The sequence below is a fragment of the Sulfitobacter dubius genome, assembly GCF_900113435.1.
In the GTDB taxonomy this organism is placed as follows: domain Bacteria; phylum Pseudomonadota; class Alphaproteobacteria; order Rhodobacterales; family Rhodobacteraceae; genus Sulfitobacter; species Sulfitobacter dubius.
In genome coordinates this window covers 790093-846014 of sequence record NZ_FOPG01000001.1, presented here as the reverse complement: position 1 = coordinate 846014, position 55922 = coordinate 790093, and the positions used below count along the sequence as shown (strand labels likewise).

58 protein-coding genes (2 of these 58 only partly in view) are annotated in these 55922 nt (G+C 61.1%); 27 read left to right on the top strand and 31 right to left on the bottom strand.

Features of this window, described 5'->3' with window-relative positions; all coding sequences use genetic code 11:
* Positions 1-819, top strand: the 3' portion of a protein-coding gene (gene lpxB, locus BM229_RS04155; protein WP_093926397.1) for a lipid-A-disaccharide synthase. Its footprint begins 333 nt before the window's first position; 819 of the gene's 1152 nt are visible here — the last part of the coding sequence; its start codon lies off the left edge, out of view; the stop codon is at positions 817-819.
* 6 nt (positions 820-825) lie between these two features.
* On the opposite strand, the gene mnmA is transcribed toward lpxB, so the two are convergent.
* Positions 826-1968, bottom strand: coding sequence for a tRNA 2-thiouridine(34) synthase MnmA (gene mnmA, locus BM229_RS04150; protein WP_093926396.1), 1143 nt, complete (start codon positions 1966-1968; stop codon positions 826-828).
* A 120-nt stretch (positions 1969-2088) separates the two neighbouring features.
* On the opposite strand from mnmA, the gene sciP reads away from it, so the two are divergent.
* The 5 genes from sciP to BM229_RS18415 all read left to right on the top strand — a co-directional run bounded on the left by sciP (position 2089) and on the right by BM229_RS18415 (position 7689).
* On the top strand, positions 2089-2367 hold the full coding sequence (sciP, locus tag BM229_RS04145; RefSeq protein WP_093927211.1) for a CtrA inhibitor SciP: 279 nt from the start codon (positions 2089-2091) through the stop codon (positions 2365-2367).
* A 92-nt stretch (positions 2368-2459) separates the two neighbouring features.
* Complete coding sequence (gene ctrA, locus BM229_RS04140; protein WP_093926395.1) at positions 2460-3167, top strand: response regulator transcription factor CtrA; 708 nt, start codon at positions 2460-2462, stop codon at positions 3165-3167.
* A gap of 86 nt (positions 3168-3253) precedes the next feature.
* Complete coding sequence (ligA, locus tag BM229_RS04135; protein WP_093926394.1) at positions 3254-5374, top strand: NAD-dependent DNA ligase LigA; 2121 nt, start codon at positions 3254-3256, stop codon at positions 5372-5374.
* Positions 5371-7461: an ATP-dependent DNA helicase RecG gene (gene recG, locus BM229_RS04130; RefSeq protein ID WP_093926393.1), complete on the top strand. Its 2091-nt coding sequence runs from the start codon at positions 5371-5373 to the stop codon at positions 7459-7461. The genes ligA and recG overlap by 4 nt, the downstream gene beginning before the upstream one ends.
* Before the next feature lie 99 nt (positions 7462-7560).
* Complete coding sequence (locus tag BM229_RS18415) at positions 7561-7689, top strand: hypothetical protein (RefSeq protein ID WP_276326633.1); 129 nt, start codon at positions 7561-7563, stop codon at positions 7687-7689.
* A gap of 221 nt (positions 7690-7910) precedes the next feature.
* Here the strand turns inward: BM229_RS18415 and BM229_RS04125 are convergent, their stop codons facing one another.
* A complete protein-coding gene (locus tag BM229_RS04125) occupies positions 7911-8372 on the bottom strand; it encodes an iron-sulfur cluster assembly scaffold protein (protein WP_093926392.1) in 462 nt (153 codons plus the stop codon).
* Between the two features lie 74 nt (positions 8373-8446).
* On the opposite strand from BM229_RS04125, the gene hisI reads away from it, so the two are divergent.
* Complete coding sequence (gene hisI, locus BM229_RS04120) at positions 8447-8806, top strand: phosphoribosyl-AMP cyclohydrolase (protein ID WP_093926391.1); 360 nt, start codon at positions 8447-8449, stop codon at positions 8804-8806.
* Between the two features lie 9 nt (positions 8807-8815).
* Here the strand turns inward: hisI and gluQRS are convergent, their stop codons facing one another.
* The 4 genes from gluQRS to BM229_RS04100 form a co-directional block, all read right to left on the bottom strand.
* Positions 8816-9673 carry a tRNA glutamyl-Q(34) synthetase GluQRS gene (gene gluQRS, locus BM229_RS04115; protein ID WP_093926390.1) on the bottom strand — a complete coding sequence of 286 codons (858 nt, stop codon included), beginning with the start codon at positions 9671-9673 and terminating at the stop codon, positions 8816-8818.
* Positions 9670-10284 (bottom strand): class I SAM-dependent DNA methyltransferase, encoded by a 615-nt coding sequence (locus BM229_RS04110; RefSeq protein ID WP_093926389.1) that lies wholly within the window; start codon positions 10282-10284, stop codon positions 9670-9672. The genes gluQRS and BM229_RS04110 overlap by 4 nt, the downstream gene beginning before the upstream one ends.
* A 53-nt stretch (positions 10285-10337) precedes the next feature.
* Positions 10338-11678: a methylenetetrahydrofolate--tRNA-(uracil(54)-C(5))-methyltransferase (FADH(2)-oxidizing) TrmFO gene (gene trmFO, locus BM229_RS04105; RefSeq protein ID WP_093927210.1), complete on the bottom strand. Its 1341-nt coding sequence runs from the start codon at positions 11676-11678 to the stop codon at positions 10338-10340.
* 246 nt (positions 11679-11924) lie between these two features.
* Positions 11925-12710, bottom strand: coding sequence for an enoyl-CoA hydratase (locus BM229_RS04100; protein WP_093926388.1), 786 nt, complete (start codon positions 12708-12710; stop codon positions 11925-11927).
* Positions 12711-12768: 58 nt separating this feature from the next.
* Between BM229_RS04100 and BM229_RS04095 the strand changes: the two genes are divergently transcribed.
* The gene (locus tag BM229_RS04095; RefSeq protein ID WP_093926387.1) at positions 12769-13197 is read left to right on the top strand and encodes a PaaI family thioesterase; all 429 of its coding nucleotides are present in this window, start codon (positions 12769-12771) and stop codon (positions 13195-13197) included.
* 238 nt (positions 13198-13435) lie between these two features.
* Here BM229_RS04095 and BM229_RS04090 read toward each other — a convergent pair whose 3' ends face one another.
* Positions 13436-13666 carry a DUF1127 domain-containing protein gene (locus tag BM229_RS04090; RefSeq protein WP_093926386.1) on the bottom strand — a complete coding sequence of 77 codons (231 nt, stop codon included), beginning with the start codon at positions 13664-13666 and terminating at the stop codon, positions 13436-13438.
* 110 nt (positions 13667-13776) lie between these two features.
* Between BM229_RS04090 and BM229_RS04085 the strand changes: the two genes are divergently transcribed.
* The 3 genes from BM229_RS04085 (at position 13777) to rpsI (ending at position 16317) form a co-directional block, all read left to right on the top strand.
* Complete coding sequence (locus BM229_RS04085) at positions 13777-15192, top strand: aminotransferase-like domain-containing protein (protein WP_093926385.1); 1416 nt, start codon at positions 13777-13779, stop codon at positions 15190-15192.
* Positions 15193-15352: 160 nt separating this feature from the next.
* On the top strand, positions 15353-15814 hold the full coding sequence (rplM, locus tag BM229_RS04080) for a 50S ribosomal protein L13 (RefSeq protein WP_093926384.1): 462 nt from the start codon (positions 15353-15355) through the stop codon (positions 15812-15814).
* A gap of 2 nt (positions 15815-15816) precedes the next feature.
* Positions 15817-16317 (top strand): 30S ribosomal protein S9, encoded by a 501-nt coding sequence (rpsI, locus tag BM229_RS04075; RefSeq protein WP_093927209.1) that lies wholly within the window; start codon positions 15817-15819, stop codon positions 16315-16317.
* A 154-nt stretch (positions 16318-16471) separates the two neighbouring features.
* Here rpsI and BM229_RS04070 read toward each other — a convergent pair whose 3' ends face one another.
* The gene (locus BM229_RS04070; RefSeq protein WP_093926383.1) at positions 16472-17161 is read right to left on the bottom strand and encodes a hypothetical protein; all 690 of its coding nucleotides are present in this window, start codon (positions 17159-17161) and stop codon (positions 16472-16474) included.
* Between the two features lie 237 nt (positions 17162-17398).
* Between BM229_RS04070 and BM229_RS04065 the strand changes: the two genes are divergently transcribed.
* Positions 17399-18394: an LLM class flavin-dependent oxidoreductase gene (locus tag BM229_RS04065; protein ID WP_093926382.1), complete on the top strand. Its 996-nt coding sequence runs from the start codon at positions 17399-17401 to the stop codon at positions 18392-18394.
* A 13-nt stretch (positions 18395-18407) separates the two neighbouring features.
* Here BM229_RS04065 and BM229_RS04060 read toward each other — a convergent pair whose 3' ends face one another.
* The 10 genes from BM229_RS04060 to guaA form a co-directional block, all read right to left on the bottom strand.
* Entirely contained in the window at positions 18408-19025 is a 618-nt protein-coding gene (locus BM229_RS04060) for a TetR/AcrR family transcriptional regulator (protein WP_093926381.1), read from the bottom strand.
* Positions 19018-19887: a polyphosphate kinase 2 gene (gene ppk2 / locus BM229_RS04055; RefSeq protein WP_093926380.1), complete on the bottom strand. Its 870-nt coding sequence runs from the start codon at positions 19885-19887 to the stop codon at positions 19018-19020. Before ppk2 ends, BM229_RS04060 begins: the two co-directional genes overlap by 8 nt.
* Before the next feature lie 49 nt (positions 19888-19936).
* Entirely contained in the window at positions 19937-20917 is a 981-nt protein-coding gene (locus BM229_RS04050) for an alpha/beta fold hydrolase (RefSeq protein ID WP_093926379.1), read from the bottom strand.
* Positions 20901-21818, bottom strand: a complete 918-nt coding sequence (gene metA / locus BM229_RS04045) for a homoserine O-acetyltransferase MetA (protein WP_093926378.1) — start codon at positions 21816-21818, stop codon at positions 20901-20903. The genes BM229_RS04050 and metA overlap by 17 nt, the downstream gene beginning before the upstream one ends.
* Positions 21819-21874: 56 nt before the next feature.
* Positions 21875-22735: an ATPase gene (locus tag BM229_RS04040; protein WP_093926377.1), complete on the bottom strand. Its 861-nt coding sequence runs from the start codon at positions 22733-22735 to the stop codon at positions 21875-21877.
* Positions 22736-22747: 12 nt separating this feature from the next.
* Positions 22748-23680, bottom strand: a complete 933-nt coding sequence (locus BM229_RS04035) for a DMT family transporter (protein WP_093926376.1) — start codon at positions 23678-23680, stop codon at positions 22748-22750.
* Between the two features lie 110 nt (positions 23681-23790).
* Positions 23791-24891, bottom strand: coding sequence for an OmpP1/FadL family transporter (locus BM229_RS04030; protein ID WP_093926375.1), 1101 nt, complete (start codon positions 24889-24891; stop codon positions 23791-23793).
* 117 nt (positions 24892-25008) lie between these two features.
* Positions 25009-25878 (bottom strand): DMT family transporter, encoded by an 870-nt coding sequence (locus BM229_RS04025; protein WP_093926374.1) that lies wholly within the window; start codon positions 25876-25878, stop codon positions 25009-25011.
* Positions 25875-26147 carry a putative quinol monooxygenase gene (locus BM229_RS04020; RefSeq protein ID WP_093927208.1) on the bottom strand — a complete coding sequence of 91 codons (273 nt, stop codon included), beginning with the start codon at positions 26145-26147 and terminating at the stop codon, positions 25875-25877. The genes BM229_RS04025 and BM229_RS04020 overlap by 4 nt, the downstream gene beginning before the upstream one ends.
* 8 nt (positions 26148-26155) lie before the next feature.
* Positions 26156-27718, bottom strand: coding sequence for a glutamine-hydrolyzing GMP synthase (guaA, locus tag BM229_RS04015; RefSeq protein WP_093926373.1), 1563 nt, complete (start codon positions 27716-27718; stop codon positions 26156-26158).
* A gap of 199 nt (positions 27719-27917) precedes the next feature.
* On the opposite strand from guaA, the gene BM229_RS04010 reads away from it, so the two are divergent.
* On the top strand, positions 27918-29456 hold the full coding sequence (locus tag BM229_RS04010) for a trimethylamine methyltransferase family protein (protein WP_093926372.1): 1539 nt from the start codon (positions 27918-27920) through the stop codon (positions 29454-29456).
* A 36-nt stretch (positions 29457-29492) separates the two neighbouring features.
* On the opposite strand, the gene BM229_RS04005 is transcribed toward BM229_RS04010, so the two are convergent.
* Positions 29493-29789: a DUF6477 family protein gene (locus tag BM229_RS04005; RefSeq protein WP_093926371.1), complete on the bottom strand. Its 297-nt coding sequence runs from the start codon at positions 29787-29789 to the stop codon at positions 29493-29495.
* Positions 29790-30068: 279 nt separating this feature from the next.
* On the opposite strand from BM229_RS04005, the gene BM229_RS04000 reads away from it, so the two are divergent.
* Complete coding sequence (locus BM229_RS04000) at positions 30069-31157, top strand: DUF6456 domain-containing protein (RefSeq protein ID WP_093926370.1); 1089 nt, start codon at positions 30069-30071, stop codon at positions 31155-31157.
* Between the two features lie 41 nt (positions 31158-31198).
* Here BM229_RS04000 and BM229_RS03995 read toward each other — a convergent pair whose 3' ends face one another.
* Entirely contained in the window at positions 31199-32695 is a 1497-nt protein-coding gene (locus tag BM229_RS03995) for a catalase (protein WP_093926369.1), read from the bottom strand.
* Positions 32696-32790: 95 nt separating this feature from the next.
* Here BM229_RS03995 and BM229_RS03990 point away from each other — a divergent pair, with 95 nt between their 5' ends.
* Positions 32791-33708, top strand: a complete 918-nt coding sequence (locus tag BM229_RS03990; RefSeq protein WP_093926368.1) for a hydrogen peroxide-inducible genes activator — start codon at positions 32791-32793, stop codon at positions 33706-33708.
* A gap of 67 nt (positions 33709-33775) precedes the next feature.
* Here BM229_RS03990 and BM229_RS03985 read toward each other — a convergent pair whose 3' ends face one another.
* The gene (locus BM229_RS03985; protein WP_093926367.1) at positions 33776-34324 is read right to left on the bottom strand and encodes a peroxiredoxin; all 549 of its coding nucleotides are present in this window, start codon (positions 34322-34324) and stop codon (positions 33776-33778) included.
* Between the two features lie 242 nt (positions 34325-34566).
* Between BM229_RS03985 and lipA the strand changes: the two genes are divergently transcribed.
* Positions 34567-35520: a lipoyl synthase gene (lipA, locus tag BM229_RS03980; protein ID WP_093926366.1), complete on the top strand. Its 954-nt coding sequence runs from the start codon at positions 34567-34569 to the stop codon at positions 35518-35520.
* A gap of 21 nt (positions 35521-35541) precedes the next feature.
* Here the strand turns inward: lipA and BM229_RS03975 are convergent, their stop codons facing one another.
* The 4 genes from BM229_RS03975 to hpt all read right to left on the bottom strand — a co-directional run bounded on the left by BM229_RS03975 (position 35542) and on the right by hpt (position 37715).
* Positions 35542-36429, bottom strand: a complete 888-nt coding sequence (locus tag BM229_RS03975) for a c-type cytochrome (protein ID WP_093926365.1) — start codon at positions 36427-36429, stop codon at positions 35542-35544.
* 3 nt (positions 36430-36432) lie between these two features.
* A complete protein-coding gene (locus BM229_RS03970) occupies positions 36433-36912 on the bottom strand; it encodes a c-type cytochrome (RefSeq protein WP_167360184.1) in 480 nt (159 codons plus the stop codon).
* Between the two features lie 93 nt (positions 36913-37005).
* Positions 37006-37182 (bottom strand): hypothetical protein, encoded by a 177-nt coding sequence (locus tag BM229_RS18180; protein WP_167360183.1) that lies wholly within the window; start codon positions 37180-37182, stop codon positions 37006-37008.
* Positions 37179-37715 (bottom strand): hypoxanthine phosphoribosyltransferase, encoded by a 537-nt coding sequence (gene hpt / locus BM229_RS03965; protein ID WP_093926363.1) that lies wholly within the window; start codon positions 37713-37715, stop codon positions 37179-37181. The genes BM229_RS18180 and hpt overlap by 4 nt, the downstream gene beginning before the upstream one ends.
* Positions 37716-37783: 68 nt before the next feature.
* Between hpt and BM229_RS03960 the strand changes: the two genes are divergently transcribed.
* Positions 37784-38236 (top strand): type II toxin-antitoxin system RatA family toxin, encoded by a 453-nt coding sequence (locus BM229_RS03960; RefSeq protein WP_093926362.1) that lies wholly within the window; start codon positions 37784-37786, stop codon positions 38234-38236.
* Here BM229_RS03960 and BM229_RS03955 read toward each other — a convergent pair.
* Genes BM229_RS03955 through BM229_RS03945 form a run of 3 tightly spaced genes read right to left on the bottom strand, consistent with a single transcriptional unit; the run spans position 38233 to position 40325 of the window.
* Positions 38233-38706, bottom strand: coding sequence for a CinA family protein (locus tag BM229_RS03955; RefSeq protein ID WP_093926361.1), 474 nt, complete (start codon positions 38704-38706; stop codon positions 38233-38235). The genes BM229_RS03960 and BM229_RS03955 overlap by 4 nt on opposite strands.
* The gene (locus tag BM229_RS03950) at positions 38707-39198 is read right to left on the bottom strand and encodes a phosphatidylglycerophosphatase A family protein (protein WP_093926360.1); all 492 of its coding nucleotides are present in this window, start codon (positions 39196-39198) and stop codon (positions 38707-38709) included. It lies immediately after the preceding gene.
* Positions 39195-40325, bottom strand: coding sequence for a bifunctional 2-C-methyl-D-erythritol 4-phosphate cytidylyltransferase/2-C-methyl-D-erythritol 2,4-cyclodiphosphate synthase (locus BM229_RS03945; protein ID WP_093926359.1), 1131 nt, complete (start codon positions 40323-40325; stop codon positions 39195-39197). The genes BM229_RS03950 and BM229_RS03945 overlap by 4 nt, the downstream gene beginning before the upstream one ends.
* A gap of 184 nt (positions 40326-40509) precedes the next feature.
* Here BM229_RS03945 and dusB point away from each other — a divergent pair, with 184 nt between their 5' ends.
* From dusB to ntrX, 5 genes are all read left to right on the top strand, one after another.
* The gene (gene dusB / locus BM229_RS03940; RefSeq protein ID WP_093926358.1) at positions 40510-41502 is read left to right on the top strand and encodes a tRNA dihydrouridine synthase DusB; all 993 of its coding nucleotides are present in this window, start codon (positions 40510-40512) and stop codon (positions 41500-41502) included.
* Positions 41499-42584 carry a two-component system sensor histidine kinase NtrB gene (locus tag BM229_RS03935; RefSeq protein WP_093926357.1) on the top strand — a complete coding sequence of 362 codons (1086 nt, stop codon included), beginning with the start codon at positions 41499-41501 and terminating at the stop codon, positions 42582-42584. Before dusB ends, BM229_RS03935 begins: the two co-directional genes overlap by 4 nt.
* Before the next feature lies 1 nt (position 42585).
* Positions 42586-43965, top strand: coding sequence for a response regulator (locus BM229_RS03930; RefSeq protein ID WP_093926356.1), 1380 nt, complete (start codon positions 42586-42588; stop codon positions 43963-43965).
* A 95-nt stretch (positions 43966-44060) separates the two neighbouring features.
* Positions 44061-46316, top strand: coding sequence for a sensor histidine kinase NtrY-like (locus BM229_RS03925; protein ID WP_093926355.1), 2256 nt, complete (start codon positions 44061-44063; stop codon positions 46314-46316).
* Entirely contained in the window at positions 46309-47721 is a 1413-nt protein-coding gene (gene ntrX, locus BM229_RS03920; RefSeq protein ID WP_093926354.1) for a nitrogen assimilation response regulator NtrX, read from the top strand. The genes BM229_RS03925 and ntrX overlap by 8 nt, the downstream gene beginning before the upstream one ends.
* 45 nt (positions 47722-47766) lie before the next feature.
* Here the strand turns inward: ntrX and BM229_RS03915 are convergent, their stop codons facing one another.
* Positions 47767-48261, bottom strand: a complete 495-nt coding sequence (locus BM229_RS03915; protein ID WP_244152104.1) for a hypothetical protein — start codon at positions 48259-48261, stop codon at positions 47767-47769.
* 126 nt (positions 48262-48387) lie between these two features.
* Between BM229_RS03915 and trkA the strand changes: the two genes are divergently transcribed.
* From trkA to BM229_RS03890, 5 genes are all read left to right on the top strand, one after another.
* The gene (trkA, locus tag BM229_RS03910) at positions 48388-49764 is read left to right on the top strand and encodes a Trk system potassium transporter TrkA (RefSeq protein ID WP_093926353.1); all 1377 of its coding nucleotides are present in this window, start codon (positions 48388-48390) and stop codon (positions 49762-49764) included.
* Positions 49765-49779: 15 nt separating this feature from the next.
* Positions 49780-51333, top strand: a complete 1554-nt coding sequence (locus tag BM229_RS03905; RefSeq protein ID WP_208604018.1) for a TrkH family potassium uptake protein — start codon at positions 49780-49782, stop codon at positions 51331-51333.
* A gap of 130 nt (positions 51334-51463) precedes the next feature.
* The gene (gene hfq / locus BM229_RS03900; RefSeq protein WP_007119530.1) at positions 51464-51703 is read left to right on the top strand and encodes an RNA chaperone Hfq; all 240 of its coding nucleotides are present in this window, start codon (positions 51464-51466) and stop codon (positions 51701-51703) included.
* A complete protein-coding gene (gene hflX / locus BM229_RS03895) occupies positions 51700-52998 on the top strand; it encodes a GTPase HflX (RefSeq protein WP_093926352.1) in 1299 nt (432 codons plus the stop codon). The genes hfq and hflX overlap by 4 nt, the downstream gene beginning before the upstream one ends.
* Positions 52999-53097: 99 nt before the next feature.
* Positions 53098-53499, top strand: a complete 402-nt coding sequence (locus BM229_RS03890) for a DUF2177 family protein (protein ID WP_093926351.1) — start codon at positions 53098-53100, stop codon at positions 53497-53499.
* Here BM229_RS03890 and BM229_RS03885 read toward each other — a convergent pair.
* Both BM229_RS03885 and BM229_RS03880 read right to left on the bottom strand, forming a co-directional pair.
* Positions 53496-54062, bottom strand: coding sequence for a pseudouridine synthase (locus BM229_RS03885; protein ID WP_093926350.1), 567 nt, complete (start codon positions 54060-54062; stop codon positions 53496-53498). The genes BM229_RS03890 and BM229_RS03885 overlap by 4 nt on opposite strands.
* On the bottom strand, positions 54059-55922 hold the 3' portion of the coding sequence (locus tag BM229_RS03880; RefSeq protein WP_093926349.1) for a penicillin acylase family protein. Its footprint extends 605 nt past the window's final position; only the last 1864 of its 2469 coding nucleotides appear in the window; its start codon lies off the right edge, out of view — the gene reads right to left on this strand; the stop codon is at positions 54059-54061. Before BM229_RS03880 ends, BM229_RS03885 begins: the two co-directional genes overlap by 4 nt.

The window sequence follows — 55922 nt, the reverse complement described above, 5'->3', positions numbered from 1 at the left end:
ACAGTGCATTACGTGGCGCCGACCGTCTGGGCATGGCGTCCCGGTCGGGCTGAGAAGATGGCCCGATCTGTCGATCATGTGCTGGCGCTGTTCCCCTTCGAGCCGCCCTATATGGAAGCGGCGGGCATGGCCTGCGATTTCGTCGGGCACCCGGTGGTGGCCGAGCCAATCGCCGATGATGCTGCCGCTGCGGCTTTCCGCGCCGAACATCGCCTCGCCGACGCGCCCTTGCTCTTGGCCTTGCCCGGTTCGCGCCGAGGGGAGGTCACGCGGCTGGCCCCGGTGTTCCAGCAGGTCGTCGCCCGATTGGTCGAAGCCGAGCCGTCCCTGCGTGTCGTGGTCCCTGCGGCGGCCCCCGTGGCGGCCTTGGTGAAACAGGTCACGCGCAATTGGGCGGGCAATCCGTTGGTGCTGGACCCAAGGGTGGTGGAGACGGAAGAATTTACCGCCACCAAACGCGCCGCTTTTCGCGCGGCGGATGTGGCACTGGCGGCCTCGGGCACCGTGTCGCTGGAACTTGCTGCGGTGAACACGCCGATGGTCATTGCCTACGACATGAACTGGATCAGCCGTCAAATTATCGGGCGGATGCTGCGGGTGGATACGGTGACATTGGTCAACCTCGTCTCGGAAACCCGCGTGGTGCCGGAATTCATCGGTGCCAATTGCCGTCCCGGACCGATTGCCGAAGGTGTTTTGCAGGTGTTGCGGGCACCGGGCGCGCAAAAGGACGCGATGGCGCTGACCATGCAGCGCTTGGGGCGGGGTGGTGAGGCGCCGGGCCTGCGGGCCGCGCGCGCCGTGCTTGCGCGGCTGTAGGCGCGCTTAGCCCCGGTAGATCCAGCCGCCGCCAAAGATGCGCGTGCTTTCAGGATCATAGAACACACAAGCCTGACCCGGCGACACACCTTCCTCGGCGGTCAGCAGTTCAACCTCGGCCTCGGTCGCGCTGATTGGACGCAGGATCGCATCGCGCGGCGGACGGGTGGAGCGCACGCGCACGGCGATGTTCCACTCTGACCGGGAGGTCAGGGGCTCGTCACCCAGCCAGTTGATCTCACGCACCGGGATCTTGCGGGTGGCGAGCATGGATTTGGGGCCGACGACGACCTCTTTGCGCTCAGCATCCAACTTCACCACATAAAGCGGATCCGCCAGACCGCCGATGCCCAAGCCCCGGCGCTGGCCGATGGTGTAGTGGATCACGCCCTCATGTTTCGCCAGCACATTGCCTTCGGTATCGACGATATTGCCCGGATCGGCGGCCTCGGGGCGCAGCTTGCGGATCACCGCGGCGTAGTCGCCATTGGGAACGAAACAAATGTCCTGACTGTCGGGTTTGTCAGCCACAACCAGCCCGTATTTCGCGGCAAGCGCGCGGGTGTCATCCTTGCTTGGCAGGTGGCCCAGCGGGAAGCGCAGGTAGGAAAGCTGCTCTTCTGTGGTGGAGAACAGGAAATAGCTTTGGTCGCGGTTGCCATCGGCGGCGGCGTGTAGCTCCGGCCCGTTCTCGCCCATCTTGCGCTGGATATAGTGACCTGTGGCCATGCAATCGGCCTCCAGATCCTTGGCGGTTTCCAGCAGGTCTTTGAACTTCACCCGTTCGTTGCAGCGGATGCAGGGCACGGGTGTCGCACCGCCGAGGTAGCTGTCGGCGAATTCATCGATCACGGCGTCCTTGAAGACGTTTTCATAGTCCAGCACGTAATGCGGAAAGCCCATTTCCTCGGCCACGCGGCGGGCATCCTGAATGTCGACGCCCGCGCAGCAGGCACCTTTCTTGGCCAGCGCAGCGCCGTGGTCGTAAAGCTGCAGGGTGACGCCTACGACGTCATAACCTTCGTCGGCGAGCATGGCCGCCACAACGGAACTGTCCACACCACCCGACATCGCCACGACGACCCGCGTGTCGGCAGGTGCCTTGGCAAAGCCAAGCGAATTGAGCGGCGGGGTCTGATCAAGGGCCATGCGTATCTCCGGAGTTTGTGCGCGAATATAGGAAAATCCTACCTAGTCACAAGGGCAGGCTTCACTCCGCGTTAAGGCAGATGGGGGTTATTGGACGCCAGAACAATGGCGGATGATGCGATGTACCTGAAAAAAGTCGATGGACCACGGTCTGTTACCCTTGCTGACGGCAGCGTGATGTCTCGTGCCGACCTGCCCAGCCCAGATACACAAAGATGGGTCGCGTCACGCAAGGCGGCGGTGGTGCGCGGGGTGGTCTATGGGCTGATCACCCAGTCTGAGGCTTTGGAGCGGTATGGCATTAGCGATGATGAATTCATGGAATGGTTACACGCAGTTACGGAGCATGGTGAGGCCGCGTTAAAAGCTACTGCTCTGCCTAAATATAGACAACTTTAAGTTGTTATTGTACCGTCCAAGTAACGGTAACGGGTAGTTAACCTTTTTTGTTCAGGGTTAAGCTATCGCCCAAGATGAGCCGGAGAAACCTAATGCGTGTATTGTTAGTTGAAGATGATCCTACGACCTCTCGCAGCATTGAACTGATGCTGACCCATGCGAATCTCAACGTCTACGCCACCGACCTTGGCGAAGAGGGAATCGATCTGGCCAAGCTTTATGACTATGATTTGATCCTACTTGACCTCGATCTGCCGGATATGAACGGCCATGAGGTGCTGCGACAATTGCGATTGGCCCGTATTGAAACGCCGATCCTGATCCTTTCTGGCGCGGATGATACGGAGAATAAGATCAAAGGCTTTGGATTTGGTGCTGATGACTATCTCACCAAACCGTTTCACCGCGAAGAATTGGTGGCCCGTATTCATGCGATCATTCGCCGTTCAAAAGGTCATGCGCAATCGGTGATCGAAACCGGGCAGGTGGCCGTGAACCTTGATGCCAAAACGGTCAGTGTGAATGACAGCCCCGTGCATCTGACGGGCAAAGAATACCAGATGTTGGAACTGCTCAGCCTGCGCAAAGGCACGACCTTGACCAAGGAAATGTTCCTGAACCACCTCTACGGTGGGATGGATGAACCGGAACTAAAGATTATCGACGTCTTTATCTGCAAACTACGCAAAAAACTGAGCCAAGCCACCGGCGGGGAGAATTACATCGAAACCGTCTGGGGCCGTGGTTATGTGCTGCGCGACCCAGAACCTGTGACAATGGATTTGGCTGCCAGCGCCTGAGAGGCTGACGGCTAACCCGAAAATCGCTAGACCTGCCCCGGATCGCCACCTATCTAAGCGCCAGGTGACAATATCGGGGGCAGATCGTGACATCCCAGATCGAGGTGGCAGCGCTGGACAAGGCGCAAGCAGAAACGGAACTGGCGCGGTTGGCAGAGTTGCTGAGTGCGGCCAACACGGCCTATCATACGGAAGATGCGCCCGAAATCTCGGATGCGGAATATGATGCGCTGAAGCGGCGCAACGCAGCAATCGAACAGCGTTTCCCCGAACTAAAACGAAGCGATAGCCCCTCGGAGCAAGTCGGTGCACCGGTAGCCGACGGCTTTGGCAAGGTGCGCCATGCGGTGTCGATGCTGTCGCTGGCCAATGCCTTTGACGCAGAGGATGTGACAGAGTTCGATGCGCGGATTCGTAAATACCTGGGGCTTGGGGCCAAAGCGCCGCTGGCCTATACTGCGGAGCCAAAGATCGATGGTCTGTCGCTCTCTCTGCGCTATGAGAACGGGGTGCTCAAGCAGGCCGCCACCCGCGGCGATGGTTCGGTGGGGGAGAATGTCACCGCCAATGCGCGCACCATTGCCGACATTCCGCATGAACTAAAGAACGCGCCAGACCTGCTGGAGGTGCGCGGCGAAGTCTACATGAGCCATGCCGATTTCGCGGCGCTGAACGCGCGGCAGGCCGAAACGGGGGGCAAGACCTTTGCCAATCCGCGCAACGCCGCCGCCGGATCGTTGCGGCAGCTTGATGCGGAAATCACCCGTGCGCGTCCGCTTCGGTTCTTTGCCTATGCTTGGGGCGCGCTCTCGACCCCGCTGGCCGAAACGCAAAAGGGCGCGATCGACCGGTTGGCGGAACTGGGATTTTCCACCAACCCGCTGACTGCGCTTTGTGATGGTCCCAACGACATGGTGGCCCATTATGAGCAGATCGAAGCGCAGCGCGCCACGCTTGGCTATGATATCGATGGTGTGGTCTACAAGGTCGATGACCTCGCCCTACAGGAACGCCTCGGCTTTCGCTCGACAACGCCCCGCTGGGCAATCGCGCATAAATTCGCGGCTGAACTGGCTTGGACACGGCTGGAAGGCATTGACATTCAGGTTGGCCGCACCGGGGCGCTGTCCCCCGTGGCGCGGTTGCAGCCGGTCACAGTCGGCGGGGTCGTCGTCTCCAACGCGACGCTGCACAATGAGGATTACATCAAGGGGCTCGACAGTAAGGGTGCTGAGATCCGGGGTGGTAAAGACGTGCGCGTTGGCGATTGGGTGCAAATCTACCGCGCGGGCGATGTGATCCCCAAAGTGGCGGATGTTGACCTATCCAAACGCCCCGAGGATGCGGCGCCCTTCGTTTTTCCCACCACCTGCCCGGAATGCGGCTCGGATGCGATCCGTGAGCCGGGCGATGCGGTGCGGCGCTGCACAGGCGGGCTGATTTGCCCCGCGCAGGCCGTTGAAAAGCTGAAACATTTCGTCGCGCGCGGGGCCTTTGACATCGAAGGGCTCGGGGCCAAACAGGTAGAGCAATTCTACCACGACGGTTGGATCGCGGAGCCTGCGGATATTTTCACTTTGAAAGAGCGCTATGGTAGCGGCGTGCAGCAGTTGAAGAACCGCGAAGGCTGGGGGCCGAAGTCCGCAGACAACCTATTCCAAGCCATTGAAGATAAGCGCGAAATCCCGATGGCGCGGCTGATCTTTGCCCTCGGCATCCGCCATGTGGGCGAAGCGGCGTCGAACCTTATCGCATTGCATTACGGCGACTGGGACAGTTTTGAGGCCGCCATGGCCGAAGCGCGCGGGCTGGAGGGCCCCGCGTGGGATGACCTGATCGGTGTCGATGGCGTTGGCAGTGTTATGGCAGGCTCGCTGGTTTCGGCCTTCGCGCAGGAGGCCGAGCGCGCCTCCATCGACCGGCTGGTCGCGCATCTGACCGTGGTTCCAGCGGAACGACCCGATACCGAAGGCAGCCCGGTGGCGGGCAAAACGGTCGTTTTCACCGGCACCTTGGAGAAGATGAGCCGCGCCGAGGCCAAGGCACGGGCGGAGCGTTTGGGGGCCAAGGTCTCAGGATCGGTCAGCGCCAAGACTGACATTCTCGTGGCCGGTCCGGGGGCAGGCTCCAAAGCCAAGAAAGCTGCCGATTTGGGGATTGAGACTTTGGACGAGGACGGCTGGCTCGCCTTGATCGAAGGCAAATGAGCGGCAGGCCGGAGCAGCTTTTCCCGCTTTTTGCCGGGCTGGAAACCCTCGAAGGGGTGGGGCCGAAGACGGCCCAATTGTTGAACCAATTGGGCATTCAAGCGCCGCGTGATCTGATATTTACCCTGCCGCATTCCGGCATCGACCGTCGGTTGCGCGACAGTGTGAAAGACGCGCATCTGCCCGCGACGCTCACCGTGGCCGTCACCATCGGCGCGCATCGCCCGGCACGTACCAAAGGCGGCGCGTATCGCATCACGGTGGAGGATGCGCAGACCAGCTTTCAACTGGTTTATTTTCACGCGCGGGGGGACTACTGGCAACGGCAATTGCCCGAAGGCAGCCGCCGTATTGTCTCGGGTCGGGTCGAGTTTTTCGACGGGATGGCGCAGATGGTCCATCCCGATTTTGCCGTGCCAGAGGAAGAGGCCAGCAGTATTCCGGACTTTGAGCCGGTCTATCCGCTCACCTCCGGCTTGACGCAAAAGCTGATGTACAAGGCCACCCGTGGTGCGCTGAGTCGCCTGCCAGCGGTGGCCGAATGGGCCGATCCGGGGCAAGTGGCGCAGGCCGGTTGGCCCGATTTCGCCGCCGCCGCCGAGGCCGCGCATGATCCTCAGAACGCCGAAGACCTCACCCCAACTGCGCCCGCGCGGGAGCGGTTGGCCTATGACGAATTGCTCGCCCATCAAGTGACCTTGGCCCTCGCCCGGCAGAATGAGCGGCGCAAGAAGGGGCGGGCAAGTCTTGGCGACGGGCGCTTGCAGCAACGGGTGCTGAAATCACTGCTCTACAGCCCCACTGGGGCACAGCGCCGCGCCATTGAAGAAATCACCGCCGACATGGCGCTCGACACGCGGATGAACCGGCTTTTGCAAGGCGATGTGGGCGCGGGCAAGACATTGGTTGCCTTCATGGCACTGCTTCGCGCGGTAGAGGCAGGCGGCCAGGCGGTATTGATGGCTCCGACAGAAATCCTTGCACGTCAACATCTTATGGGGTTGCAGCCGCTCGCGGAACAGGCAGGCGTGGTGCTGGAAATTCTAACTGGCCGGGACAAGGGCGCGGAGCGGCGGGCCAAACTCGTTGCGTTGGAGCGGGGCGATATTCAGATCCTCGTTGGCACCCACGCTGTTTTTCAAGCTGACGTAAGCTTTGGCGATCTGCGACTTGCGGTGGTCGATGAACAGCACCGTTTCGGCGTCCGCCAACGGCTGGAATTGGGGCGCAAGGGGCGGCTGGCAGATGTGCTGGTCATGACCGCCACGCCGATCCCGCGCAGTCTGGCACTGGCGCAATATGGCGATATGGATGTCTCGGTTCTCGACGAGAAACCACCGGGGCGACAGCCCATTCGCACCGCGCTTGTTTCGACCGGGCGCATGGATGAAGTCATCGACCGTATGCGTCACGCCATCGAAGAGGGACGGCAGTGTTACTGGGTTTGCCCGCTGGTGGAGGAAAGCGAGGTCAGTGATCTGACGGCGGCAGAAGACCGGTTTAAACGGCTCCGGGCAGCCTTGGGCGAGGGGGTGGTCGGTCTGGTGCACGGGCAAATGCCACCAGCCGACAAGGATGCGGCGATGCGGGCCTTTCAGGCAGGCGAAACCAAGGTGTTGGTCGCCACCACGGTGATCGAAGTGGGCGTCGACGTGCCCAATGCGACGATTATGGTGGTAGAACGCGCCGAGATCTTCGGCCTCGCTCAGTTGCACCAGTTGCGGGGGCGTGTCGGGCGCGGTGAGGGGGCGTCGACCTGTCTGTTGATGTATCAGGCACCTTTAAGCGAGACGGGCCGTCAGCGGTTGGAAGTGCTGCGCGAGTCGGAAGATGGGTTCGTCATCGCAGAGACGGATCTAAAGATGCGCGGCACCGGAGATTTGATCGGCACTGCGCAATCGGGTGTGCCCCGCTTTCGGGTGGCGGATCTGGAACGACAGGCAGCGTTAATGGCGGTGGCGCAATCGGATGCCCGCAAGCTTTTGACGGATGACCCAACCCTTGAAGGGCCGCGCGGGAAGGCGGTCAGGCTGCTGCTATGGCTGATGCGGCAGGATGAGGCGATCCGTCTAATATCAGTGGGTTAGAACCTTTCCGCGCTTTTTGTTCGCTAATGTTCTCAAAAAGTTCTTTACAGGTCGGGCTAGAAATGAGAACAAAGGAGCAACAAAGATAAGGAGGTACCGATGATGACTTACACCACGCTGAAATCTATCGCTCTTAGGTCACAGGCCACGTTGTTGCAGGATGCAGCAGGGGCCGCCGCTTTGATCGTGATGCTGGTCGTTGGTCTGCATCTGCCTGCTTTTATCTGAGTTCTGCCTAAGGCTCTCATGCCGCTTTGCCTGCATCCGTCCCAATTTTGATGCACCGATTTGCCTGTCCGCATCGGCCTTTGGCAAAGTGGGTCCCACATGAGTTACGCCTACTGACGCCGCCATCCTTTTCGGATGTGCGGCGTTTTTTTCGGCTTTAGGGGACGAGGGAGACCGCTGAGAGACTGCGAGGGTAGGTTCGCGTCTGAGTGGCGCTCTACTTAACGCTCGCCCGCTTCAACGGGGGCTACGGCCTGTTGCATTGCCTCGGTTAATGCTTCGATGCTGAGCATAATCGACGCGTGGCGGTTTTTATAGGCCGTGGCAGGGGTAAGCACTTCGAAACCGTCAAAGGGCGCGTCTGGCACAGGGCCTTCGCCTTTCAGCATGGCGCGCAACTGATCGCGGGCTGTCGTGATCTGCGTAAATGAACTTCCGGGTGCCGCAGCGCCGACAACGGCGGCGGCAGCTTGCCCCAAAGCGCAGGCTTTCACATCCTGCTTCATTTCGGCCAAATGCCCCTCCTGCACGCGCACATCAACCGTCACGGTCGAGCCACAGAGCGGCGAGCGGCGTTTGACGCTGGCCTGAGGGTCGTCCATGCGGCCCAGATGGGGGATCTCTGCTGCAAGCGCCAAGATACGCGCGGAGTAGAGCTTGATGAGGTCCGTCTCATCCGACATGGCTGTTCCTTTTCGTGCTGAAACCCTACATAAGCGCCGCTGACGCAGATGCAAATATTTCCACGAGGTGTCCGATGACTTTTGATCCTGCAAGCCTTCAATTCAACGATGCGGGCCTGATCCCGGCGATTGCTCAGGACGCTCAGACCCATGAGGTGCTGATGCTGGCATGGATGAATGCGGAAAGCATCGCGCGCACGTTGGAAACCGGCAAGGTCACTTACTGGAGCCGCTCACGGCAGGCGTTCTGGGTGAAGGGAGAAACCAGCGGGAATGTTCAGGAACTCGTTGAAATGCGGCTGGATTGCGACCGTGATTGCTTGCTGGTCATGGTAAACCAAAGCGGGCCCGCCTGTCACACCGGGCGGCGCAGCTGTTTTTACACCGGTATTCAGGATGGCCAAGAGGTCGAACTGATGAAGCCGATGGATTAAGACTGGCCTCTAAAGGCCTACCATATCACGAATTTCCTGGGGTGTGGCGCCGCTCTCGCGATAGAGCGCGATGGCGCGAGCGTCGTCGCGCTTGGCTAGCCTCTTGCCAGCTTCATCGCGAATTAAACGGTGGTGGTGGTAGCAAGGCTTTGGCAGGCCCAGCAAAGCCTGCAGTACAACGTGGATTTGGGTGGCCTCAAACAGATCGGCCCCCCGTGGGACCAGCGTAACCTTCTGTGCCGCGTCATCCAGAACAACAGATAGATGGTAGGATGTGCCCATGTCGCGCCGGGCCAATACCACGTCACCAACAGTTGTAATGAGCTGATCGGGGGAAATCGTTTGCTGGCCGGTTTCGCCATTGGGGCCTTGGCCATTCTCTAAGAAGGTCAGCGGCGTGCTGCTGAGCGTTTCCAATGCCTTGGCCATATCTAGCCTTAGCGCGCCAGTCTCACGGGGGTGGCCTGCGGCGCGGCAGGTGCCGGGGTAGATGATGCCATCAGGGCCGATGATCGGCGCTGCGCCTTCTTGTGGGGCGCTGGTGGCTGCGGCAATGTCGCGGCGGTTACAGGTGCAGGCGTAAAGCAAGCCGCGCGCCCAGAGATCATCAAGCGCGGCGCGGTAGCTCTCCATCCGGTCTGATTGCCGCATTACCGGGCGTGCCCATCCTATGCCAAGCCAGTCGAGGTCTTGGTAAATTTGCGCTTCCCATTCTGGGCGGGCGCGGGATTGGTCGATATCTTCGATGCGTAAAAGAAAGCTACCGCCCGCCGCTTGGGCCAGATCATGTGCCAAAAGCGCCGAATAGGCGTGGCCAAGATGTAGTGGGCCGGTCGGTGATGGGGCGAATCTGCTCGTAAGTTTCAATTCTTTTCAATTAGATAGACAGTAGACTTCATGTTGATTCCAGGCAAATGCGCGCCTTCTTCGGCATGGAGCAAAATCGCTGCGCCACAGTCGGTCCATTCATGGATCATGCCCAAAGCGCCGCGATCCTCCAACGCTTTTTCGTTTAGCGAAAATAGGAGTTTACCGCCCCTTCTTAATCCATGCATAAGCGTGTCGAACAAGGATATTGGCGCGGCACCGGGGCCGATAACCCCGATCGCGCTAATGGCATCATATGCACCGGGCGCAAAAGGTAAGGGTGCGTCAACTTCAAGCTCTAAGAGTTTGCGGTAAATACCTTTTTTCCGTGCCTCAACCAGCATCGCAGCCGAGACATCGCCCCCGTCAATCGTGGTAAAGCCGACGTGTTTCAGGGCTGCACCAGACAGCCCGGTACCACATCCGATGTCGAAAATCGGCAGTTCTTTTTCATCAAGAAATTCTGCAAGCGTGACAGCGGCGCGTTCGGGGGTGGCATAGCCCTGAGCTGTAATGTCGTCGTCGTAGCTGCTTGCCCATTCGTCGTAGAGGCTGCGGATGACTTTCGTGTCGCGTGCCGCATATGCCTTGTCGAAATAATGTTGTGTCATCCCCCTAGAGTATGGGGGATGGCACGAAGGGTCCAGTCTTAACCCGACCAGAGTTAACCTTGATTAAGCCAATTCTGCCATTCTGCTTTTGCGCGGTCAGTATAGGCTTTGTAGCGGTCTTTGCGCCCGCGACGCCCAGACTTGAGCCCTTCAACGGGCGGGAAGAGGCCGAAATTCACGTTCATCGGCTGGAAGGTTTTAGCATCTGCGCCGCCAGTGATGTGGGTGATCAGCGCACCCATGGCGGTGCTGTCGGGCGGGGTGGGCAGACTGCTGCCGTTGATCTCAGCCGCGGCCATACGGCCTGCGAGCATCCCCATCGCGGCGCTTTCGACATAGCCTTCGACGCCGGTAATCTGCCCTGCAAAGCGGATGTTGGGCTGGCTGCGTAGGCGCATTTGGTCGTCAAGCAACGTGGGCGAGTTGATGAACGAGTTGCGGTGAATGCCGCCAAGACGGGCGAAACGTGCGTTTTCTAGGCCGGGAATTCGTTTGAAAACATCTGTTTGCGCGCCGTACTTCATTTTGGTTTGAAAGCCGACGATGTTGTAAAGCGTGCCCAGCTTGTTGTCGCGGCGCAGCTGCACGACGGCATGGGCTTTGATGTCGGGCTGGTGTGGGTTGGTCAGGCCAACCGGTTTCATCGGGCCATGACGCAGGGTTTCGCGGCCGCGTTCGGCCATGACTTCGATGGGCAGGCAGCCGTCGAAGTAGCCGGCGGTTTCACCTTCGCGGAATTCTGTTTTGTCGGCCTCAAGCAGCGCGTCGATGAAATCGTCGTATTGCTGCTTGTCCATCGGGCAATTGAGATAGGCGGTGCGCTCTTCCTCGGTTTCGCCCTTGTCATAGCGCGACTGCATCCATGCTTTCGACATGTCGATACTGTCGAAATAGACGATGGGGGCAATGGCGTCGAAGAATGCCAGTGCTTCGGCCCCGGTTTCGGCGGCGATGGCTTCGGCCAATGCGCCCGAGGTCAACGGGCCAGTGGCGATGATCCATTTGCCGTCTTTTGGCAGCTCAGAAATCTCGCCGTATTCGACGGTGATATTGGGGTGCGCGAGCAGCGTGTCGGTGACGGTCTGCGCGAAGGGGTCGCGGTCTACCGCCAGTGCGCCGCCAGCGGGCAGGCGGTTTTTGTCGGCGCAGGCCATGATGAGGCCGTCGGCGGCGCGCATTTCCCAATGCAGCAGGCCCACGGCGTTTTGCTCATCATCATCCGAGCGGAAGGAGTTGGAGCAGACCATCTCGCCCAACAGCCCGGTCTGGTGGGCAAAGGTTTCGACCTTGGGGCGCATTTCGTGGATGACCACCGAGATGCCCGCGTTCGCCGCTTGCCAAGCCGCTTCTGATCCGGCCATGCCGCCGCCGATGATGTGCAATGTATCTGTCATGGGGGCGATGTAGGGCAGGGCAGCAGCGCGCGCAATGGGCAAGAGGTTGCGAGGGTGCTGGGGGAGAATGGTTTTGGGGTCGCCGCTGCGGGAATGGTCGGTCAGTGAGAGGCTGACCCGGAGGGACCTTCCGCCGTCGGCGACCCAAAATCATCAGGGTATCTGTACCCTGATATAACAGTGCCCCGATTTTGCCAGATTTGCCAGCCCCCGCGCAGCAACACAGTTGCGCGGATTTGGAAACAATCACTGCTGCCAGTCGGGCGCACGTTTTTCCAAAAAGGCGTCGATCCCCTCGCGGGTGTCAGCCTCAAGCATGTTGCGGACCATCACGTCGCCGGTGAAGGCGTAGGCTTGATCGGTGGGCAGTTGCATCTGTTGGTAGAAGGCCCCTTTGCCATGGGCGACGGCGGTGCCGAGCTTGGCGGCGATCTTTTCGGCTAAGGTCATGGCCTCGTTGGTAAGTTGATCGGCTGGTACCGCGCGGTTGATCAGGCCCAGTTCGGCGGCGCGGGAGGCGGAGATGAAATCACCGGTGGTGAGCATCTCAAACGCCTGTTTGCGCGGGACGCTTCGGGACAGGGCGACCATGGGGGTCGAGCAGAAGAGGCCGATGTTCACGCCGTTGACGCCAAAGCGTGTGTCCTCGGCGGCGATGGCCAAATCGCAAGTGGCGACAAGCTGGCAGCCTGCGGCAGTGGCGATGCCATGGACTTGGGCGATGACGGGCTGCGGCAGGCTTTGGATGCGGGCCATCAGGGCGGCGCAGCGGTCGAAGAGGTATTTGAAGGCGGCGGCTCCGCCGTCCTCGGCTTGGCGCATGGCAGTCATCTGGCGTAGATCGTGACCGGCGCAGAAGGCTTTTCCTGCGCCCGACAGGATGATCACCCGTGTTTGGCGGTCTTCGGCCAGTTCGTCGAGTTTGCTGTGCAGGGCGGCCAGCATTTCGTCCGACAGGGCGTTCAACCGCTCGGGTGCGTTCATGCGCAGATGGGTCACCGGGCCTTGTGCCGTAACGTCAAGAATTGTCACCTTGCCCTCCCAAGCTGGTCGCGCCAACGTTACGCCGAGGACAGCAGGGAGAACAAGTATGGCCGTGGTGATGGATGCAGAGGCGTTGGAGGCCTTCATGCGGGAGGTGTTCGATCAGGTGGCGGATGATTTCGCCGTGGATCACGTCGCCGAGAATGAGATCACCATGCGTTTGCTGACCAGCCGCCGCCATTTGCGGCCCGGCGGAACGGTCTCGGGCCCGTCGATGTTCGCGCTGGCAGATGTGGCGGCCTATCTGGTGACGCTGGCAATGATCGGGCCCAAGGCGCTGGCGGTGACGACGAATTGCTCGATTGATTTCATGCGCAAGCCGCTGGCGGATGTGCCTTTGATTGCCCATGCCAAGCTGCTCAAACTGGGGCGGCAATTGTCGGTAACGGATGTGCTGATTTACTCAGAGGGGTCGGATAAGCCGGTGGCGCGGGCGGGGCTGACCTATGCGATTCCGCCCGCGTCGATGGGGTGAGGAGGGCCAGCGCCTGACCGTGGGGTTGCGATTGTGACGGTGATCCGCGCCACTTTATTGTGCGGCTGTGGTCCGCTTTCTCGAAGGAGTAAAAAGCCCAACCAAATCGCCAGCCCGCCGGGCCGGGCAGTCGATGGCCCGGCGCCTGCGGCTTGATTCCGGACCTAGTGGCTTTCTACAAAAAAAGGGCCGGGAAAAACCCGGCCCAGGAAGAGGTCTGGCGAACGCCACAGGGAAGTTACGCCTGCCAGAACACGCGGGAAGCCTCGGCCGAGGCCTGTTCCGGTGTAAGTCCCGCATCATCAAGCTCCCACGGTTCTAGCGCTGCAAGCGCGATCCGGGTGCGTCGGCGGGCCGCCCATGTGGTCACGACCGCCGCAAAGCGCAGCGCGATCACTGCAGGGACCGGCAGGGCGCGGTATGTCATCAATGTCATTGCATCGGCGCTAATAGGGCGAGCCTGTGTCATGGGAGAACTCCTTGAATTTGTATTGGCGAAATTGTATTGACACAAAGTGTAGAAAACCTACAGGTACAAAGGTACAAAGCGCGATACAATTTGACCACAGGAATATTGTAATGGGTACAATTTGGCAGCCGACGCTCGCCGACGGGCAGGGGCCGAAGTACAAACTCGTGGCTCTGACCATCCGCGAGGGTATCAGTTCCGGCGCGCTGGCGGTTGGCGATAAGCTGCCCCCAGTGCGGGAATTGGCGTGGCAATTGGGGATCACCCCCGGCACCGTGGCGCGCGCCTATACCATTCTGACTGACGAGGGCCTGCTGGAGGCCGAAGTGGGCCGGGGTACTTTCGTCGCCCCGCCGCAGGCAGCCATCCGCGAGGATGTCTGGAACCGCGAACAAGATAGCTGGATCAAAGAGTTAGAGATTTCAGATACGGATGCGGTGAGTCTCTTTAGTCCACGATTGCCGGATATGGGGCAAGTGGCCCTGATCCGCAGCGCCCTGCGGCAGGTGGCGGATGTGCCGGGCGAAGAATTGATGAACTATCCCACCCGCGATGCCTATGCCCCGGTGCGCCAAGCGGTGGTCGACTGGCTGTCGCATCTGTCCCTTGGCCCGCTGAGTGAGCGCGACGTCGTGCTGTCGCACGGCGGACAAAGTGGCATTGTATTGGTACTTCAGGCCGTCCTGTCGGGACCGAAACCTGTGATGCTGGTCGAAGACCTCTCCTATGCCGGGTTCCGGCGGGCGGCGGAGGTGCTGCGCGCCGAAGTGGTGGGCGTGGCGATGGACAATGACGGTGTGCTGCCCGAGGCGCTGGAAAAGGCCGCGCGCGACAGCGGGGCGCAGGTGTTTTGCACCACGCCGGAGGTGCACAATCCAACGGGCAGCCACACCAGCCTTGAACGGCGGCGCGCGCTGCTGGTGGTCGCCATGCGGCACGGCTTGGAGATCCTGGAGGATGATTGCTACCGCATGGGCTCTGCCCGCGCGCCGAGCTATCGCTCGCTCTGGCCTGAGCATGTCTGGCATGTTTCTTCGATCTCGAAAGAGTTGACGCCCGCGCTGCGTGTCGGCTTTGCGCTGGCCCCGGCGGGGCGGTCGGCGGACCTGCGGCGGGTGGCGGAATACGGATATTTCGGCCTTGCGCGCCCCTTGGCGGAGGCGACGCGCATTTTGCTGACCGATCCGCGGCTAAAGGGTATCTGTGCCGACATCCGCGAAAGACTGGCGGAATATGTAGAGGTCGCGGTCAACCATCTGGGCGGGCATGAGCTGCAATGGTCGCGCGATGTGCCCTTTCTATGGCTGCAACTGCCGCCGGGTTGGCGCGCAGCGGGGTTCTGCCGCGCGGCAGAGGCGCAGGGCGTGCAGATCCGCTCTGCCGATGAATTCGCCCTGCGCGATGGCCGCGCGCCCCATGCGGTGCGTATCGCGGTGAACGCCCATGTCTCTCTGCGCTCCTTCGAGGCGGCGATGCAGCGGCTGCGCTGTCTCTTGGACAATCCGCCAGAGCAGATCAGTGTGTAGAAATATGGGGTATTATTATACCTAAATCATAAGTCACTGATTTTGCTTACGTAATCCGTGATTGATGCGCTTGACCCGGCGATGCAGGTGGTTATAACCCCTCCATCAGACACCGGGCGGGGATTCCTCGTTCCGACCAACCTCAAACGGGAATTCATCCATGAAAACCTTTTCTGCGACACCGGCAGATATCGACAAGAAATGGATCATCATCGACGCCGAAGGCGTCGTGCTGGGCCGTCTCGCCTCGATCATCGCCATGCGCCTGCGCGGCAAACACAAGCCGTCCTTCACGCCGCATATGGATTGCGGCGACAACGTGATCGTCATCAACGCCGAGAAGGTGCAGATGACCGGCAAGAAGCGCGAAGAGCACTTCTACTGGCACACCGGCCACCCCGGCGGGATCAAATCGCGCACTAAGGAGCAAATCCTTGAAGGCGCGCATCCTGAGCGTGTTGTGACCCAAGCGGTCAAGCGCATGCTGCCCGGCAACCGCCTGAGCCGCCAGATCATGACCAACCTGCGCGTCTATGCAGGTAGCGATCACCCCCATGAGGCCCAGAGCCCCGAAGTTCTGGACGTTAAGTCCATGAACAAGAAAAACACGCGGAGTGCATGAGCATGGCTGACGAAATCAAAACACTTGAAGGTCTCGAAGCTGCTGTGACCGAGAACATCGGCGGCGTACAGGGCACCGAAACCGAAATGACCCCGCGTGAGCCGGTTCGTGACGAACTGGGCCGCGCCTATGCCACCGGCAAACGTAAAGACGCGGTCGCCCGCGTTTGGATCAAGCCCGGCTCCGGCAAGGTTATCGTGAACGGCAAGCCGCAGAACGAATACTTCGCACGTCCTGTGCAGCAGCTGATCCTCGCGCAGCCTTTCGGCATCACCAACACCGAAGGTCAGTTCGACGTGTTCGCAACTGTCAAAGGCGGCGGTCTGTCCGGTCAAGCGGGCGCGGTCAAGCACGGCATCTCCAAAGCGCTGCAGCTTTACGATCCCTCCCTGCGCGGTGCGCTGAAAGCGGCAGGCTTCCTGACCCGTGACAGCCGCGTCGTCGAGCGGAAGAAATACGGTAAGGCCAAAGCGCGTCGGAGCTTCCAGTTCTCCAAGCGTTAAGCTTACCGATCAACTTTGCGAAAGGGCTGCCCTCCGGGGTGGCCCTTTTTCGTTTGCGGGGTGGGCAGTGTGACTTGGCAGCGGCACGTGAAAAAGGCCGCTGCGGTTTCCCGCAACGGCCCTTGATCAGGATCAGCGATAATCTCTTGCGGGATTAGCCGCCGATTTCATAGCTCACGGTAAAGCCTAGTACGCCGTCACCATCGTTGGTGTCTTCGTACAGCGCTTCAAAGCTGACGCCATCGCCGAAGTCATAGACGGCACCGGCTTCGGCGTAGAGGTTGTCGTCACGGTCGCTGTTACCGATCAGGCCAACGGCGGTCCAACGCTCGGACAGGGGCGCTTCGAACGCCACTTCCTGATCGCTTTCGCCGTTGTCGGGGTTGATGATCACAGCGAATGCGCCGGAGATGTCGCGCCCAATAGGGAAGCCCAATGTCGCGGTGATTTCTTCTTCGTGATCTTTGGAATCGTTCAGCCAGATGTAGGAATAGCTCAGATCCCAGCTCATGCCTTGGCCAAAGTCCGCACCATAACCCAGATCGGCTTCGAATTCGACATCATCTGTGGGGTCTTGGTACAGGGAAGTCGCGCTCAGGCCGGTGTGAAAACCACCGTAGGTCAACTCAACAAAGCCTTCGATTTCGTTTTCCAGATGGTCGAAATCATCCGATGTGTTGAAACGGGTCGCAGCAGAGACGCCTGCCGTCCAGCCGATTGCGGAGACGGTAGGGCGGTCGTCGATAACCGGGTCGAACCCGGTGGTGATGTTGTCTTGCGCATAGGCGGCAGTGGAGAGCAGCCCAGCGGTAAGACCGAACCCGAGAAGTGTTTTGATTGTCATGGCTTATGCCTAGTTTTGGACCTTGGCTTGTCGTTGACTGGCGCGGTCTGGTTGTTGATCCCCATCGCTTATGCCCGGCACATATGCTCTGCAAGGGCCGTTTGTGCATAGCTGCTATACGTTAGAACATAACATTGTGAACGACGGAAATTTTAGGCAAGCCGTTGGTTTTTCTGCCCCGCGCGGTTCCGCGTTCAGGGGCGGCTGCCTATATGGGGCACAACACAGGAGACATTCATGCAATATTCGGTTCTTGATCTTGCCCCGGTGCCCGAAGGGTCCGGCACCCCGACGGCGATCCGCAACTCTGTCGCCTTGGCGCAACTGGCGGAAGCCAAGGGCTATCACCGGTTCTGGATGGCTGAGCATCACAACATGCCGGGCATCGCCTCGGCGGCGACATCGGTTTTGCTAGGGCATGTGGCGGATCATACGCAGAATATTCGCATCGGTGCGGGCGGTGTGATGCTGCCCAATCATGCGCCTTTGGCGATTGCCGAACAGTTCGGCACGCTGGCTGCGATCCATGGCGACCGGATTGATCTGGGCCTTGGCCGTGCGCCAGGTGGCGATCAGGCGGTGATGCGTGCCATGCGCCGCGGCATGGGTGGCGGCGATCACTTCCCCGATGATGTGGCCGAGTTGATGGCCTATCTGGGCGACGCCGATCCGCGTTCGCCCGTCCGTGCGCATCCGGGTGAGGGGACGCATGTACCGATCTGGATCCTCGGCTCCTCGCTTTATGGTGCGCAACTGGCGGCCCATTTCGGGCTGCCCTACGCCTTTGCCTCACATTTCGCACCGGACGCGCTGGAAGAAGCCACCGCGATCTACCGCCGTGATTTCAAACCGTCCGAAGCCTGCCCCGCGCCGCGCTTCATGCTGGCGGTGAATGTCTTCGCCGCCGACACGGATGAAGAGGGCGACTATCTGCGCACCACCATGCAGCAAGCCTTCGCCCGGCTGCGCACAGGCCGTCCCGGCAAGCTGCCAGCGCCGGTGCGCGACATAGATGCCGAGATTGGCGCAGGGATGCGGCAGGGGGTTGATCATGCGTTGCGCATCTCTGCCGTCGGCAGCCCTGAGACGGTGAAACGCCAGTTGGAAACGCTGATCGCGCAGCACCGCCCTGATGAGTTGATCCTGACCGGGCAGATCCACGATCACGCGGCGCGGTTGCGCTCGTTTGAGATTGCGGCGGATGTATTGCAGGACATGAAGGTGGCGGCCTGAGGGCCGCTATTCCTCACTCGTCAGGGCTGACCAACCCTAACCCGCGCAGATAAATCCCGATCCCGGTTTCCAGCAGGTCGTCTGCTGGGAAGGGCGAGGCGCGGCCGGGGGAGTTGCGGGCGAAAAGTTCGACCACGCCGTGGCTCATTGCCCAGATATGGGCCGAAAACATCGAAGCCGGCGGGCGTTTGTCTGCCGGGATATGCTGGCTGAGGTCTGATGCTGCGCGTTCCAGCACGCCGTTGGCGCGGTTGGCGGCATGGGCCAGCTCCGGGGTGCGGTTGACCGAGATGCCGGATTCGAACATGGCGATGTAATGGCCCGGGTATTTGCGCGCAAAGGCGAGATAGGCGCGGCCCGTAGCCTCAAACGCTTTCAGGGCTGAGGGCTGACCGGATTCGTAGGCAAATTCCATCAATTCGGCAAAGATATCATAGCCTTGATGCGCGGCCTCGGCGATTAAGTCTTCGCGGCCTTCGAAGTGGCGATAGACCGCAGCCGGGGTGACGTCTGCGCGTTTAGCGGCTTCGGAGAGCGTGAATCCCGTGGGGCCGCGCTGCTCGATCAACTCAAGGGCGGCGTCAATCAGCGCTTGGCGCAGGTTGCCGTGATGGTAGCCGCGTTTAGGCATCCCAGATGTCCGGCCCGCCGCAAATCTCATCGTCGATCTTGCCAATCGCCTTGGCGTCTTTCTGGGGGTAGTCGAAGCGGTTCAGCAGGTGGCGCATCGCGGCCAGTCGGGCGCGGCGTTTGTCGTCGGAGCGGATTACCGTCCAAGGGGTTTCATCTGTATGGCTGCGAAGCAGGGTCTCGGCGATGGCGCTCGAATATTCCTCCCATTCCGACAGACCTTTGACGTCGATCGGGCTGAGCTTCCATTGTTTCAACGGATCGGATTCGCGCGACAACATGCGGCGCAACTGCTCGGCCCGGCCTACGTTGAGCCAGAATTTGATCAAGTGAATGCCATCTTCGACGAGCATCTGCTCAAACGGGGTGACTTGTTCAAAGAAATGCGCACGTTGCGCGGGGGTGCAGAAGTCAAAAACCTTTTCCACCACGCCGCGATTGTACCAAGAGCGATCATAAAACACCATCTCGCCCGCCGTGGGCAAGTGTTTGATGTATCGTTGGAAATACCACTCACCCTGTTCCGTCTCAGTTGGTTTTGACAGCGCGACGACACGGGCAGAACGGGGGCTGAGGTTCTCGCGCATACGGCGGATGGTGCCGCCTTTCCCGGCGGCATCGCGGCCCTCAAAAACCATGACCACCCGCTGCCCGGTCTCACGCACCCAAGATTGCAGTTTGACCATTTCGATCTGGAGCCGCTCGTAGTCGCGCTCATAGGTCTTGCGCGACAGGCGTTCGTCATGCGGGTAGGAGGGCGAGAGGATGTCATCCTTGTCGGCCCGCTGGATCGCTTGGCGAATGTCCTCGGGGGCGTCATTCTCAAAAAAGGCGCTGATTGCGCCGTCAAAGGGCAGGTCCATGGGCGCTCCTCGCGGGTTGTTCTTGTTTCAATATGGGATGTTAAGGCGCTTAACGCAAACCCGCACGGGTGGCGGCGCGGTCGATTGTGTCGACCACCGCCTGCGGGTCGGCGTGTTGTGGCATATGGCCCATGCCGGGCAGTCGGGTGAGCGCGCCGTTGGGGATGTCTTTGATCAGTTCCTCAGCGTGGATATGCATCGGCACAATGGTATCGGCATCGCCGTGGATGATCTCGACCGGCATGGTCAGACGGTCATATTGTGCGGCCATTTCAACCACATGGGGGCGAAGCTGGTGCACCTGCTGGGCGTTGGCGCGGCTGGCGCTGCGGCGCAGGGTCAACCCGGTGCCAATGTGTTCGGCATAGCCTTCGGGCGCGGGTTGCGGGGCAAAGATCGCCTCAATACTGCTTTGTACCACGCTTTCGGGGACAAAGGCGGTGACGGCGGGGATAAAGAGCGCACCGCCAAGCCGTGAGGCGCTGACGTTGTAAAGCCAGCCCAGCCCGCCCGGCCAAGGCTCGGACACGGCAGAGACAAGCACCAGTGCGGCGGTGTCCTTGGGGCGCTGAAGCCCCCAAGCCAGCGCCACAGCGCCGCCAAAGGAATGGCCCAGCACGATGGGGTTTTCGACGCCCAGTTGATCGGCGGCGTTTTGCAGCAGCGCGGCTTGCTCTTGCGGCGATTCCCCCAGTGGGTTCCACGCGCCGCGCGCACCGGGCAAGCGGGCGGTATAGCCCATGCCGGGGCGGTCAAACATGATGACGCGGTAGCGGTCGCTCAGTCGCTCTGCGAAGCCCATGGTGAAATCACGCAGATTGCCGCTGGCCCCGTGGATCAGCACCAGGTCCGGCCCGTTGCCGATGACCTTGGCATGGACCGGCAGGCCATCCACCTCCATGATCTCGCCCTCGGGCGGATGGCTGGCTTCGGCCCGCGCCTCGTGCCGCGCGGCGCGCCATTGGACAAGCGCCACCAGCAGCGCCAGCCCGAGGAGGAGGGCAAGCAGCAGTTTAATGGCCAATCTCATTCATATCAAAGGGGGTGGTCTGATATATCTCGTTGATCCAGTTGCCATAAAGCAGATGCGCATGGCTGCGCCAGCGATTCACCGGGGTGCGCGAAGGATCATCTTCAGGGTAGTAGTTGCAGGGCACGTTGATCGGCACGCCGCTTTCCACGTCGCGGTCATATTCCTGTTTCAGCGTGTCGCGGTCGTATTCGAAATGGTTGAAGACATAAAGCGCGCGGTGCGCGGGGTCTTCGATCAGGCAGGGGCCAACCTCATCACTGCCCAAAAGCGTGGTGAGGCCCGCGTGCGCGTTCACCTCGTCTTGGCGCATCTCAGTCCAGCGGGAGACGGGCACGGTGCAGTCGTCCGAAAAGCCGCGGAGATAGGGCGAGGCGGGCGCGAGATTGCGATGGCGGAAGCAGCCGAAGGCCTTCTCGCTCAGCATGTGTTTTTTGACCCCATGAAAATGGTTGATCATCGCCATGCCGCCCCAGCAAACCCCGAAGGTCGAGTGGACGTTGGTTTGCGTCCATTCCATCACCTCGCGCAGCTCGTCCCAATAGGTCACCTCGTCGAACTCCAGGTGCTCAATTGGTGCGCCGGTGATGATGAGCCCGTCGAATTTCTCGGCTTTCATCTCCTCAAAGGGGCGGTAGAAGCTTTCCATATGTTCGGCGGCGGTGTTGCGGGCTTGGTGATCGGACATGCGGATGAGGCTCAGTTCGATCTGCAAGGGCGTCGCACCGATCAGCCGGGCGAACTGGTTCTCGGTCTGGATTTTCTTAGGCATCAGGTTCAGCAGCGCGATACGCAGGGGGCGGATGTCCTGCCGCGATGCCAGCTCCTCGTCCAGCACCATGACCCCTTCGTTGCGCAGAACGTCAAAGGCGGGCAGGCGGGAGGGGATCTTGATGGGCATGAGACAGGTCTTTCAGGGGTAGCCAGTGCAGTCAGATAATCTTGGACGGGGCGGGTTCAACCGCCCGCGGGCAGGTGGCGGGCGATGAGATCGGTAAAGTCTTCGGGAGCGTTCAGTGCGTCGATGTCAGCAGGGGTGATGGTGACGCCCCATTTCGACATCGCCTCATAGCGGGGTTGGCGGTGCGACAGGGCGGCGGCATAGGTCCAGCGGATGAAATCATCGGGGTTCACCGCGTCCTCGGTGATGTTCTTTTCGGCCAGATAGTCGGCCCAAGCCCGGGTAAGGAATTCGGGCTGATAGGCCATTGGCTTGGGTGCTTTGTCAAAGCGGCGGATGAGTTCCTCGGTATGGGCCTCATCGCCTTTGATCCAGACCAGCAGGCATTCCTCTGCCAATTGCCGCAGCAGCGGGTCGTTCGGGTCTTCGGGATCGACCCATTCGCAGATTGATCCGCCAGTGTCGCAGATGAAATGCGGATAGCCATAGAGCGCTTCGGCGCGGGTGGCGAAATAGGCGGTGTCTTGCAGGGCGTTGATCTCGGCCCGGCGGAAAGCCTCTTGCCGTTTGGCGTATTCCGCCATCGGCAGCCCGCCAAGCGACGGATCGCCCGGCTTGCCCAGCCATGTGGCCACGGGCGAGAGATTGTCGAAGGTGATGTTCGACCCGATGTATATACTGTCGCTCAACAGCAGATCGCGCAGAAACGGCACCTTCATCGCCTCGGCCTTGGCGTTGTCGGCGATAAGCTCGCCGAGATAGCGGGTGCCGATGCGGTAGTCGATGGAGTAGTGAAACCAATCGCCGCTGGCGCGGAGCAGGCTGGAAAGATGGGTTTTGCCCAAGCCCGACATGCCAAAGATCAGAACTTTGCGGCGCGGGGCCGCGCGCCAATCGTCAGCCGTGGGGTAGAGCATGTATCACCAAGGTTAAGTGCTTCGTTTCCCCTGACTACCCCAGTGTTTCACCAGACGCCAGATGCGGCCATCGAGCACCAGAAGCCCGAGCGCCAGAAGGGCAAAACCGCCATAGGCAGCGGGGCGCAGGGTCTCATCACGCAGCCATGCGCCCAGCAGGATCGCCACCGGGGCGACCAGCAGCGTCACCAGCATAAGGTTGCTGCTGCCCGCCATCGCCAGCACGCGGTAATAGAGCAGATAGGCCAGCGCCGTGGCGGCCAGCGCATAATAGGCGATGGCCATGAGCGTGGCCGGGGCAAGGTCGAGCGTCAGCGGCCCTTCGACGGCCCATGCCAGCGGCAGCATGATCAGCGTAGAGCCTGTTAGCATCCCGGCGGCGGCCAGTTGCGGCGGCTGGGCCGGCAGCAGTTTGCGCGCGCAGACACCGGCCATGGCATAGGACATCGCCCCGCCCAGCACGGCGAGTTGTGCAAGGCTGCCGAGATCGAAATTCGTGAGGTTTTCCAAACCGATGGCGGTGCTGACCCCGGCAAAGCCGAGACAGACGCCGATCGCCTTGCGCGGGGTGATCCGCTCATCCGCCAGAAAGATCGCGGCGGCCAAGACGCCAAAGATCGCCGTGGCGGCATTGAGGATCGAGGTCAGCCCCGAGGGGATGTGCAACTGCCCCCATGCCATCAGCGAGAAGGGGATCACATTGTTCAAAAGCCCCATCAGCAGGAAGGCCGCCCAGATGCGCGGGTCGCGCGGTAGCGGCAGGCGCATAACGGCGACCGCGCCCCAAAGCACCAGCATCGCCCAGAACACGCGATGCGCGACTGAGGTCAGCGGCCCGATTTCATCCAGCGCCACCCGCACGGCGACAAAGGATGCGCCCCAGAGCAGAGCGAGAAAGCCCATTTCGATCCAAGCGCGCGGGGGGATGGTTTTCTGTGTGATCATGGTTAGGGATTAGGCCGTTCCAGTGACCAGCACGACCCGAAAGATGCGCATGCATAAAAAACGCCGCCCGAGAGGCTCGGGCGGCGTAATCTCAACAGTTCTGGTGTGGATCAGAAGGTGAAGCCCACTTTCACACCAAAGGCCACGGCATCGTTGTCTTCAAAGTCCGCCGCCGGGGCGAAGCCGGGAATCGCGGTCTGCGCGTCGCCGATGTTGACGTAGCGCACGCCGGTGGTGATTTTCATATTGTCGCGGGTATAGACGGCCGCCAGCGCAAGGCTCTTGTTGCCATCGGTCGGGCCGAGGTTCGAAGCAAAGCCGCCGTTGGATTTCTCGTAACCGACGGAGGCCGAGACTGACCAGTTGTCATTTAGGCGGCGGCCCACACCCAGCGAGTAGGTGAACACATCGTCGTCATAGCTGACGAGGGAGTTGCCACTTGTCAGCGTGCGATAATCCCTTGGGGTAATGTCGAACTCAGACCAATCGACCCAGCGGACGCCCCCAAAGAGAAGTGTATCGGCTGCGATCCCTGTCTGGAACTCCAGATTCAACGACTGCGGGGTTTCGATCTCTGTACTTGTAGACGTGCTACCGATCGCAACAGAGTTTTCGCTGGTGTCGAGGTCGTGCTTGATCTTGGAGTTATAGGTCAAGGACACGCGCATGGCGATGTCGGGGCGCTCATAGGCAACGCCAGCAGAATAGCCGACACCGATATCACGATCACCGGTCACGCTATAGTTCGAGACGAAGGGCACAGCCGCTGTGGCTTCGATAGACTGCACACGCAGGCCGCCATGAACGCTGAAGTTGTCGTTCACGCGGTAGCGCATGAGCCCGGTCAGCGCATGGCTGTCAAGATCGGCCTGTGACCCAGCCGCGTAGTATCCCGTGCCGGCGGGGTAATCGACATCTGCGCCAAACGGTTGATCGTAAATGATCGCATAAGACCATTTATCGTTGATATCGGCTTTGTATGCTGCGCCGAACTGCAAGTAGTTTTCTGTCGCATTGCCAGAATCGCGGCTACCAAGCCCAGCCACCGAGGTACCCGATGTGTCGGGCGAGATATGCCCGAAGCTAAACTCTGCATAACGCCCGCTTTCGAACAGGGCGTTGATGGACTGACCAGAGCGATCAATGCCGCCCGCATGAACGGCGGCGGTCGACGCCAGAAGCGCCGGAAGTGCCAAGAAATGTGATTTCATGTTTCTCTCCCAAGGTTCTGCGGCGATCCTCCTCGGCGCAGGTTGGAATGATCTAAGCGGATTGCTGCCGTTTGCGTCAATTCCTGACCTAAGGTCAGGCGCATTTCTGTGACAAAATTACTGAATGTGTGGTTTGCGGGTCTCGAACCAGATGTTGAGATAGTTGCCTGCAAAGATGATCCCGGCACCGATGAACACCCAGACATCCAGCGCTTCACCATAGAGCAACATCCCCACCACCGCGATGGCCGGAAGGCGGACAAAATCAATCGGCACTACCACGGTCGCAGGGGCAATGCTAAGCGCGTTGGTCAAGCAGTAATGAGCCAGCAGGCCGCAAGCGCCGACCAGCAGCAGGAAGGGCGCTGTTTCCGCCGTGGGCAGCGCGACATCTCCGTCATATCCGGCGGCGATGAGGCCGAAAACCAGTTGCAGTGTGGTGAGGTAGAACAGGATCGTAGTGATCCCTTGGGTGCGCGTTAACCGTTTTGTTAGGACATTGGTCAGCGCAAAGAAAACGGCACAGCCCGCCGCTGCCAGAATGCCGGTGTTTAAGTTACCGATATCGGGCCGTGCGACGATCAGAATGCCGATGAACCCCATAATCCCGGCCAGCGCCCGCGTCGCGGTCAACCGCTCTCCCAGCAAAAAGATCGACAGGACGATGACCCAGAGCGGGGAGGTGAACTCAAGCGCGAAGACCTGCGCCAGCGGGATTAGCGACACCGCCAGGAACCATAGGTTCTGCCCGGTAAAATGCGCGAGGTTGCGCAGAAGTTGTAGACCGAAGTTACGGGTGTTGATCCGCCGCCATGCGCCGGTGGCCCCGGCAAGTGTTACGACGACGATCACGCCGATCACACTGCGGTAGAGCATCACCTCAAACGTATCGAACCGCGCCGAAAGCTCGCGCCCCGCCACGGCCATGGTCGAGAAGGAGCCGATAGACCCGATCATCCAAAGGGCGGCGCGGAAGGTGGGGGTCATGCAGGGCTCGTGATCTGATAGTCGCGTGTGATCCCGGCAGTAAGTGTGGCCCAGTCAGAAGCCGCAGCGCGGGTTTGGTGGGCGTCAAAGGCGGCACGGTCGGTGAAAAGCTCTGAGACTTGCCAGACAAGCGGATCATCGGTGGGGGTCACGTCGAACCGCAAACATCCCGGCTCGGCACGGGTGAGGCGCAGATGCGCGTCAAGCCCTGCGCGCACCCGGTCCGCTTGGGCCGGGGTGGCGCAGCGAAGGTGGCCGGTCAGGGCCACCCTCAAGTTTATTCCCACTCGATGGTGCCCGGAGGTTTCGAGGTGATGTCATAGGTGACACGGTTGATGCCCGGCACCTCGTTGATGATCCGCGTGGCGGTCTCGCCAAGGAAGTCATGCGAGAAGGGATAGTAATCCGCCGTCATCCCATCCACAGAGGTCACCGCACGCAGGGCGCAGGCGAAGTCATAGGTACGGCCATCGCCCATCACACCCACGGTACGCACCGGCAGGATCGCTACGAAGGCTTGCCAGATATCGTCATAGAGGCCGTGGCGGCGGATTTGGTCGATATAGACCGCATCGGCATCGCGCAGGATCGCTAGTTTCTCGCGGGTGATCTCACCGGGGCAGCGGATCGCAAGGCCCGGACCGGGGAAGGGGTGGCGACCGATAAAGGAGGGCGGCAGGCCCAGCTCGCGGCCCAACTCGCGCACTTCGTCCTTGAAGAGTTCGCGGAGCGGCTCGACCAGTTTCAGGCCCATCTTCTCGGGCAGGCCGCCGACATTGTGGTGGCTTTTGATCGTCACCGAAGGACCACCCGAGAAGCTGACGCTTTCGATCACATCAGGGTAGAGCGTGCCTTGGGCCAAGAAAGTCGCATCGCCCACGTCTTTTGCGTGTTTCTGGAACACGTCGATAAAGAGTTTGCCGATAATCTTGCGCTTGGTCTCGGGGTCAGAGACGCCGTCGAGCTCGCCCAAGAACAGTTCCTGCTCATCGGCGTGGATCAGGGGCATGTTGTAATGGTCGCGGAACATGGTGACGACCTCTTCGGCCTCACCCTTGCGCAGCAGACCGTGGTCAACGAAGACGCAAGTCAACTGATCGCCAATGGCTTCGTGGATCAGCACGGCGGCGACGGAGGAGTCCACGCCGCCGGAAAGGCCACAGATCACCTTCTGGTCGCCAACCTGCTCACGGATCGCGGCAATGGCTTCCTCACGGTAGGCGCTCATCGTCCAGTCGCCTTTGAACCCTGCCAGACGCACGAAGTTCTCATAAAGGCGCGGGCCGTTGGGCGTGTGGTGCACCTCGGGGTGGAACTGCACGGCGTAGAAGTTGCGCGACACGTCGCCGGTGATGGCGAAAGGCGCGTTGGGGGAGGTGCCATAGACCTCAAACCCCGGAGCGATCTTGCTGACGTGGTCGCCGTGGCTCATCCAGACCTGCTCACGGTCGGTGGCAAACCAGCCTTCGAGCAGTTCAAGCTGCTGCCCGGTGGGGGTGACAAAGGCCCGGCCAAACTCGGCGGTGCCGTGACCACGCTCCACATGACCGCCAAGGCAGTGCATCATGACCTGCTGGCCATAGCAGATGCCAAGGATCGGCACGCCCAGTTCAAACACAGCCTGCGGCGGCATTGGCGCGCCTTCGGCAAACACAGAGGACGGGCCACCCGACAGGATCACCGCCTTGGGCGCGAATTCCTTGAGGAAAGCATCGTCCACCGTGTTGAACGGGTGGATTTCGCAAAAGACATTCAGCTCCCGCAGGCGACGCGCGATAAGCTGCGTAACCTGGCTGCCGAAGTCGATGATAAGAAGGCGGTCATGGGTGATATCTGTCATGGGGGTGTGATTAGGCCCGTGGGCGCGCTCTGGCAAGTCTCAAGCGGGCCGAAGACAGGCACCTGCGGCGTTTAATCCGCGCAGGAGGCGCGCGGGCGGCACGCGATGTCGCTTTTTGCCGCTAGGGGACGTTATCCGCGCGAAGGGGGCGCTGGGAATGGGCTAGTGACAGGTCAAGAGTTGCGGGAAGGAATGAGCAATGGCGGAATCAGCACGACGGGCACGCGGCGGCGGAGGTGCGGCACGGCGCGCGGCACGCACAGCGGTCTCCTTTGAGACAGCGCGCTATATCGAGCGTAATATCCCGAACTTCGAAGTGCTGACCGAAGAAGCATTGCAGATCATCGAGCATAACGCCGACACGGTGCTGGAAGAGATCGGTGTGAACTTCCCCGATAACCCCGATGCGCTGGCGCTCTGGCGCAACGCCGGTGCCGATGTGCAGGGAGAGCGGGTGCGCATCCCACGGGGGCTGGCGCGCAAGCTGTGCTCTACGGCACCGTCAACGATCACCCAGGTGGCGCGCAACCGCGAGCGGGATGTGATGATCGGGGGCAAGAGCCTCGTCCTCGCCCCGGTCTATGGCCCGCCTTTTGTGCGCGATGCCGCCGGGGGACGCCGTTATGCTACGATGGCGGACTTCGAGAAATTCGTGAAGCTGGGCTATATGTCCAAATGGCTGCATCACTCGGGGGGGACGGTATGCGAGCCGACCGACATCCCGGTGAACAAGCGCCACCTTGATATGCTACACGCGCATATGACCCTGAGCGACAAGCCCTTCATGGGCTCGGTGACCGAACCTTCGCGGGCGCAAGACAGTGTCGATATGTGCGGCATCCTTTTCGGTAAGGACTTCGTGCAGGAAAACACGGTGATGACCTCGCTCATCAACATCAACTCGCCGATGACGTTTGACGATGTGATGATGGGCGCGCTCAAGGTCTATGCCGAGAACAATCAGGCCTGCATCATTTCGCCCTTCATCGTCGGGGGTGCGATGGCCCCGGTGAGTGTCGCAGGGACATTGACGCAGGTCTTGGCCGAGACTTTGGCAGGGATCGCCTATAGCCAGCTCGTCCGTCCCGGTGCGCCAGTGATCATGGGGGCTTTCGTGACCTCCATCGATATGAACAGCGGTGCGCCCACATTCGGCACGCCTGAGGCTGCGCATATCACCTATGGCGCTGGGCAACTGGCCCGCAGACTGAACCTGCCTTACCGGAGCGCCGGGTCTTTCAACGGCTCGAAACTGCCCGATGCTCAGGCGGCCTATGAGACCTCCAACAGTCTGAACATGGGGCTTCTGTCCGGGGTGAACTTCATGCTGCACGCCTGTGGCTGGCTGGAAGGGGGGCTTGTGTCTTCTTTCGAGAAATTCGTCATGGATGCCGACCAACTGGGCACCCTGCATCACCTCGCCCGCGGGGTGGAGATGGATGTGAACGCCCAAGCGATGGACGCGATCCGCGAAGTCGGGCCGGGGGGGCATTACCTTGGCTGCGCTCATACGCAGAGCAACTTTCGCGAGGCGTTTTGGAAGTCGGATTTGCTGGACTATAAACCCTTTGAGACATGGTCAGACGAAGGCGCGCGCGATACACAAGCGCTTGCCACCGCACGGGTAGAAAAGTTGCTGGCCGATTACCAGCAACCAGCGTTGGACCCGGGTATTCGCGAAGCCCTTGATGCCTTTGTTGTTGAGCGCAAAGCCGCAGAACCCGATAGCTTTACGTAAGATAATCCGGCGGGGGGCAATCCCCCCGCGATCGGGTCACGCGCTGGGGGGGTGGGTGGTTTTGAGAAAGCGCGCTTCGCCCACCATTGCGATCAGCACATCAACATGGCGGATCAGGCTATAACTCCCATCTGCGGCTTTGCGCTGGGTGTTCAAATCGGCCTCAATCTCGATCAACTTTAGCAAAGCGGTACCGTGACGCGGCAGGAACCCGAACCCCAATATACGGGGCAAATGGGTGCCGCGTTGATAGTCTTCGGCCCCGATGCGGGCGGCGCGCATCAGCAAGCGCGGCCGGTGAAGTCTTGTCAGCATGGTCAGCAGATCTTGCATTACACTCTCTCCAGTTGAGGGGCGGTGAATCACCCCGATAAGCGAAGTGTTTCACAACCTTTACGGGTGTTGCGTGTTGCGTGTTCTCGCCGCGCGGCGCGTTCCCTTGCTGTTTACCATTTGGAAACAATGATATCCAAACGCGATGATTTTAACGAACGGGTAACCAAAACATCCATAGGTTGTGAATATCTCTGGGGATAACTCCTCGGCTTGGGGACCCGCCAAAATGGAAGTGGCAGTCAATTGAAGGCGCATTACCAAACCCAACAGACAGTCATGCCGGGATGGGTGCCGCATGGGGCCCTGCATTACCTCGCACATACGGAGACCGGCGCACCGATCCGGGCTTTGGCACGCCAAGCTGGCTGTCATGCCTCAACGATCATGCGACAAATTCGCCGTATCGAGACGCGGCGCGACGATCCGCTGGTGGATGCAGCCCTGCGCAGGCTCGGCGCTGTGCGGCGTGGCTTGGATTGTACTGCTGGCCCCCCAGCAGGAAAGACAGTGACAATGAACAAGCGCTCGGCACAACTTCCCGATGAAATGACGTTCGCCGCCGAGGCGTTGCGCGTCCTACGTCGCTTGCATGAGACCGGCGCCGTCTTGGCCGTGGCTGAGGGCATGGAAAATGCCGTCGTGGTGCGCGAGACAGAAACTGGCCCCGGCGCGCGGACTGCCGTCGTCGATAGTGCCGTGGCGCAGGCGATGGCGCTGAAGGATTGGATTGCGCCGGGCAGCACAGGGCGGGTGACCCGCTATCATATCACCAGCGCGGGCCGAGGCGCATTGCGCCGTATGATGGCCGAACAGGGTGAGACATCGGCAGGCGGCTTTGCCGAGGATCGGGCCACGTTTTCAGGGATGCCCTGCGATCAATCAGGTGAGGAAGGTAAAGCTGGTGCGCAGCCGCGCCGCAGTCGCTATTGCCTATCGGAAAGCCCGCTTTCCGCGCTTGCGCGGCGGCGCGACAAATCTGGCACGCCTTTCTTGGAGCAGGGAATGGTGCACGCAGGCGAACGGCTGCGTGAGGATTTTGAATTGGCGCAGATGGGCGGCAGTATCACGCAAAACTGGGATAATTTTCTAACCCCCGGTGCAAAACCAACCGCGCGCGGCGATAATTCTGGCGTCATGGCAGCAGCTGAGGCACGCAAGCGGGTGGCCGATGCCATGGCCGACCTTGGCCCCGGTCTGTCTGACGTGGTGCTGCGCTGTTGTTGCTATCTGGAAGGGTTGGAAACCACGGAAAAGCGGCTCGGATGGTCGGCACGCTCCGGCAAGATCGTGCTGCGGATCGCGCTCATGCGGCTCAAGCGACACTACGACGAAACCGTAGGGCCGGGTGGCCCGATGATCGGATAAAAATGGGGCGGCAGGGTAAATGCCCCGCCGCCCCAATCGTCTTAGTCAGCGACCTTCGTCGGCGTCTCATCGGTCACCGAAATCGCCACTTCGTCTTTCTCACAAGCGGCACGCACACCGGCGGCATAGTCGGGGTGCACTTTCTCAAGCACCGCATACCAGCGCTCTTTCACCGATTGCGAACAGGGGGCCATGGCACCGGCCATGTTCTCGTGCAGACGGTCACGCTGCGCCTGATCGAACACCTCGGTATAAAGCTTGCGCGGCTGGATGTAATCGGCATCCGCCTCTTCCTGCACATAGCGGTCCGCATCGCCCGAGATACGCAGCGGTGGTTCCTGCACCGATGGATCGGGACGGGCCGAGCCTTCGTATTGGTTCGGCTCGTAATAGGCGTCCGGATGGCCGGTCTGCTGCGGGAAGAACCGCATGGAGCCGTCCTTGTGATAGTGATGCATCGGCGCGGCCTTGGGCGCGTTCACGGGCAGGGCCTCGTAATGCGTACCAAGACGGTAGCGGTGCGCATCTGCATAGGAAAAGACCCGCGCTTGCAACATCTTATCGGGTGAGAAGCCGATGCCGGGCACCTTGTTCGAGGGCGAATAGGCGGCGTTCTCGATGCTTTGGAAATAGTTGTCGGGGTTGCGGTTGAACTCCAACATACCGACCGGGATCAGCGGGTAATCCGCATGCGGCCAGACTTTGGTCAGGTCGAAGGGGTTGAAGCCACAGGTCTCAGCCTCCGCTTCGGGCATGACTTGGATGTTCAGCTCCCATTTCGGGTAATCACCGCCTTCGATCGCGTTGAAGAGATCCTCTTGGAAGTTCTCGCGGGTCGAGCCGATCAGCTTTTCCGCGTCCTCATTGGAGCGGTTGCGGATTTCCTGCTGGCAGCGGAAGTGGAACTTCACCCAGTGACGCTCACCCTTGGCATTCCACATCGAATAGGTGTGACTGCCGTAGCCGTGCATATGCATCGGGTTCACCGGGATCCCACGATCCGACATTAGGATAGTCACCTGGTGCACGCATTCAGGCTGCGCCGCCCAGAAGTCGAACATCGCCTCGGGCGAGCGGAGGTTGGTGCGCGGGTGGCGTTTCTGGGTGCGGATGAAGTCCGGGAATTTATAGGCATCGCGGACAAAGAAGATCGGGGTGTTGTTGCCAACAACGTCCCAGTTGCCTTCTTCGGTGTAGAATTTCACCGAGAATCCGCGCACGTCACGCTCACTGTCGGCCGCGCCCAATTCGCCCGCCACGGTGGACCAACGCGACAGGATTTCGCAGGTTTTGCCGACTTCGGAGAAAATCGCGGCACAGCTGTATTCACTAATGTCATGGGTGACGGTGAAGGTGCCTTCCGCGCCCCAGCCCTTGGCGTGAACGGCCCGCTCGGGGATGCGCTCGCGGTTCTGATGGGCCAGCTTCTCGATCAGTTGGTAGTCATCCAGCAGCACCGGGCCACGGGCGCCCGCGGTCTTGCTGGTGTCATTGGTCGGCATCGGTGCGCCGGCGGTGGTGGTGAGACGCTTGCTCATCTTGGGTTCCCCTCGGTTATTGTCTGGGGCCAACATGACCGATCAAAGCCATAATTTCCAATTGCAGTTTTGTAAAATTGCGATAGGTAAAAGTTATGAACTTCACTTTAAAGCAACTCGAATATTTCCGCGCGCTGGCGACCTTGGGCAACTTCGGGCGGGCGGCGGAGGCCAGCAATATCTCTCAGCCTGCGCTTTCCGTGCAGATCCGCACCTTGGAGGAGTCGCTGGGGGGGCGGTTGATCGAACGGCAAAGCCGCGCGTCGGTGCTGACGCCCTTGGGCCGCGAGGTGCTGACCCGCGCCGAGGATATTCTGCGCCGCGCCAAATTGCTGGAAGCCACCGCGCGCGAGCAAGTGGGGCTGGCGGGCACGTTGAACCTTGGGCTGATCCCGACGGTGGCGCCCTATCTGCTGCCGGGAGTGCTGGCCGCGCTGCGGGCGCAGGATATCTCACTTAGGGTCGAGGTGCGCGAGGCGCAGACCGATCAGTTGTTGGCCGATCTGCGGGCCGGGGCGCTGGATGCGGCGGTGATGGCGGTGCCGACAGGCGAAACCGGTCTGGCCGAAATGCCCCTGTTCGAAGATCGCTTTTTGCTGGCGGGCTCCGCCGAGTGGATGGCGGGGGCGGATGTCGTCCGTCCGACCGATCTGGCCCGCACGCCGTTGATGCTGCTGGAAGACGGTCACTGCCTGACCGATCAAGCGCTGGAGGTTTGTCAGCGGGACAGGACGCAGGCGGGCATCCACACGGGCGCTTCGTCCCTCGCGACCCTATCGCGGCTGGTGGAGGCAGGGTTTGGCATGACCTTGATGCCTGAAATCGCCGCCAAGACTGAGCTTGATGCCGCGCCGGGGCTGCGTCTGCACCGTTTCGGCAAGCCGGAGCCAGCGCGACAAATCGGGCTCGTGCGCCGGGCAGGCACGCCGGGCAGCGGTTGGGCGGCGCAATTAGCTGAGACGCTAAAGGATGTGGGGGAAGGGCTGACCGGACAGCTGCGCGCGAAATACTAGGCGCGGGCGGGGCAGCGGGGTCAAAGGGACCGGGCCAAACGGCCCGATCCGATCACACGAAAGGGGCTTAGGCCGCTTCGGTCTGTTTCTGGTTTTCGAGGTATTCCAGCAGGTTCTCAGGGCTGGACACGCCGTAGGGGTCATCGCCGTGGTTGTCGCTGATGCCGGGCTCTTCGAACCATGCTTCGATCTGACCGTCGTTGACGATGGCCGCATAGCGCCAGCTGCGCGCACCAAAGCCGAGGTTGTCTTTGGCCACCAGCATGCCCATGCGGCGGGTGAATTCGCCGGACCCATCAGGGATCACGTCGATGTTCTGGACGCCCTGCATCTCTTTCCATTTGTTCATGACAAAGCTGTCATTGACCGACAGGCAGTAGATGCCGTCGATGCCATGCTCTTGGAAGGCGGCAAAGTTATTCTCAAAACCGGGCAGCTGGTAGGTGCTGCATGTCGGCGTGAAGGCACCGGGGAGGGAGAACAGGACAACGCGCTTGCCTTTGAAGAAATCTTCGCTGGTCTTGTCTTCCCAGCGGAAGGGGTTGGAGCCTTCGATGCTTTCGTCGCGCACGCGCGTCTTGAAGGTGACGTTGGGGACATTGATACCGGGTTTCATCGCGTCTCTCTTTCTCGGATTGGAATCTTTGAGGCTTGGTAGCTCATATAGGCAGCCTGAGCAACTCTCGCAATGCTGCAGCTGCATTGTAGTTTTCCGTTTAGAAAACAATGCTCTAAATAAAGTCGCGGGGGCGATGCCGCTGGTGCATGGCAGCCTTGTCTTGGGGGCGCATGCTGTAGGTGGTCATCGGGTCAAGGACTGTGATAAACAGGATGCGACACAATGATCAGAGGCCCCCGATGCGCGATCTGAAGATACCCGAACAGCGCCACCCCGAAAAGGCGCGCAAGCCCGACAACGCCCAGCCGAAAAAGCCAAGCTGGATCAGGGTCAAAGCGCCCGGCGGCAAGGGCTATGCCGAAACCGCGCGGATCATGCGTGACAACAAGCTGACCACTGTCTGCGAAGAGGCGGGCTGCCCCAATGTGGGCGAATGCTGGTCTCAAGGCCACGCCACGATGATGATCATGGGCGAGGTCTGCACCCGCGCCTGCACCTTCTGCAACATCGCCACGGGCAAGCCGCCCGAGGCGCTGGACGTGTTCGAGCCGGGCCGTGTGGCTGATGCGGTCTCCAAACTGGGGCTGAACCATGTGGTCATCACGAGCGTTGACCGGGACGATATCGAAGACGGCGGGGCGGAGCATTTCGCCCAGACGATCCGCGCCGTGCGCCACCGCAGCCCCGACACGACAATCGAAATCTTGACGCCCGATTTCATTCGCTGCGGCCCCGAAGCCCTTGAAAAGGTTGTCGAAGCGCGGCCCGATGTATTCAACCACAACCTTGAAACCGTCCCCGGCCTTTATCCCGAAGTGCGCCCCGGCGCGCGTTACTTCCATTCTTTGCGCCTGCTTCAGCGGGTGAAGGAGTTGGACCCGTCGATGTTCACCAAATCGGGCATCATGGTGGGCTTGGGCGAAGACCGCCAAGCGGTCATTCAGGTGATGGAAGACATGCGCGCCGCCGACATCGATTTCCTGACCATTGGCCAATACCTACAGCCGACGCCGAAACACCACGCGCTGGACCGTTTCGTCACGCCGGAGGAGTTCACCTCCTACGAAAAGGCGGCTTACGGCAAGGGCTTCCTCATGGTCTCCGCCACGCCGCTGACCCGGTCGAGCTATCACGCGGGCGACGATTTCGCGCGTCTGCGCGAGGCGCGGAACCGCAAGCTGGGTATTGCCTGAACGAAAAAGACGCGCCCGGCGTTAACCGCCGGGCAGGGCCTTGAGGTAGGCTGCAATTGCTTCGCGGTCACTCTCAGGGAGTTGGGCAAGGTTGCTGACCACCTCGGCCATCTCTCCGCCCGCGCTGTCGTATTCCGGCGTGAAGCCGGAGGTGAAATATTCCACCAGATCGGCCTTGGACCACTCAAGATGTGCGGGCGTGATGCCGGGGATGCGCCCCTTGCCCGAGGGGTTCGGCGCGCCGGTCAGCCAAGCGTCCTGCTCCAACCCGCCCAAGGCATTGCGTGGCGTGTGGCATTCGCCGCAATGGGCCAGCCCTTCGACAAGGTAGCGCCCACGTTCGACCTCTACGTCTGACGCATTGGCCAGCACGAAATCTTCGTTAAAGAACATAACCTTCCACGCGCCAAGCCCCCGGCGAATGTTGAAGGGAAAACCCACCTCATGCGGCAGGCTTGGGACATCTGCGATGGGCAAGGTTTGCATATAGGCAAACAGGTTCACCACGTCCTGCGGGGCGAGATGCTGATAGGCGGTATAGGGGAAGGCGGGGTAGTAGTGCTGGCCTTCGGGCGAGACACCGCGCGTCACGGCGCGGGCGAATTCTGGCAGGGTCCAATCACCGATGCCGTGGGTCGGGTCTGGTGAGATGTTGGGCGCGTGAAAGGTGCCGAAATCGCTGGGGAAGGGCAGGCCACCGGCCAGAACCAGCATCTCCTCCCCCTCACTCTCAGGCGCGGCATGACATGACACGCAGCCCCCGGCGGCAAAGACGAGCGCGCCCGCTTCCGGGTCAGGCGTCAGCCCCGCGCCGTAGGACTGCTCAAGCGGATCGGGCCGGGTAATGACCCAGCCAAGGGCCGCGCCAAGAGTGGCACAGCCCAGCAGTACAGGAATTACACGGCGCAAGGATCAGTTCTTTGGGCCGCGGTAATCGTCATGACAGGCACCACAGGCTTTGCCCACAGCACCCATGCCGGCCTTTAGCGCGTCCAGATCGGTGCCTGCGGCTTCGATCATATCCGCGCTGGCGGTTTCCAGCGCCATGAAGGCGTCGCTGAACCCTTCAGAATCACTCCAGATTTCAGCCTTAGCACGGGATCCTTCGACGGCACCTTGCTCTGTCCCTTCAAGCCATAGCGTGTCTGGCGTAAACCCTGCAGCGGCATGAAGGTTGGTCGCGGCAGCGGTGGCCATGTCGGCGTTGTATTCCGTCTCGCCCTTGGCCATGCCGCCTAAGATGCCGGTGTGATAGGCGATCAGCTGCATCTGCGCGTGGCGCGCGTTGACGGCGTCGCTGGCGGCTTTTTCACTATGGCTGGCGGCGAATCCAGCGGTCGCGATCATCGCGGCGCCGATGCCGATGGCGGTAATGCTTTTGGTCAAATGCATGGTCATCTCCCTTTTCTTGTCGCAGCGTAACATGAGCGCGGCTTGCAACAAAAAACAAAAACGTGATCAGCGGGATAACAGGCGCGTCTCGGCTTAGAATCGGCGGGGGATTCGCTCTGCCGTGGCCCAATCGGGCCAATAGCCCAGCCATTCGATCAAGCCGATGGCCAAGGCCACTGCGATGATCGCGAAGACTACGATCACCCGCTTCGTGGACGGCGGATTGCGCGCCCATTGGGACATGCGCATCAGCCACCGTGGGTCCATCACGTAAAGCGGACCTTGCCGATGAAGGGCAGGTTGCGGTTGCGTTGGGCAAAGTCGATGCCGTAGCCCACGACAAATTCATCGGGAATTTCAAAGCCGGTCCAGTCTGCTTTGAGATCGACCTCACGCCGAGTGGGTTTGTCGAGCAGGGCGATGGACTTCAACCGGGCAGGTTCGCGCGAGCGCAGCAGGTTGGTGACATGGTGCAGCGTGTGGCCGGTGTCGACGATATCTTCGACGACCAGCACGTCGCGCCCTTCGATGGCGCCGCGCAAGTCTTTGAGAATGCGTACTTCTCGGCTGCTCTCCATGCCGTCACCATAGCTGGAGGCTTCGAGGAAATCGACTTCGATCGGCAGGTCCAACTCGCGCACCAGATCGGCGATGAACACGAAGGAGCCGCGCAACAGGCCGACCACGACCAGTTTGTCAGTGCCGTCAAACTCGTCGTGAATTTCGCGGCAGAGAGTCTCGATCCGGGCCGCGATGGCCTTGGCCGAGATCATTTCATCGATGACGTAAGGCCGTTGTGCCATGGTTTTGCCCTTGAATTTGCGGGGTCGAACAGTGAGATAGGAGGTAACTCGCAACGCAACGGAACGCAATGCCCACCCATTCTGAGACCCGCCAATTGCCCTATAGCGCGCAACAGATGTATGATCTGGTTGCCGATGTGGCCCGCTATCCTGAATTTCTGCCATGGACCGCTGCGGCACGCATCCGCAGCGACGAAGATCGGGGCGACCACCGGGTGATGGACGCAGATTTGGTGATCTCATTCAAAGTGTTTCGGGAGCGCTTCACCAGTCGTGTGGTGCTTTGGCCCGAGGCCAAGAAGATCGACACCGAATATCTCGACGGCCCCTTCAAGTATATGAAATCAAACTGGCATTTTGAGGATAACCTCGAAGGCTGTCAGGTGCATTTCTTTGTCGATTTTGAGTTCAAGAATATGATTCTGCAAAAGGTCATCGGCGTGGTTTTCAACGAGGCGATGCAGCGGATCGTACGGGCCTTCGAGAACCGTGCGAAAGAGCTTTACGGACCCCAAGGTTAAAGCGCCGCGAAGCCTCGCTGCAACAGGCCAAGCGCGTGGTTACAGGCCGCAATCCGCACCGCGCCGCGGCCCTGCGCGCCAAATTCGATCGTTTCCGTTAGAACCCCTGCCGCTGTGGCAAGTCCAAAACAAACGCGGCCTTCGGGCTTATGCTCTGATCCGCCGGGGCCTGCGATGCCGGTGATCGACACGGCTATCTGCGCCTCAGAACGCGCCTGAGCGCCCGCCGCCATCTCTTCGGCTACCTGTTCAGACACCGCGCCCCATTGCGCCAATGTCGCCTCCGACACGCCCAGCATCGCGATTTTCGCCGCATTGGTATAGGTGACATAGCCGCGATCCAGCAGGGCCGAAGACCCCGGCAGATCGGTCAGCGCGGCGGCAAGCATGCCGCCAGTGCAACTCTCTGCACAGGCGACCATTGCACCGGTTTCGCGGGCCTTTTCCAACAGTTGCGCGGCGAGGGTCATTTACAGCACCCCGTGATAGAGCGCCGCCAACGCCATGACGCCAAGTGCTGCGAAAATCCCGGCAAAGATATCATCCAGCATCACGCCCCATGGCCCGCCCTGACGATCGGCCCAGCCGATGATCAACGGTTTGGTGATATCAAACAGCCGGAACAGCGCAAAAGCGGCGATCCAACCGGGCCACATGGCAAGGATCGGGATTTGCATCGACCAAGCGGCATAGGACAGCGGCAACAGCGCGATCCACTGGCCGACCAATTCATCAACCACGACCTCTCCGGGGTCATGATCCGGCCCGCCTGCCGTATAGCGCGCGGTTGCCCACCAGCCCAAAGGGATCGCCACGAGGATCCCGATCACCAGCAGGGGAAAGCCCCCCAGCACATGCAACAGCCACGCATAGGGCAGGGCGATGAGCGAGCCCCAAGTGCCCGGCGCGGGGCGGACGTGGCCAACGCCCAAAAGCGTCGCGATCAGATGTGCAGGGCTCATGTTTTCACCAATGTTGCTGTGGCCATACAGGCAATGCCTTCGCCGCGCCCGGTAAAGCCGAGGCGCTCGCTTGTGGTCGCTTTGACGGATACGCGGTCGATCTCGATCCCCAGCATCTCGGCCATTGCGGCGCGCATCGGCTCGACATGAGGGCCAATCTTGGGCGTCTCGCAGACCAGCGTGCAATCGACATGGGTGAGGGTGAACCCCATATCGCGGGCCATCTGCGCGGCATGGCGCAGGAAAATATCGCTGCGCGCGCCTTTCCATTGCGGATCGCTCGGCGGGAAATGCTGGCCGATGTCGCCGCGTGCAAGCGCGCCGTAGATGGCATCGGTGACGGTATGCAGCGCGACATCGGCGTCGGAATGGCCGACCAGTCCATAGGTATGCGGGATGTCGATGCCGCAGAGGGTCACGTGATCTCCGGGGCCGAAGGCGTGCACGTCAAATCCGTTGCCGGTGCGAATGTCCATGCGGGTCTCCAATATGCGGGCGGCGCGGGCGAAATCCTCGGGCCGGGTGATTTTCAGGTTATCGGCGCTGCCTTGGGTGATGGCAACGGTCAGGCCAGCAGCGCGAGCGACTTCGACGTCATCCGCCGCTTGGCCGTCATACGCGGCATGGGCCGCGCGGATCGCGGCAAGGTCAAAGCCCTGCGGTGTCTGCGCGGCGAAAAGGGCGCTGCGGTCTTGCGTGCCGGTGACGTGGCCATCCGCGCCCTGCCAAAGCGCATCTGTGATAGGCAGTCCGGGGGCGGCTGCTTGATTCTGGTCAAGCGCTCCAATCACCCCCGTGATGATCTCGGGCGAAACACAGGGCCGTGCCGCGTCGTGGATCAACACCTTCTCCGCTTGGCCAATGGCCGCAAGCCCGCGTTGGACCGAGGCCGCACGCTCCGCCCCGCCAGTGGTGACGGTAATTCCTTGGGCCGCGAAAGCCTCGGCCTGATCCATGTCGTCTTCGTGCAGCACCAGCACGATCTCGGTGATCTGGGGCAGGGCGCGAAAGGCGGCGAGCGTGTGGTCGATCACACGCGCGCCCGCCAGCGCCTGCCATTGTTTCGGCTGCGGACCGCCCGCGCGGCTGCCACGCCCGGCGGCAACGATCAAGGCTGCGATACTCATCGGGGCAATCTGGAAAACGTGGTAAACATGGCCCTGTCTAGGCAATGCGGCGGCGGGGTGCAATCTGGGGTGGCTGCCTAAAAAATAAGCAGTTGCTTGGCGCATAGCTGCTTTTCAGGCTAGTTTCATTGAGGTCACCCCGTGGCAGAGCTACACAGCAAGGGACCGCACAAGGATTAAGCAAGTGACCGCCGACCCCCTGACATTCGACCCTCCGGTATTCCTCGCCCCGATGGCCGGGATCACCGATCTGCCCTATCGCAGCCTCGTGGCGCGATTCGGAGCCGGGTTGGTCGTGTCCGAGATGGTCGCCAGCCAAGAATTGCTCAGCCGCCGCCCCGGCGTCCGCGAGAAGGCAGAGTTGGGGTTGGATGTCATCGGCACCTCCGTCCAACTCGCGGGGCGCGAGGCCGAACCGATGGCCGAAGCCGCCCGTATGGTCGAGGCGATGGGCGCGCGGATCATCGACATTAACATGGGCTGCCCGGCCAAAAAGGTGACGCAGGGCGCCTCGGGCTCGGCATTGATGAAAACGCCCGATCACGCGCTGCGGCTGATTGAAGCGGTGGTCGACGCGGTCAAGGTGCCGGTAACGCTGAAAACCCGGCTGGGCTGGGACGACAATATGCTCAATGCCGCACCTATCGCCAAACGGGCCGAGGACGCAGGCGTGCGGATGATCACCATTCACGGGCGCACGCGCTGTCAGTTCTACAAGGGCCGCGCCGACTGGGCTGCGATCCGAGCGGTGAAAGAGGCCGTGAATGTTCCCGTCATCGCCAATGGTGATATCGTCGGCAGCGAAGAGGCCCGGACAGCGCTGCGCCTGTCGGGCGCAGATGGAGTGATGGTTGGGCGCGGTGCGCAAGGGCGGCCCTGGCTGCTGGCGCAGATCGCCCATGACCTGCACGGGCGCTCTGCACCGATGATCCCCAAAGGGGCGGCAATGGCCGAGATGGTTGCAGAACATTACGACGAAATGCTGCGCTTTTACGGGGCCGATCTGGGGGCCAAGGTGGCGCGAAAACATCTCGGCTGGTACATGGATTATTGCGATACCCCCTCTGATCTGCGCCGCGCCGTGCTGACCGCGCGAGAAGTGAACACCACCTTTGATTTGATCGCAGAGGCGATGCAGTATGATGCCGCAGCCCCGCAAACCCGGGTTGCAGCATGAGAGCCGAGACACCGGAACGGCAGATTTGGAGTTCTCTGCCGGTGCCCGCCTTTATCATTGGTGCCGACGACCGGGTTGATGATCTGAACCCCTCTGCCGAAGGTTTCCTTAATGCGTCCGCCCGCGCGACGATTGGTCAATCGCTTTGGCATCTGATCGCGGTGGATCACCCGCTAGAGGCTGCTTTTGCCCGCGCGCGTCTGCAGGGCACGCCGCTGTTCGTGAATGACGTGGATGTCGGCGCGATGCAGCGTGCGCCTTTGCAATGCGGTCTGCAGATTGCGCCGCTGGCGGGCGGGGAGGGGCAGATGATCTTGATGATCACACCGCGCGAATTGGCAGGGCGCATCACGCAAGACCACAGCGTAAAATCCGCCGCCAAATCCGCCATCGGCATGGCCGAGATGCTGGCCCATGAGATCAAGAACCCGCTGGCAGGGATCACGGGGGCGGCGCAGCTTTTGTCAATGAACCTGTCCAAGGAAGATCTGGAACTGACGGATCTTATCGTCGCCGAAAGTCGTCGCATCGTAAAATTGCTGGAACAGGTCGAGCAATTTGGCAATCTGATGGCACCGGAGCGGAAGCCGGTGAACCTGCATGATGTGCTGGATCGCGCGCGCCGTTCGGCGATGCTAGGCTTCGGCTCGAAGATGAAGATTATCGAGGACTACGATCCCTCGCTGCCGCCCGCGCTCGGCGACAAGGATCAGCTTTTGCAGGTTTTGCTGAACCTGATCCGCAACGCGGCTGAGGCCGCGGGCGACGCCGGTGGCACGATCCGGTTGCGCAGTTTTTATGAACACGGGTTCCAGTTGCGCCGTGCTGATGGCAATGGCCAGCTCCTGCCCCTGCAGATTGAGGTGATCGACGATGGCCCCGGCCTGCCGGAACATATCCGCGCCGATGTTTTCGACCCATTCGTGTCGGGCCGTGAGAATGGCACCGGACTAGGCCTCGCCTTAGTGAGCAAGATTATCTCAGACCATGGGGGCTGGATTTCCGTCAGTTCCGCCCCCGGTCGAACCGCATTTCGCATCTCGTTGCCGCGTGCAGGCGCCGCAGCCCTTAAGGAGAATTGACATGGATGGCACCATCCTCGTCGCCGATGACGACCGTACGATCCGCACCGTTCTGACCCAAGCGCTGACCCGCGCGGGCTGCAAGGTTCATGCGACCTCAAGCCTGACCACCCTGATGCGATGGGTCAGCGAGGGCAAGGGCGACGCGGTGATCTCTGACGTGGTCATGCCCGATGGCAACGGGTTGGAAATGCTCCCGAAAATCGCGCAGGACCGACCCGGCCTGCCGGTGATCGTGATCTCGGCGCAGAACACAATTATGACGGCGATCAAGGCGGCAGAGGCCGAAGCCTTTGACTATCTGCCCAAACCCTTCGACCTGCCGGACCTGATGAAACGCACCGCACGCGCGTTGGAGCAGCGCACGACGCTCAGCCGCAAAGCCGCCCCCGACGACAGTGCCGATATCGACGCGGAGCGTGACGATCTGCCGATGATTGGCCGCACCCCGGTGATGCAGGCGCTCTACCGCACCGTGGCGCGGGTGATGAACACCGACCTGCCGGTGCTGATTTGGGGCGAAAGTGGTTCGGGCAAGTCACTCATTGCACGCGCGATCCATGATTTTTCTGACCGACGCAGCCTGCCTTTCGTGACAGTCACCGATGCTGATCTTGCGGACATTGAGGGCCCGGCACGGGTGCTGGCGCGGGTGGGTGGTGGCACCCTGATGATTGATGAGATCGCGGACTTCCCCCAAGATATCCAAGCCCGTTTGGTGCGGATGATGGATGCGCCGGGCGATGACGCGCCGCGCTTTATGGCGACCAGCCAGAGCGATCTGGATGCCGCAATGCAAGACGGCAGGCTGCGGCGCGATCTCTATTATCGCCTGTCGGGGGCGACCCTCGAAGTGCCCGCCCTGCGCGACCGTGTCGAAGATATCCCGCTGTTGGCCGATCATTTCTTGGCCCGTGCCAATCCCGGCCCAGCGTCACCGCGCAAACTCTCTGATAAAGCGTCGCAAATTCTGCTTAAATTCCCATGGCCCGGAAATGTCCGCCAGTTGGAGCATGCGATGCGCCAGTTGGCGCTGGCCAGTCAGGCAGCAGAAATCACAGCGAGTGAGGCCGAACTCTTGCTTGGGGCGCAGACCGGCCCCGCGCCGATGCAGACTGAGGCCGATACCGAACGTCTGGGCGCGTCGGTCGAGCGGCATTTGCAACGCTACTTTGATCTGCACGGCTCTATGTTGCCACCTCCGGGGCTGTACGCGCGGATATTGCGTGAAGTTGAACTGCCGATGATCGAAATCGCACTTGCTGCAACCGCAGGTAACCAAGCAAAATGTGCCGCTTTGTTGGGGATAAACAGAAATACTTTGCGCAAGAAGATCACAGACCTCGATATTGAGGTGACACGGGGCCGCAAGATGATGTAAAAGAGCCACATAACAGTGGCCATCGGGGTACTACCCCGGTCAGGACCACATAATATGGCGGTTGATGCAGCGATGCATCACAACATCGGTGAGGTATGGGGGTGGCAACCCGGTCACGCAGGTTCAAGCTCGAGCGGTTGGGGCGTCTCAGGCGGGTCAAGCGGCTGCGCAATTGGTCCACCTTTGGACTGGTGGTGCTGGGGCCGGTTTTGGCGCTTGCGACCTATCTGGCGCTCGGGCCCTTGGGGCAGGGGGCGGATACGCTCAACCTGCGGCTTATCCTGTTGTCCGATCTTGTCTATGTGCTGCTGGTGGCGGCGCTGGTCCTTATTCAGGTCGGGCGGCTGATCTCAGCGCGCCGCGCCAAATCGGCGGGCTCCCGCCTGCACCTGCGATTGACGGGTGTCTTTGCGCTGATGGCGTTGATCCCCACGGTGACAGTAGCGATTTTTGCCGGGCTGACAGTGAATGTGGGCCTCGAAGGCTGGTTCTCTGACCGGGTCAGCGGCGTGGTCGGCTCGTCGCTCGCGGCGGCAGAGGCCTACGAGGCCGAGCAGCGCGAAGGCCTGATCTTAGATGCGCAAACCCTTGCCCGCAGCATCGATAGCGCCCGTGCGCAGGGCATTAACCTCAGCGACAGTGAGCTTTTGGGTGAGGGCCAGCGGCAAATCCAGCGCGGCCTGCGCGAGGCGTTCTTGATCGACAGTACCGCGCAAATCCGCGCCCGCGGTGATCGGTCCTATCTGTTTGATTTCGAGGCCCCCACCGAGGCGCAGCTTGAAGCCGCCAGCGAAGAAGGCCTTCTGGTCATCGAAGATTGGCCGAACAACGAATTCCGCGCACTGGTGCCGATGGACGCCTATGTGGATCGCTTCCTCTATGTCTCCCGCGCCGTGGATGGTGAAATTCTGGCCCTGCTGGATGAAACCAAAGAGACGGTGCGCTTGTACCAACAGCTTGAATCCGAACGGGGGCGGCTGCTGTTTGAATTCGCGCTGGTCTATCTTGGCTTTGCAGTGATCTTGATACTGGCCGCTGTCTGGTTGGGCCTGTGGTTTGCTGAACGGCTCTCCGGCCCGGTCGGGCGGCTGACCGGGGCCGCGCAGCAGGTGGGCGCGGGTGATCTGAACGTGCAGGTCCGCGAGGAAGAGGGCGATGACGAGATCGCCATGCTGGGCCGTTACTTCAACCAGATGACCCGCCAGTTGAAGGGCCAACGCGAGACCCTGTTAGAAAATACCGACCAGATCGAACGCCGCCGCCGCTTGTTCGATTCCGTGCTAAGCTCGGTGACCTCTGGCGTGGTGGGGCTGGACCCCGAGGGGCGCGTGACCTTCGTGAACCGCTCTGCCATGCGGCTGCTGGATTGGTCGGAAGATCAGCAAAGCCTGCCTCTGACCCTTGCCGTGCCGGAATTCGGACCGCTGTTTGAGACGGTGAAGGCTGCGTCGGATGAGGTGGCGCAGGCCGAGGTTAAGGTCTCGCGCCAAGGGGCGATGGAGAACCTTTTGGTCCGCATGGCGACCCGCCGGTCCAAGGACGGCGATCTTGAGGGCTATGTGGTGGCCTTTGACGATGTGACCGATCTGGTCAGCGCGCAGCGCATGGCCGCATGGGGCGACGTGGCGCGGCGCATCGCCCATGAGATCAAGAATCCGCTGACGCCCATCCAGTTGAGTGCCGAGCGCATTCGCCGCAAGTTCGGCCCCAAAATGGCCGAAGGGGATGATGACGCGCTGGAGCAGATGACCGGCGTGATCATCCGGCAAACCGGCGACCTGCGGCGCATCGTCGACGAATTCTCGAAATTCGCGCGGATGCCAGAGCCGGAAACCAGCCGTCAGGACATCCGGCAATTGCTGCGCGATGCCGTGCTTCTCCAGCAGAGCAGACAGGAAGACGTTGCAATCAAACTTGACCTGCCAGCGCAGCCGATCATGGCCAATATTGACGGGACGATGATCTCGCAGGCGCTGACCAACTTGATCAAGAACGCGGGCGAAGCGATTGAAAGCCTGAAGAAAGAAGGCACGCCCGAGGGGCATGAGCCGCAAATTCGCGTGGTCCTGACGCCCGAAAATCGGCTGTTGCGGCTGACCATTGCCGACAATGGCATCGGCCTGCCCGAAGACCGCGCACGGCTGTTCGAGCCCTATGTGACCACGCGCAGCGAAGGCACCGGGCTGGGCCTGCCCATTGTCAGAAAGATTATCGAGGAACATGGCGGGAGCCTGACGCTCGAAACCGCGCCCGCGTTCGACGGGCAAGACCATCACGGGGCCATGGCGGTTATTACGCTGCCGCTGGCCATCGACACAACGACAGACCAAGGGGACAAGGCAGATGAGTGACATCCTAATTGTAGATGACGAACGCGATATCCGTGAGTTGATCTCGGATATCCTTCAGGACGAAGGCTTTGCCACGCGATTGGCCAGCAACTCAGACGAGACGATGGCAGAAATCAACACCGAGGCACCGGCGCTGATCATCCTCGACATCTGGCTCAAAGACAGCCGGATGGATGGGATCGACATTCTCAAGACCGTTAAGCGCGATAACCCGGATGTGCCGGTGGTGATTATCTCAGGCCACGGCAATATCGAAATTGCCGTCGCGGCAATCAAGCAAGGGGCCTACGACTTTATCGAGAAGCCCTTCAACATTGACCAATTGTTGGTGGTGATCCGCCGCGCGATGGAAACCTCGCGCCTGCGCCGGGAGAACCAGAACCTCAAGCGCCGCGATGTTGCCACGTCTGAGATGATCGGCACCTCCGCGCCCTATCGCGCACTGTTGAGCCAACTCGACAAGGTGACCAAATCCAATGGCCGCGTGATGCTGACCGGTCCTGCCGGATCGGGCAAGGAAGTGGCGGCGCGCTATATCCACGCCCATTCCGCCCGCGCCTCGGCGCCCTTTATCACCGTCAATTGTGCCGGGGTGGCCCCGGACCGGATGGAAGAGGTGCTTTTTGGCCGTGAGACGCCGGACCGCGGGATCGAGCCAGGGCTGTTGGAGCAGGCGCACGGCGGAGTGATCTACTTTGATGAGGTCGCGGATATGCCGCTTGGCACCCAGTCGAAAATCCTGCGGGTCTTGGTGGATCAGCAATTCACCCGCGTCGGCGGGACCGACAAGGTGCGGGTTGATCTGCGGGTGATTTCGTCGACCAATCGCGATCTGGATCAGGCGATCAAGGCAGATACCTTCCGGCAAGAGCTTTACCACCGCCTTAACGTCGTGCCGATTGCCGTGCCCTCGCTCGAAGAACGGCGAGAGGACATTCCGCTTTTGGCCGAGCATTTCATCGCCGAATTCAAAGCCTCGCAAGGTCTGCCCGAGCGCGCGTTGACAGACGATGCCGTGGCCTTGATGCAGACGATGGTCTGGCCCGGCAATGTGCGGCAACTCAAAAATCTTGTCGAGCGGGTTCTGATCCTTGGCGATGGCACCGGCCCGATTGAGGCCCGCGAGTTGCCTGGAGAGGAAGAAGCAGGCGGGGACGATGGGCGTGTGGTGCTTTCGGGCGCACTGGCAACACTGCCGCTGCGCGAAGCGCGCGAGGCCTTCGAGCGGGAATACCTGCTGACTCAGATCAACCGTTTTGGCGGCAACATTAGCCGCACCGCGAATTTCGTCGGCATGGAACGCAGCGCCCTGCACCGCAAGTTGAAATCGCTTGGCGTTGTGACCTCGGCCAAGGCAGGTGTGCGCATCGCACATGTGGACGAAGAAGTGGAGGCGACGGGCTAAGCCGCAAGGCTCAGGCGCGAGGGGCCGCACCCCTCGCGATCCCAGTTAGCCGCGCGTAACGATCTGGAAAGACCCGTTCTTGTTACGGATCACGCAGGAATTGGAGTTCAGGGCCGGCAGGGTCGTGGTCGCGCGCAGTGGTGCGGCGCGGGCGACGTTGTTTGGGCACGCGGGGATCGACACCGGGGCAAAGCCCTGATCGGCCATACATTGCCCCTCGACCCGATTGCGCAGATCCTCGTTAGGATCAAATGTCACCAGTTCACCCGGCACGTAAAAACCCCCGGTGTACCTACATTTATTGTCGGCATTACAGTGGCGCCGCTCGGGCACATAGCGCGGCGGGGCGCGGCGGACTTGGGTGGAGATCGGCACATCACGCAGTGCTTGCACTTCGCAGGCGGTGGTCGCGCGATTGACCTGCGCGACACTCGCACCCGGTTTGTAATAGGTATTCAGCGGCGCGCAGGCGGCAGCCCCCAAGGCGATGAGCGTTAGGGCAAAGGCGGCGCGAGTGGGGCGAAGCGATATCGGTTTCATAGCGCCATCATGCCGCTGTTGCGGGGGAAAGACAATTGATTTGACCCTTGCCAACCCATCTGTCATGCCCTCTAACCGACCCAAGACAACCCTCACACGATCTTTGCTCAGGGTAAGGAAGCCTTCATGAAAATCATCATTTGCGGCGCAGGGCAGGTGGGTTGGCAGATTGCCCGTCACCTCAGCGGAGAGCGCAACGATGTGACCGTGGTCGATAGCAATGCCGAATTGATCCGCCGCGCCACCGACACGCTGGATGTGCAAGGCATCGCCGGTTTCGCGAGCTATCCCGATGTGCTGGACCGTGCAGGCGCGCGGGACGCCGAGATGATCATCGCCGCGACCCACTCGGACGAGGTCAATATGGTGACCTGTCAGGTCGCCCATTCGGTCTTTGGCATCAACCGCAAGATCGCCCGTCTGCGCAGCCAGTCCTATCTGGATGCGATTTATTCTGACCTCTACCGCCGCGACCACATGCCGATCGACGTGGTGATCTCGCCTGAAAAAGAAGTCGCTACCGCAGCCCTTCAGCGTCTCAGCGCGCCCGCCGCTTTCGATACCGAAATTTTTATGGACGGGCAGGCGCAGCTTCTCGGGATTTCAATCGATAGCGATTGCCCGGTGGTGAACACGCCGCTGCGGCAGTTGACCGATCTCTTTTCGACCCTGCGCGCCGTGGTCGTGGGGGTGCGCCGCGATGGCACGCTGTTCGCGCCCGAGGCGAAGGATCAGCTTTTCGTCGGCGACGACTGCTATGTCTTTTCGCATCACGACGACATCGCCCGCACGATGGAGATTTTCGGCAAACAGACCACCAAGCAAGAGCGCGTCGTGCTGGTGGGCGGCGGCAATGTCGGGTTGACCGTGGCTCAGCACCTAGAGGCCGGGCCGCTGCGCGTGCGCACCAAGATGATCGAGAAAAACCGCAAATGCGCCGAACGTGCCGCCGAAGGGCTTGAGCGGACGATCGTGTTGAACGGCGACGGGCTTGATGCCGCGCTACTGGCCGAGGCGGGCATCAGCCGTGCCGATGCGATGCTGGCGGTGACGGATGACGACAAGACCAACATGCTGTCTTGTGTGCGCGCCAAGACCGAGGGCTGCCCCTATGTGATCGCCCTGATCAATGACCCGACGCTGGTGCCGCTGATGACCCACCTCGGCATCGACGCCTATATCAACCCGCGCGCCACGACCGTGAGTTCGATCCTGCGCCACATCCGCCATGGCCGGGTGCGGGCGGTCTATTCCATCGGCGATGCCGAGGCCGAGGTGATTGAGGCCGAAGTGCTGTCGACCTCGCCCCTCGCAGGCAAGAAAGTCTCGGAAATCGACTTCCCCGAAGGCGTGTTGATCGGCATGCTGCGCAAAGAGGGCAAGGTGATCCGCCCCTTGGGCAACACTAGGATCGACGAGGGCGATGTGGTCGCCCTCTTCGCGCTGGCCGAAGATGTGCCGCGGGTTGAGCAGCTTTTGCAGGTCTCGATCGACTTTTTCTAAGCGCAGGAGCGCCGCGTGACGCAACCGACCAGCATCCGACCGACCGGCATCCGCCGAGAGATCGTGCAGTTGCCGCTGTTCCTGCAATTGTTCGGCGTCTCTGCTGTATCCATGCTCTTGCCGTCGATCTACGGGCTGGTGGTGAATGATCATCAGGCCAGCCGTGCGTTCCTCTATGCCGGGGTGCTGGGTCTTGTGGCTTTCACCTTGATTGCCATCGCCCATGCAGGGCGCAAGCCTTTGGACGGCGCATTGGGGCCGCTGTTGTCCCTGCTCTCGGCTTTTGTCTTCCTACCGGTGTTTTTCGCGATTCCCTTTCTTGAGGCGCTGCCGACTACGCGTTTTGTGAATGTCTATTTCGAGATGGTCAGCGCCTTGACCACCACCGGGGCCACGATGTTCGAAAATCCCGCCCGGTTGAGCAATACGCTGCATCTGTGGCGTGCGCAGGTCGGCTGGATGGGCGGTTTGCTTATGTGGGTCACGGCGTCGGCAATTCTGGCGCCGCTGCACTTGGGGGGATTTGAAGTGACCGCTCAGGCCGAACCCGGGCGGCCCGACGACCGTATCGGCACCCGGATGGGCAGGATCACCCCGCGCCAACGTTTGCTGCGCACAACACAGGCTTTGCTGCCGATATACACCGGGCTGACACTGCTGCTGTGGCTCTTGCTCGTAATTGGTGGAGAGACGGCAATGGTTGCCCTTTGTCATGCGATGTCGGTCTTGGCGACATCGGGCATTTCCCCCGTTGGCGGGGTGGATAACGCGCAGATTGGGGTTTCTGGCGAAGCGGTGATGATGCTTTTCATGCTGTTCGCGCTTTCACGTCTCACCTTTTCCAAAGACACAATCACGGCGACCCAAGGCGGGCTGATGACCGACCCTGAGTTCCGCATCGGCCTTCTTGTTGTGATCGGCGTGCCATTGCTGCTTTTCGCCCGCCATTGGATTGGTGCGTTCGAGGTTGAGGTTGAGGTCGATGGCGCCCGCGCGCTTCAGGCGCTTTGGGGTGGGCTGTTTACCGTGCTCTCCTTCCTGACGACCACCGGTTTTGTGTCAGAGCATTGGTCGGATGCGCAGAACTGGTCGGGCCTGCGCACGCCGGGCCTGGTTCTCATGGGGCTTGCCCTGATCGGTGGCGGGGTGGCCACCACGGCGGGCGGTGTGAAACTGCTGAGGGTCTTTGCGCTTTATCAAAACGGCGTGCGCGAGATGGACCGTCTGGTCTATCCCAACTCCGTCAGCGGGGCCGGTGCGGCGGGGCGGCGGCTGCAAAGTAACGGCGCGTTCATCGCGTGGATCTTCTTTATGCTCTTTGCGATGTCGCTGGCCGGGGTCACATTGCTGCTGACCCTAACCGGTACGTCATTCGATGCTGCCGTGGTCATGTCGGTTGCGACACTATCCACCACCGGGCCGCTCATCGAACATGCCGCCGATACACCCATTCGCTTGATTGAGCTGGGATTGGCCGCGAAAATCATTCTCAGCGGTGCAATGGTACTGGGTCGGTTGGAAACTTTGGCGATTATTGCGCTGATGACCCCAAATTTGTGGCGCGCTTGACACGTTTAGCGCTAGAACCGGCCTAGTCCGCTGATATTGGGGCTGGAAACTCACGCTTTCGCACTCCATACTTAAGGCAATGGGGGGGTCCGGTACGCGGACGCCAGCAAGAACAAAAGGCGAGACTAACATGGCGTCAGACAGACAAAACCTTCAGGATGCGTTCCTCAACCACGTTCGCAAGACCAAAGTACCGGTGACAATTTTCCTGATTAATGGCGTCAAATTGCAGGGCGTGATTACTTGGTTTGACAACTTTTGCGTTCTGCTGCGCCGTGACGGTCAATCGCAACTGGTCTACAAACACGCGATTTCGACCATCATGCCGAGCCAGCCGATCAGCCTTTACGAGGGCGAAGACGCTTCTTGAGCCGTCCAGCATTTCAGATCGATAACAGTGACGGGCCCCGCGTAACACGCGCTTGGGTGCTGCATCCTGATATCAAATCCGACAACGACCGGCGCGCGCCTGAGCCCGCGCTGGCCGAAGCCGTTGCATTGGCAGAAGCGCTGCCAGAGCTTGAAGTGGTGGGGGCCGAAGTCGTGCCCCTGCGTACCGTTCATGCCGGGATGCTGTTTGGCAAAGGCAAGATCGAGGAACTCGATCAGCGCATGAAGGAAGCCGAGGTTGAGCTTGTGCTGGTCGACGGTCCGGTGACCCCGGTTCAGCAGCGCAACCTTGAGAAGGCTTGGGGCGTCAAGCTGCTCGACCGCACCGGTTTGATTTTGGAGATCTTTAGCGACCGCGCGGCGACCCGTGAAGGGGTGCTTCAGGTCGAGATGGCCGCGCTAAACTACCAGCGCACGCGGCTTGTGCGCGCGTGGACCCACCTTGAGCGGCAGCGGGGCGGTTTGGGCTTTGTTGGTGGTCCGGGTGAGACTCAGATCGAGGCGGACCGCCGCGCCATCGACGACCAGTTGGTGCGCCTGCGCCGCCAGTTGGAAAAGGTCGTGAAGACCCGCGCCTTGCACCGCGCCGCCCGTGCCAAAGTGCCGTTCCCGATTGTCGCGCTCGTCGGTTATACCAACGCCGGGAAGTCCACGCTTTTCAACCGTTTGACCGGGGCCGAGGTCATGGCGAAAGACATGCTTTTTGCCACGCTCGACCCAACCATGCGCAGCATCGTGTTGCCCGATGGGCCTGAGATCATCCTCAGCGACACGGTGGGGTTCATCAGCGATCTGCCGACCGAACTCGTCGCTGCCTTCCGCGCCACGCTCGAAGAGGTGCTTGCCGCCGATATCATCTGCCATGTGCGCGATGTGTCCCATACCGAGACCGAAGAGCAGGCGCAGAACGTGCGCGATATTCTCGCCTCACTCGGCGTCCCGAAAGAGACCCGCAGTTTCGAGGTTTGGAACAAGCTGGACCTGCTCCCCGAAGACCGCGCCGACGCCATGCGTGCACGGGCTGCGCGCAACGACGACGTGCTGGCAATCTCGGCCATCACCGGTGAGGGGCTTGAGACGCTGCAAGAAACCATCGCCGAGGCGCTGCAAGGTGCGGTACGCGAGGCCGAATTGACCCTCGGCTTTGCCGAAGGCAAGAAACGCGCCTGGCTGTTTGCGCAGGACGTGGTCGAAGGTGAGCGTCAGACCGAAGACGGGTTTGAGATCACCGTGCGTTGGTCCGCGCGCCAAGAGGCTGAATTCCAGCAGATTTAAGAACTACGGCGCCGGCTGGGGCAATTTTTGCCCCGGCAAGCATCGAATTCGGCCCGCTGCGTCGCATATGGTGAAACGACCTTTTGCGGAGCGCGCCACATGACCCTGATCATCCTTTATGTCTCAACCGCCGTGATCTTCCTCGGGCTGGACTACCTTGGGCTGACCTATCTCATCAAACCTGTGTTTGAGCGTGATATCGGAGACTGGCTATTGGATGAATTCCGCGTCGCCCCGGCGCTGATCTTCTACGCCTTCTTCGTGGCGGTGGTGCTGTGGTTCGTGTCTTGGCCTGCGATGACAGGGGATCATTCGCTGCTCTGGGTCTTTGGCAATGCGCTGCTGATCGGCGCGATGGGCTATGGCACCTATGAGTTCACCAATCTGGCGACGCTTAAGGATTGGACATGGGCCCTGGTGGCGCGGGACTTCGCTTGGGGGTCGGTTCTGACCGGCACGGCGGCAACCGCAGGCGTGGCGATCACCCGCGCGTTGACCTAGCGGCCATTCTCGGTCGACCAGCGCCAAGCGCCCGGTTGCAGCCCGGCCAGTTCCCAATCGCCCACGCTGGCGCGGATCAGCCGCAGCGTGGGCAGGCCGACATGAGCCGTCATGCGCCGCACTTGCCGGTTGCGCCCCTCGCGGATGGTGATGCGCAACCAAGCGTCCGGCACCGTCTTGCGAAAACGCACGGGCGGGTCGCGCGGCCAGAGGGGATCGGGCGCGTCGATCTGGTCCACTTGGGCGGGTTTCGTTAGGCCGTCTTTCAGTTCGACACCCTTGCGCAGCGCGTCGAGCGCTGCGGCATCCGGCGTGCCTTCGACCTGCACCAGATAGGTCTTGGGCCGTTTGTACTTAGGATGCGCGATGCGGGCCTGTAGCGGGCCGTGATCGGTCAGCACCAATAAGCCTTCGCTGTCGCGATCAAGCCGCCCGGCGGGATAAAACCCCTTTTCATCGACATAGGCCGAGAGGGTCGGGCGGGTGCTGCCCTCGGTGCCCTTGTCGGTGAATTGCGACAGCACGCCGTAGGGTTTGTTCAGCAGGATCACACGGGCGGTCATTTGGCAGGCTCCAATCGTGTCACACCCACAGCGGCGGCGCGGGCCAGTTCGGCATCCAGCGACATCGGGATATATTCACCGCGCCGCCAGAGTTGCGCCATGTCGTCGTAATGGCGCGACAGGAAATGCCCCGATTGACCGGTAGAGGTGACAAAGACCGAACTGTCGGGATCGGCGAAATCATAAACTCCACGGTAGCCTGCGCCGTGCACATTATAAAACGGGTCTTTGCCGGTGCCGCGGGTCAGCCCCCGTTGCAGGGTATTGTCCCCGCCCGAGGTCGACTGGCGGATGTTCACAAAGTAGCGCAGGAGCGGCACGTCGCCCAAGACGGGGTGATCATGGGTCGCCTGATGCGCATCGCCCCAGCGGAGGGATTCCAACTGCGTGCCCCAAGTCTCTTTGATCCAGAGCAGGGCGTCGTCCAGTGCCAGTCGCGCCATGTCATGGCAAGTCTCTACCGGGGCGGATTGGCGCACGTCGCACCATTTCGCGGCGCCTTGCACATCGCGGAAAGCGCGTTCGATAAAGAGCGGCTGAACGTGAGTGAATTCTTCGGCCAGTGGCCCCAGTTCATCGCGGATCAGACGGTCCTGTAGGGCGCGGATCCATGCGGCATAGATCAGCGGCTCGGGCAGGTGTTCGTTCATCTCACCCGACCAGCCCGCGAGCAGGTCGAGCGCGCGCTGGCGCTGGCGCTCCGGCGTGCCATCGGGGGCGGCCTCTCCGGTGAACCACAACTCAGCCCCGATCAGCGGCAAGAGCGCGCGGGCCGTGGGGCTGACCGTATCAAGCTGCGCTTCGATGAAACTGTCGCGGGTATGAACCTCGCGGTTCTGCATCAAGCGTTGCCAGCGTTGCACCCGCTGCGTGTCGCCCCAGACGAAAGAGACATGGTTGGGAAAGGGGCGGTCGACGGTTTTGTTGTTGGTATTGCCAAGGATGCCGCCTGCGGGGGCGATGAATTCAGGGTTCGCGGTATAGGGCAACATGCCGTCCCAACGGTTCGCAGCGATCCAGCCGGGGCTGGGCATGCGCCCTTCGCTTTGGTGATTGGCATCGCGGCGCGGCATGGCGCCGATGGTTTTCATGGCGATGGTGTCACGGTCCACCAGTGTGAGGTTTTGCGCCGGGGCCACATAATCGGTCGCGGCATTGATCGCCTGCTGCACCGATTTCGCGCGCATCACCTTCATCGCGGCGGCAAGCGAGGTGTCTTCTTCGGTAAAGAGGGTCGCAGCGACAGAGGCCACATGCCCCGGCGGCGTTATGCTGCCAAGGTTGTAGTGGCTGCCGGGCAGCACCGGGCCATTGTCGGTCCAACGCAGGGTAACGGTGATGGGGTCAGCATCGGCGATGTTGATGATGGATGAGCGTTTGCGGAATTTCTTGAACCCGTCGGGGGTGCGGTATTCTTCGGTATTGTCAGGGTTCAGCTCTTCGATATAGACGTCTTGGTCGTCGACATAGGCGGTGGTCAGCCCCCAGCCCAGATCGGCACTGCGGCCCGTTAGCACCACGGGCATGCCGGGTATCGTGCCGCCGATCACGCCGCCGGTCTCAAGCTCCAGCCGGGCCAGATACCAGATCGCCGGGGCGGTGAACCCCAAGTGCGGATCATTGGCCAAAAGCGTGCCGCCCGCAGCAGAGCGCGTGGGCGCGGCGGCCCAAGCGTTGGAAGCCCCGGCGAAAGCCTGCCGCTTGAATGGCGACAGCGGGTGACTGTCCATCGGGGCCGCTGCGGCGTGGCGCGTCGTTACCTCGGGGAAGAGGGCGGCATATTCAGGCAGGGCGGCGACCCCGCTGCCCGGCGCGTCGGGCAGGATATCGCGCAGGCGATCTTGGTCGCTTAACTCCAAT

Coding starts and splice junctions, on each gene's coding strand:
- BM229_RS04125 (WP_093926392.1), bottom strand. CDS start 8,372: ATGTCGGATGAGACGGACCTCATCAAGCTCTACTCCGCGCGTATCTTG.
- BM229_RS03985 (WP_093926367.1), bottom strand. CDS start 34,324: ATGAAACCCGGTATCAATGTCCCCAACGTCACCTTCAAGACGCGCGTG.
- BM229_RS03890 (WP_093926351.1), top strand. CDS start 53,098: ATGACCCTGATCATCCTTTATGTCTCAACCGCCGTGATCTTCCTCGGG.
- BM229_RS04095 (WP_093926387.1), top strand. CDS start 12,769: ATGGCCGTGGTGATGGATGCAGAGGCGTTGGAGGCCTTCATGCGGGAG.
- BM229_RS04085 (WP_093926385.1), top strand. CDS start 13,777: ATGGGTACAATTTGGCAGCCGACGCTCGCCGACGGGCAGGGGCCGAAG.
- BM229_RS04110 (WP_093926389.1), bottom strand. CDS start 10,284: ATGACACAACATTATTTCGACAAGGCATATGCGGCACGCGACACGAAA.
- hfq (WP_007119530.1), top strand. CDS start 51,464: ATGGCGTCAGACAGACAAAACCTTCAGGATGCGTTCCTCAACCACGTT.
- BM229_RS03960 (WP_093926362.1), top strand. CDS start 37,784: ATGCCCACCCATTCTGAGACCCGCCAATTGCCCTATAGCGCGCAACAG.
- lipA (WP_093926366.1), top strand. CDS start 34,567: ATGCGCGATCTGAAGATACCCGAACAGCGCCACCCCGAAAAGGCGCGC.
- mnmA (WP_093926396.1), bottom strand. CDS start 1,968: ATGGCCCTTGATCAGACCCCGCCGCTCAATTCGCTTGGCTTTGCCAAG.
- BM229_RS04025 (WP_093926374.1), bottom strand. CDS start 25,878: ATGACCCCCACCTTCCGCGCCGCCCTTTGGATGATCGGGTCTATCGGC.
- BM229_RS04000 (WP_093926370.1), top strand. CDS start 30,069: ATGCCGGGATGGGTGCCGCATGGGGCCCTGCATTACCTCGCACATACG.
- BM229_RS03970 (WP_167360184.1), bottom strand. CDS start 36,912: ATGCATTTGACCAAAAGCATTACCGCCATCGGCATCGGCGCCGCGATG.
- BM229_RS04090 (WP_093926386.1), bottom strand. CDS start 13,666: ATGACACAGGCTCGCCCTATTAGCGCCGATGCAATGACATTGATGACA.
- BM229_RS18415 (WP_276326633.1), top strand. CDS start 7,561: ATGATGACTTACACCACGCTGAAATCTATCGCTCTTAGGTCACAGGCC.
- hpt (WP_093926363.1), bottom strand. CDS start 37,715: ATGGCACAACGGCCTTACGTCATCGATGAAATGATCTCGGCCAAGGCC.
- trmFO (WP_093927210.1), bottom strand. CDS start 11,678: ATGACAGATACATTGCACATCATCGGCGGCGGCATGGCCGGATCAGAA.
- BM229_RS04040 (WP_093926377.1), bottom strand. CDS start 22,735: ATGCTCTACCCCACGGCTGACGATTGGCGCGCGGCCCCGCGCCGCAAA.
- BM229_RS03930 (WP_093926356.1), top strand. CDS start 42,586: ATGGATGGCACCATCCTCGTCGCCGATGACGACCGTACGATCCGCACC.
- BM229_RS03925 (WP_093926355.1), top strand. CDS start 44,061: ATGGGGGTGGCAACCCGGTCACGCAGGTTCAAGCTCGAGCGGTTGGGG.
- BM229_RS04060 (WP_093926381.1), bottom strand. CDS start 19,025: ATGCCTAAACGCGGCTACCATCACGGCAACCTGCGCCAAGCGCTGATT.
- BM229_RS03995 (WP_093926369.1), bottom strand. CDS start 32,695: ATGAGCAAGCGTCTCACCACCACCGCCGGCGCACCGATGCCGACCAAT.
- BM229_RS03990 (WP_093926368.1), top strand. CDS start 32,791: ATGAACTTCACTTTAAAGCAACTCGAATATTTCCGCGCGCTGGCGACC.
- guaA (WP_093926373.1), bottom strand. CDS start 27,718: ATGACAGATATCACCCATGACCGCCTTCTTATCATCGACTTCGGCAGC.
- BM229_RS03955 (WP_093926361.1), bottom strand. CDS start 38,706: ATGACCCTCGCCGCGCAACTGTTGGAAAAGGCCCGCGAAACCGGTGCA.
- BM229_RS03935 (WP_093926357.1), top strand. CDS start 41,499: ATGAGAGCCGAGACACCGGAACGGCAGATTTGGAGTTCTCTGCCGGTG.
- BM229_RS03885 (WP_093926350.1), bottom strand. CDS start 54,062: ATGACCGCCCGTGTGATCCTGCTGAACAAACCCTACGGCGTGCTGTCG.
- ppk2 (WP_093926380.1), bottom strand. CDS start 19,887: ATGGACCTGCCCTTTGACGGCGCAATCAGCGCCTTTTTTGAGAATGAC.
- BM229_RS04065 (WP_093926382.1), top strand. CDS start 17,399: ATGCAATATTCGGTTCTTGATCTTGCCCCGGTGCCCGAAGGGTCCGGC.
- BM229_RS04050 (WP_093926379.1), bottom strand. CDS start 20,917: ATGAGATTGGCCATTAAACTGCTGCTTGCCCTCCTCCTCGGGCTGGCG.
- rpsI (WP_093927209.1), top strand. CDS start 15,817: ATGGCTGACGAAATCAAAACACTTGAAGGTCTCGAAGCTGCTGTGACC.
- metA (WP_093926378.1), bottom strand. CDS start 21,818: ATGCCCATCAAGATCCCCTCCCGCCTGCCCGCCTTTGACGTTCTGCGC.
- BM229_RS03915 (WP_244152104.1), bottom strand. CDS start 48,261: ATGAAACCGATATCGCTTCGCCCCACTCGCGCCGCCTTTGCCCTAACG.
- BM229_RS04035 (WP_093926376.1), bottom strand. CDS start 23,680: ATGATCACACAGAAAACCATCCCCCCGCGCGCTTGGATCGAAATGGGC.
- BM229_RS04030 (WP_093926375.1), bottom strand. CDS start 24,891: ATGAAATCACATTTCTTGGCACTTCCGGCGCTTCTGGCGTCGACCGCC.
- BM229_RS03950 (WP_093926360.1), bottom strand. CDS start 39,198: ATGAGCCCTGCACATCTGATCGCGACGCTTTTGGGCGTTGGCCACGTC.
- ctrA (WP_093926395.1), top strand. CDS start 2,460: ATGCGTGTATTGTTAGTTGAAGATGATCCTACGACCTCTCGCAGCATT.
- BM229_RS04005 (WP_093926371.1), bottom strand. CDS start 29,789: ATGCAAGATCTGCTGACCATGCTGACAAGACTTCACCGGCCGCGCTTG.
- BM229_RS03945 (WP_093926359.1), bottom strand. CDS start 40,325: ATGAGTATCGCAGCCTTGATCGTTGCCGCCGGGCGTGGCAGCCGCGCG.
- BM229_RS04070 (WP_093926383.1), bottom strand. CDS start 17,161: ATGACAATCAAAACACTTCTCGGGTTCGGTCTTACCGCTGGGCTGCTC.
- sciP (WP_093927211.1), top strand. CDS start 2,089: ATGTACCTGAAAAAAGTCGATGGACCACGGTCTGTTACCCTTGCTGAC.
- hisI (WP_093926391.1), top strand. CDS start 8,447: ATGACTTTTGATCCTGCAAGCCTTCAATTCAACGATGCGGGCCTGATC.
- trkA (WP_093926353.1), top strand. CDS start 48,388: ATGAAAATCATCATTTGCGGCGCAGGGCAGGTGGGTTGGCAGATTGCC.
- BM229_RS04010 (WP_093926372.1), top strand. CDS start 27,918: ATGGCGGAATCAGCACGACGGGCACGCGGCGGCGGAGGTGCGGCACGG.
- recG (WP_093926393.1), top strand. CDS start 5,371: ATGAGCGGCAGGCCGGAGCAGCTTTTCCCGCTTTTTGCCGGGCTGGAA.
- ntrX (WP_093926354.1), top strand. CDS start 46,309: ATGAGTGACATCCTAATTGTAGATGACGAACGCGATATCCGTGAGTTG.
- rplM (WP_093926384.1), top strand. CDS start 15,353: ATGAAAACCTTTTCTGCGACACCGGCAGATATCGACAAGAAATGGATC.